General features: G+C 34.3%; 47 protein-coding genes. 10 read left to right on the plus strand and 37 right to left on the minus strand.

From position 1 onward, the window contains the following. Positions 1-131: 131 nt before the first annotated feature. The 6 genes from NJT12_RS17925 to NJT12_RS17950 form a co-directional block, all read right to left on the minus strand. Entirely contained in the window at positions 132-1,262 is a 1,131-nt protein-coding gene (locus NJT12_RS17925; protein WP_271337295.1) for an acyltransferase family protein, read from the minus strand. A gap of 32 nt (positions 1,263-1,294) precedes the next feature. Beyond that, entirely contained in the window at positions 1,295-3,505 is a 2,211-nt protein-coding gene (locus tag NJT12_RS17930; protein WP_271337296.1) for a glycoside hydrolase family 3 C-terminal domain-containing protein, read from the minus strand. 29 nt (positions 3,506-3,534) lie between these two features. Beyond that, positions 3,535-5,817: a beta-glucosidase BglX gene (gene bglX, locus NJT12_RS17935; RefSeq protein WP_271337297.1), complete on the minus strand. Its 2,283-nt coding sequence runs from the start codon at positions 5,815-5,817 to the stop codon at positions 3,535-3,537. A 311-nt stretch (positions 5,818-6,128) separates the two neighbouring features. Then, on the minus strand, positions 6,129-7,772 hold the full coding sequence (locus tag NJT12_RS17940; protein WP_271337298.1) for a DUF6377 domain-containing protein: 1,644 nt from the start codon (positions 7,770-7,772) through the stop codon (positions 6,129-6,131). Positions 7,773-7,993: 221 nt separating this feature from the next. Then, complete coding sequence (gene katG / locus NJT12_RS17945; RefSeq protein WP_271337299.1) at positions 7,994-10,270, minus strand: catalase/peroxidase HPI; 2,277 nt, start codon at positions 10,268-10,270, stop codon at positions 7,994-7,996. A 164-nt stretch (positions 10,271-10,434) separates the two neighbouring features. Beyond that, complete coding sequence (locus NJT12_RS17950) at positions 10,435-11,478, minus strand: aldo/keto reductase (RefSeq protein WP_271337300.1); 1,044 nt, start codon at positions 11,476-11,478, stop codon at positions 10,435-10,437. Positions 11,479-11,988: 510 nt separating this feature from the next. On the opposite strand from NJT12_RS17950, the gene NJT12_RS17955 reads away from it, so the two are divergent. Next, positions 11,989-12,240, plus strand: coding sequence for an NAD(P)H-binding protein (locus NJT12_RS17955; protein ID WP_271337301.1), 252 nt, complete (start codon positions 11,989-11,991; stop codon positions 12,238-12,240). Between the two features lie 263 nt (positions 12,241-12,503). Here the strand turns inward: NJT12_RS17955 and NJT12_RS17960 are convergent, their stop codons facing one another. The 7 genes from NJT12_RS17960 to NJT12_RS17990 all read right to left on the minus strand — a co-directional run bounded on the left by NJT12_RS17960 (position 12,504) and on the right by NJT12_RS17990 (position 19,618). Then, the gene (locus NJT12_RS17960; RefSeq protein WP_271337302.1) at positions 12,504-13,016 is read right to left on the minus strand and encodes a PRC-barrel domain-containing protein; all 513 of its coding nucleotides are present in this window, start codon (positions 13,014-13,016) and stop codon (positions 12,504-12,506) included. 201 nt (positions 13,017-13,217) lie between these two features. Then, complete coding sequence (locus NJT12_RS17965) at positions 13,218-13,385, minus strand: hypothetical protein (RefSeq protein WP_271337304.1); 168 nt, start codon at positions 13,383-13,385, stop codon at positions 13,218-13,220. Between the two features lie 415 nt (positions 13,386-13,800). Continuing rightward, complete coding sequence (locus tag NJT12_RS17970) at positions 13,801-14,733, minus strand: NAD-dependent epimerase/dehydratase family protein (RefSeq protein WP_271337305.1); 933 nt, start codon at positions 14,731-14,733, stop codon at positions 13,801-13,803. Positions 14,734-14,800: 67 nt separating this feature from the next. Continuing rightward, positions 14,801-15,148 (minus strand): nuclear transport factor 2 family protein, encoded by a 348-nt coding sequence (locus NJT12_RS17975; RefSeq protein ID WP_271337306.1) that lies wholly within the window; start codon positions 15,146-15,148, stop codon positions 14,801-14,803. Positions 15,149-15,510: 362 nt separating this feature from the next. After that, positions 15,511-16,533, minus strand: coding sequence for an LLM class flavin-dependent oxidoreductase (locus tag NJT12_RS17980; protein WP_271337307.1), 1,023 nt, complete (start codon positions 16,531-16,533; stop codon positions 15,511-15,513). Positions 16,534-16,591: 58 nt separating this feature from the next. Continuing rightward, complete coding sequence (locus NJT12_RS17985) at positions 16,592-17,479, minus strand: AraC family transcriptional regulator (RefSeq protein ID WP_271337308.1); 888 nt, start codon at positions 17,477-17,479, stop codon at positions 16,592-16,594. Between the two features lie 201 nt (positions 17,480-17,680). Then, positions 17,681-19,618 (minus strand): oleate hydratase, encoded by a 1,938-nt coding sequence (locus NJT12_RS17990; protein WP_271337309.1) that lies wholly within the window; start codon positions 19,616-19,618, stop codon positions 17,681-17,683. A gap of 362 nt (positions 19,619-19,980) precedes the next feature. Between NJT12_RS17990 and NJT12_RS17995 the strand changes: the two genes are divergently transcribed. Further along, the gene (locus NJT12_RS17995; RefSeq protein ID WP_271337310.1) at positions 19,981-20,757 is read left to right on the plus strand and encodes a ThuA domain-containing protein; all 777 of its coding nucleotides are present in this window, start codon (positions 19,981-19,983) and stop codon (positions 20,755-20,757) included. Between the two features lie 50 nt (positions 20,758-20,807). Here NJT12_RS17995 and NJT12_RS18000 read toward each other — a convergent pair whose 3' ends face one another. Further along, complete coding sequence (locus tag NJT12_RS18000; protein ID WP_271337311.1) at positions 20,808-22,058, minus strand: sensor histidine kinase; 1,251 nt, start codon at positions 22,056-22,058, stop codon at positions 20,808-20,810. Positions 22,059-22,357: 299 nt separating this feature from the next. Between NJT12_RS18000 and NJT12_RS18005 the strand changes: the two genes are divergently transcribed. Next, positions 22,358-23,089 (plus strand): tyrosine-protein phosphatase, encoded by a 732-nt coding sequence (locus NJT12_RS18005; RefSeq protein ID WP_271337312.1) that lies wholly within the window; start codon positions 22,358-22,360, stop codon positions 23,087-23,089. Between the two features lie 206 nt (positions 23,090-23,295). Here the strand turns inward: NJT12_RS18005 and NJT12_RS18010 are convergent, their stop codons facing one another. From NJT12_RS18010 to NJT12_RS18105, 20 genes are all read right to left on the minus strand, one after another. Then, on the minus strand, positions 23,296-25,020 hold the full coding sequence (locus NJT12_RS18010) for a phospho-sugar mutase (RefSeq protein ID WP_271337313.1): 1,725 nt from the start codon (positions 25,018-25,020) through the stop codon (positions 23,296-23,298). Positions 25,021-25,035: 15 nt separating this feature from the next. Further along, a complete protein-coding gene (locus NJT12_RS18015; RefSeq protein WP_271337314.1) occupies positions 25,036-27,399 on the minus strand; it encodes a GumC family protein in 2,364 nt (787 codons plus the stop codon). A 7-nt stretch (positions 27,400-27,406) separates the two neighbouring features. Then, entirely contained in the window at positions 27,407-28,171 is a 765-nt protein-coding gene (locus NJT12_RS18020) for a polysaccharide biosynthesis/export family protein (RefSeq protein WP_271337315.1), read from the minus strand. A 95-nt stretch (positions 28,172-28,266) separates the two neighbouring features. Then, positions 28,267-28,455: a hypothetical protein gene (locus NJT12_RS18025; RefSeq protein ID WP_271337316.1), complete on the minus strand. Its 189-nt coding sequence runs from the start codon at positions 28,453-28,455 to the stop codon at positions 28,267-28,269. A 16-nt stretch (positions 28,456-28,471) separates the two neighbouring features. After that, on the minus strand, positions 28,472-29,872 hold the full coding sequence (locus NJT12_RS18030; RefSeq protein ID WP_271337317.1) for an exopolysaccharide biosynthesis polyprenyl glycosylphosphotransferase: 1,401 nt from the start codon (positions 29,870-29,872) through the stop codon (positions 28,472-28,474). Then, entirely contained in the window at positions 29,865-30,302 is a 438-nt protein-coding gene (locus NJT12_RS18035; protein WP_271337318.1) for a VanZ family protein, read from the minus strand. The genes NJT12_RS18030 and NJT12_RS18035 overlap by 8 nt, the downstream gene beginning before the upstream one ends. A 26-nt stretch (positions 30,303-30,328) precedes the next feature. Then, positions 30,329-31,072 (minus strand): glycosyltransferase family 2 protein, encoded by a 744-nt coding sequence (locus NJT12_RS18040; protein ID WP_271337319.1) that lies wholly within the window; start codon positions 31,070-31,072, stop codon positions 30,329-30,331. 76 nt (positions 31,073-31,148) lie between these two features. Then, positions 31,149-32,114 carry an NAD-dependent epimerase/dehydratase family protein gene (locus NJT12_RS18045; RefSeq protein WP_271337320.1) on the minus strand — a complete coding sequence of 322 codons (966 nt, stop codon included), beginning with the start codon at positions 32,112-32,114 and terminating at the stop codon, positions 31,149-31,151. 10 nt (positions 32,115-32,124) lie between these two features. Further along, positions 32,125-32,670, minus strand: a complete 546-nt coding sequence (locus NJT12_RS18050; RefSeq protein WP_271337321.1) for a WcaF family extracellular polysaccharide biosynthesis acetyltransferase — start codon at positions 32,668-32,670, stop codon at positions 32,125-32,127. After that, a complete protein-coding gene (locus NJT12_RS18055) occupies positions 32,671-33,843 on the minus strand; it encodes a glycosyltransferase (RefSeq protein ID WP_271337322.1) in 1,173 nt (390 codons plus the stop codon). 96 nt (positions 33,844-33,939) lie between these two features. Next, the gene (locus NJT12_RS18060; RefSeq protein ID WP_271337323.1) at positions 33,940-35,100 is read right to left on the minus strand and encodes a glycosyltransferase; all 1,161 of its coding nucleotides are present in this window, start codon (positions 35,098-35,100) and stop codon (positions 33,940-33,942) included. A 287-nt stretch (positions 35,101-35,387) separates the two neighbouring features. Then, on the minus strand, positions 35,388-36,986 hold the full coding sequence (locus NJT12_RS18065; RefSeq protein WP_271337324.1) for a hypothetical protein: 1,599 nt from the start codon (positions 36,984-36,986) through the stop codon (positions 35,388-35,390). Beyond that, positions 36,979-38,019 carry a CgeB family protein gene (locus NJT12_RS25105; RefSeq protein WP_271337325.1) on the minus strand — a complete coding sequence of 347 codons (1,041 nt, stop codon included), beginning with the start codon at positions 38,017-38,019 and terminating at the stop codon, positions 36,979-36,981. Before NJT12_RS25105 ends, NJT12_RS18065 begins: the two co-directional genes overlap by 8 nt. A 64-nt stretch (positions 38,020-38,083) precedes the next feature. Further along, complete coding sequence (locus NJT12_RS18075) at positions 38,084-39,004, minus strand: polysaccharide pyruvyl transferase family protein (RefSeq protein ID WP_271337326.1); 921 nt, start codon at positions 39,002-39,004, stop codon at positions 38,084-38,086. Positions 39,005-39,040: 36 nt separating this feature from the next. Beyond that, positions 39,041-40,408: a lipopolysaccharide biosynthesis protein gene (locus tag NJT12_RS18080; RefSeq protein WP_271337327.1), complete on the minus strand. Its 1,368-nt coding sequence runs from the start codon at positions 40,406-40,408 to the stop codon at positions 39,041-39,043. Between the two features lie 351 nt (positions 40,409-40,759). After that, on the minus strand, positions 40,760-41,119 hold the full coding sequence (locus tag NJT12_RS18085) for a hypothetical protein (RefSeq protein ID WP_271337328.1): 360 nt from the start codon (positions 41,117-41,119) through the stop codon (positions 40,760-40,762). A 130-nt stretch (positions 41,120-41,249) separates the two neighbouring features. Then, a complete protein-coding gene (locus NJT12_RS18090; protein ID WP_271337329.1) occupies positions 41,250-42,206 on the minus strand; it encodes a GDP-L-fucose synthase family protein in 957 nt (318 codons plus the stop codon). A 2-nt stretch (positions 42,207-42,208) separates the two neighbouring features. Beyond that, positions 42,209-43,324: a GDP-mannose 4,6-dehydratase gene (gmd, locus tag NJT12_RS18095; protein ID WP_271337330.1), complete on the minus strand. Its 1,116-nt coding sequence runs from the start codon at positions 43,322-43,324 to the stop codon at positions 42,209-42,211. Between the two features lie 103 nt (positions 43,325-43,427). Further along, positions 43,428-44,432 carry a mannose-1-phosphate guanylyltransferase gene (locus NJT12_RS18100; protein WP_271337331.1) on the minus strand — a complete coding sequence of 335 codons (1,005 nt, stop codon included), beginning with the start codon at positions 44,430-44,432 and terminating at the stop codon, positions 43,428-43,430. Beyond that, complete coding sequence (locus tag NJT12_RS18105) at positions 44,429-44,857, minus strand: adenylyltransferase/cytidyltransferase family protein (protein WP_271337332.1); 429 nt, start codon at positions 44,855-44,857, stop codon at positions 44,429-44,431. Before NJT12_RS18105 ends, NJT12_RS18100 begins: the two co-directional genes overlap by 4 nt. Before the next feature lie 532 nt (positions 44,858-45,389). Here NJT12_RS18105 and NJT12_RS18110 point away from each other — a divergent pair. From NJT12_RS18110 to NJT12_RS18120, 3 genes are all read left to right on the plus strand, one after another. Then, on the plus strand, positions 45,390-46,787 hold the full coding sequence (locus tag NJT12_RS18110) for a UDP-glucose 6-dehydrogenase (RefSeq protein WP_271337333.1): 1,398 nt from the start codon (positions 45,390-45,392) through the stop codon (positions 46,785-46,787). Between the two features lie 249 nt (positions 46,788-47,036). Beyond that, positions 47,037-47,507: a UpxY family transcription antiterminator gene (locus tag NJT12_RS18115; RefSeq protein WP_271337334.1), complete on the plus strand. Its 471-nt coding sequence runs from the start codon at positions 47,037-47,039 to the stop codon at positions 47,505-47,507. Between the two features lie 27 nt (positions 47,508-47,534). Beyond that, the gene (locus NJT12_RS18120; protein WP_271337335.1) at positions 47,535-48,050 is read left to right on the plus strand and encodes a cupin domain-containing protein; all 516 of its coding nucleotides are present in this window, start codon (positions 47,535-47,537) and stop codon (positions 48,048-48,050) included. Positions 48,051-48,165: 115 nt separating this feature from the next. On the opposite strand, the gene NJT12_RS18125 is transcribed toward NJT12_RS18120, so the two are convergent. Next, complete coding sequence (locus NJT12_RS18125; protein ID WP_271337336.1) at positions 48,166-49,332, minus strand: helix-turn-helix domain-containing protein; 1,167 nt, start codon at positions 49,330-49,332, stop codon at positions 48,166-48,168. A gap of 456 nt (positions 49,333-49,788) precedes the next feature. Here NJT12_RS18125 and NJT12_RS18130 point away from each other — a divergent pair, with 456 nt between their 5' ends. After that, the gene (locus NJT12_RS18130) at positions 49,789-50,040 is read left to right on the plus strand and encodes a helix-turn-helix transcriptional regulator (RefSeq protein WP_271337337.1); all 252 of its coding nucleotides are present in this window, start codon (positions 49,789-49,791) and stop codon (positions 50,038-50,040) included. A gap of 193 nt (positions 50,041-50,233) precedes the next feature. Here the strand turns inward: NJT12_RS18130 and NJT12_RS18135 are convergent, their stop codons facing one another. Further along, on the minus strand, positions 50,234-51,163 hold the full coding sequence (locus NJT12_RS18135) for a helix-turn-helix domain-containing protein (RefSeq protein WP_271337338.1): 930 nt from the start codon (positions 51,161-51,163) through the stop codon (positions 50,234-50,236). Between the two features lie 634 nt (positions 51,164-51,797). On the opposite strand from NJT12_RS18135, the gene NJT12_RS18140 reads away from it, so the two are divergent. Both NJT12_RS18140 and NJT12_RS18145 read left to right on the plus strand, forming a co-directional pair. Next, positions 51,798-51,998: a helix-turn-helix domain-containing protein gene (locus tag NJT12_RS18140; RefSeq protein ID WP_271337339.1), complete on the plus strand. Its 201-nt coding sequence runs from the start codon at positions 51,798-51,800 to the stop codon at positions 51,996-51,998. Between the two features lie 482 nt (positions 51,999-52,480). Continuing rightward, a complete protein-coding gene (locus tag NJT12_RS18145) occupies positions 52,481-53,509 on the plus strand; it encodes a hypothetical protein (RefSeq protein ID WP_271337340.1) in 1,029 nt (342 codons plus the stop codon). 469 nt (positions 53,510-53,978) lie between these two features. On the opposite strand, the gene NJT12_RS18150 is transcribed toward NJT12_RS18145, so the two are convergent. Continuing rightward, positions 53,979-54,152 carry a hypothetical protein gene (locus tag NJT12_RS18150; protein ID WP_271337341.1) on the minus strand — a complete coding sequence of 58 codons (174 nt, stop codon included), beginning with the start codon at positions 54,150-54,152 and terminating at the stop codon, positions 53,979-53,981. Positions 54,153-54,462: 310 nt separating this feature from the next. On the opposite strand from NJT12_RS18150, the gene NJT12_RS18155 reads away from it, so the two are divergent. After that, a complete protein-coding gene (locus tag NJT12_RS18155; protein WP_271337342.1) occupies positions 54,463-56,184 on the plus strand; it encodes a tetratricopeptide repeat protein in 1,722 nt (573 codons plus the stop codon). Positions 56,185-56,293: the final 109 nt, after the last annotated feature.

The raw sequence follows: 56,293 nt of genomic DNA on the forward strand, positions 1-56,293 counted from the left end.
GAGGCTTAAAAACTGGCTGCATAATCATTGATTTTAGTACTTAAATATAAGAAAAATCAATGTGTAAAACAAAAAAAAACTGCCCGAAATTACTTTTCGGACAGCCTCATTGAACAAGGGATTATAATATATTATTGATGTTTTTTTGAAAGCCATTTTCTAACTGGTATATCATATAATTTGAGAAAAACATAAGAAATTATGATGCAGAATATCAAAACTGCTAACGCAACTCCAAGCGAATTTTCTAATTGAATATTGTTATTGGATACCCATGCATAATATACATACAAAATTGGAAAGTGCGTAATGTAGATAGGATAAGATATATCGCCCAGAAAACTGCACAAACGTTTTGATACTGCACTCTTAATACTTCCGCTGGCACCTATATATACAACTAAAGGAAACAATACTATAATCGTAAGCGAATCATAAATACCATTCCACCATAAGTGTTCAGAACCTCCTACTCTTGGGAATGACATAATTGCAACAATAAGAAGACTACTCCATAAAAATGCATTTTTAATGTTTCCGGATTTAAATAATCTTCGAAGCAGTATTCCCGCCAGAAAAGGAAAAGCTAATCTGGTAAATCCAATACGCAATTGCTCAAAATCAAGTGACCAGCCTCCAATAATATCTCCATGCGGACTAAATACGGCTAAATGTATCAACGCAATTGCTGCAATAACAACCAAAATCCACATTATTGTATTTGAAACCTTGCGTAGTATCAGTGCATAAAAAATATTGGCAATATATTCAAAGAACAAAGACCATGCAGGGCCATTTAAAGGATACATTTCTGACCAACCTCTAATATCTAATGACCCAGGTACAGGTATTAGAAACCAACCGAACACCATTACCAAAATAAGTTTCCAAAAAGGGGTTCCTTCTATTGCGGGAAACATTGCACCGGCTGCAAAGTAAAAACACACTGCCCCGAGTGTCATCCCTACAATTATCATGGGGTGCAAACGTATGAGTCTTCTTTTTAAAAATCCTGTAAGAGACATTGTATTCCATCTGTCATCATAAGCGTGTGCTATTACAAAACCAGAAAGAAGAAAGAAAAAATCAACTGCAAGATAGCCGTGATTGATAAGCTGTTTAGTATGATCGCCACCTGAGAAAACCTCAAGAATATGAAAGGCAACCACAAGAATAGCGGCTACACCCCGAAGCCCGTCAAGAATCTCATAATGTTTTTTAGAATCCTTGAAAACGGTTCCCTGTGAAGAAATAACTTCCATTTATTTTTTGTTTTTGATTTATATTAATTGAATTATTTTAAACGGAAATTAATTTTAGCTCTAATATCTGCTGATGAAGCTCCAATCAATGCCTGAAAATCTCCAGGTTCTGCTATCCATTGATGTTCTTTGTCATTGAAAAAACTCAAAGCGTCTTTTTCGATCGTGAAAGTGATTGTTTTTTCTTCACCCGCTTTTAGAAAAACTTTATCAAAACCTTTAAGTTCTTTTACAGGTCTTGGTAGTGAAGACTTAATATCAGAAATGTATAACTGAACAACCTCTGCCCCATCACGTTTACCTGTATTTTTTACCTTAACAGAGAAAGAAATTTTATCATCCTGAGTAATATTTATTTTGTCAGCTTTTATGTCGCTATATTGAAATGAAGTATAACTAAGTCCGTATCCAAAAGGGAAAAGTGGTTTTATTTTTTCTTTCTCATGCCATCTGTACCCCACAAAAATACTTTCTTTGTAAGTAACCTCGTCTCCACCAGGATATGAGTTAAAAGCGTGTGCAGCATTATCTTTTAATGCAACGGGAAAAGTAAATGTTAGTTTCCCTGATGGATTGACATCACCTAGCAATACTGCCGCCAAAGCAGTACCAGATTCAGATCCAAGAAACCATCCCTGAACAATAGCCGGAACCTCTTTCTCCCAAGGCATCGCTACAGCATTACCTGAAATATTGATATAAATTAAATTTGGATTGACTTTTGCCAGTGCACTTATTAATTCATTCTGACCATACGGAAGATCGAGTTCTTTTCGATCATTGCCTTCACTGTCCTGAAAATCACTTTTATTAAGACCTCCCATAAACAGTACCACATCAGCTTCTTTTGCTAATTTCAGAGCTTCATTTTTAAGTTCTTCGGCACTTCGGTTTTCTGTAAGGTTTTGTCCGGAAACTACGCCGTTATAATTTCCGCTGGCATCTCCTACATATCCTCTTGCATACGTTATCTGAGCTTCATTGCCAATTCTTGTCTGAAGTCCTTTAAGAGGCGAAATTTCGTATTTGGCTTTAAGCGAAGAGCTTCCTCCTCCTACTGTCATCATCTTGATAGCATTTTCTCCAATAACCGCTATTTTTTTATACTTTTTTATATCCAGAGGCAATATTGCTCCCTTATTTTTCAAAAGTACAATCCCTTCTTCTGCAATACTTCGTGCTGCAGCGGCATGTTCTGGTGTCCCAAAAGATCCCCACGGTCTGTTCCTGTCCATATTAGTCCTGAAGATAAGACGCATTATGTTTCTAATTTTTTCATCAAGTTCTTTAGTACCAACTTCGCCGGACTTTATCAAATCAAGATAAGGTTTTGCCAGATAATAATTATCATAAGCATTACTTGCACCCCATGTAAGACCATCTGTCCAGGTTCCAAATTCCATATCAAGACCATTATAAATAGATTCTTTGGTATTGTGAACACCTCCCCAGTCTGCCACTACAGCGCCATCAAAAGACCACTCTTTTCTAAGGATATCCTGCAACAAAAAATTATTATGACATCCTTGCAATCCTTTGTATTTATTGTATGATCCCATAACTGCCCAAACATCCCCTTCCTGAACGGCTGCTTTAAAAGCCGGAAGATAGATTTCATAAAGTGCACGATCGTCTACAATTACATTTACTCCATGGCGATTGGTTTCCTGATTGTTTAATGCAAAATGCTTCACACAAGCCGCTACTCCATTTGACTGAACCCCACGAATGTAAGGCACAACCATTTGGCCGGCAAGAAAAGGATCTTCGCCCATGTACTCGAAATTTCTTCCGTTTAGAGGGCTGCGATAAATATTAATTCCAGGACCCAGAATTACATTTTTATTTCTGTAACGCGCTTCTTCTCCAAGACTTTTTCCATACAAAAGCGACATATTTCTATTCCAGGTAGCAGATAATGCAGTAAGAGCCGGAAAAGCAATACAAGAATCATTAGTCCATTCTGCCTGCTGCCATTCATCCCATTTTACTTCAGGACGAATTCCGTGAGGGCCATCAGTCATCCAGTTCTCCGGAATTCCTAGACGAGGTACTCCGGGAGAACTAAATTTAGATTGTGCATGCACCATAGCGATTTTTTCTTCTAATGTCATCTTCGAAAGCGCATCTTCAATACGCTGTTCTACAGGTTTTGAATCGTCAAGATATATTGGTAATGCCTTCTGGGCCGTGACATTCAAAACGGACAGCATTATAAAAGCAGTAAATAATTTATATAACATAGTTTTTTTAGTTTTCGGATTGTGGTTTTTTATTTTAAAGTAATCGAAGCAGTTTGTACATCATTACTGCTGGTTCCTATCATGATTTGAAACTCACCAGGTTCGCTTACAAAGTCAAGTGCGCTGTTATAGAATTTAAGCATCTCCTGAGTGATTATAAACTTTACTGTTTTTGACTCTCCGGCTTTAAGAAAAATTTTATCAAATCCTTTAAGTTCTTTTACCGGTCTTGAGATACTAGCTTCCATATCTCTTATGTAAAGCTGTACAGTTTCTGCTCCATCCTTTACTCCGGTGTTTTTTACATTTACTGAAGCTGTAAGTGTTCCGTCAGCGCTCATTTCAGTTGCGCTCAACGTTATGGGACTGTATTGAAATGTAGTATAACTTAATCCGAAACCAAATGGATACAAGGGAGCATTCTTTTCGTCCATATAATTGCTTCTAAATTTCTCAAAGCCCTTATCAGATGCTGGTCTTCCAGTATTTAAATGATTATAATAAAGTGGTATTTGAGCCACACTTCTTGGGAAAGTCGATACCAATTTTCCGCTCGGGTTTACACCTCCAAAAAGCACATCACCTATCGCTTTGGCCGATTCGCTTCCGCCAAACCATACATTCAAAATTGCAGGCACATTTTCCTGTTCCCAAACAAGTGTCATAGGTCTTCCGGCAAATAAAACCAGTACTACCGGTTTTCCTGTCGCTAAAAGTTTCTCCAAAACTCTTTTTTGTACGGCTGGAATTCCAATATCTGTGCGGCTGCTTGATTCTCCGCTCATTTCAGACGACTCACCCATTGCCGCTATAATTACATCTGCTTTTGAAGCCGCATTAAGCGCCTCCGCAATAAGCTCGTCTTCTGTTCTGTTATCCCACGGAATGTCTCTGCCAAACATTGTGGCATCTTTTTGCATTCCCTTATCACTTAATAGATTAGAACCTTTCGCGTATAAAACAGTAGCTTTATTACCCACGGTCTCGCGCAATCCTTCAACCAGACTAAGCGGTTGATCAAGTTTCGCGGCAACACTCCATGTACCTACCATATTTGACTTTGTGTCTGCCATAGGTCCAACTACTGCAATTGTTTTTGCTTTGGATAAAGGCAGAATATTTCCTTGATTTTTTAAAAGAACAAAACTTTCAGAAGCCGTTTTACGCGCTGCAGCTCTATTTTCATTGGTATATATTTCTTTCTGCGCTCTTTTAGTATCACAAAACTTATAAGGATCTTTAAATAATCCCAATTTATACTTGGCTTCAAGAACACGTTTGCAGGCCTGATCTATTTTTGCAACATCAACGTTTCCTTCTTTTATTGAAGCAGGAAGTGTATTTAAGAATCCTTCTGAAACCATATCCATATCCAGTCCTGCATTGAGTGCAGCAGCTGATACATTTTTTAAATTGCCAAGTCCGTGATTCACAATCTCACCTACTCCCCCATAATCAGCTACTGTAAACCCATCAAAACCCCATTGAGTACGAAGTACATCGGTCAACAGCCATTTATTGGCATGGGCAGGAACTGCATCTACAACATTAAAAGAAGCCATAACGCTTGCCACTCCTTGCTCTACTGCAGCTTTATAGGGATAAAAATATTCGTTATACATACGAATATGACTCATGTCTGCAGTGTTGTAATCTCTTCCTGCTTCTCCCGCTCCATACAATGCAAAATGTTTAACGCAGGCCAGAATATTAAATTTTTCTGAAAATGTATTATCCTTTCCCTGATATCCTCTGATCATTGCCTTTGCAATTTGTCCGCCTAAATACGGATCTTCACCGCTTCCTTCAGAAACACGTCCCCATCTTGGATCTCTGGCAATATCAACCATAGTGCTAAATGTCCAGCTAATACCATCGGCACTGGCTTCTTTGGCAGCAATTCTTGCCGATTCCTCTATAATTTTCATATCCCAGGTACAAGCCAATCCAAGAGGAATTGGAAAAACGGTTTCGTAACCATGAATTACATCCATACCAAAAAGTAACGGTATTTTCATTCTGCTTTCTTCAACAGCAATTTTCTGAATTTCTTTGATTTTCTTAACTCCCTTGATATTGAACATTCCTCCTACAAGACCTTTACGAATCTTTGCTGCAATATTAGTATTGCTGCCCAATCCTGTTATTATATCTCCCTCACTAGGCAGGTTCATTTGTCCTATTTTTTCTTCTAAGGTCATCCGGTTCATCAATTCGCTGACGAATGCCTCCATTTTTTGATCTTTTTGCTGCTGGGCATTCATTTGAAATGCTGCTGCCAGAAACAACACTGCTGCTAATTTTTTTTTCATATCTATTTATAATTTATCGACTTCAGGTTTATTTTTAATAGTAATAAACCTTGATGTTGTAAAACTATAACGATATAGTATGCATGCGGCATTGTAAAATAAAAATGTAGAAATCAAAAACACACAAAACACTCATTATCAACAAACTAAACAATGTATCACGTTTTAAAAAGTAGTCGCCACGCCTTAAAAATGTAGTTGAAAAAAGAAAAAAAACACGGTCAAAATACTACATCATTCCCTATACAGGTTTATACTTAGATTTTGTTAAGTATTGAAAAGACAGGAATGTCGCGAGATAAAGATTGGTCTTAAAGCCCGTGCGACCTGCTGCCTGTTTTCTCAAGTCTTTTAGTGAACTCTTCTTTCGAATAGCTCGTTTTATTGCGAATTTTAGTTCGGTAATTATAAATAGTACTCATCGAAAGCCTTAAAAAGGAAGCAATTTTATCGCTGTCTTTAATACCGAGTCTTTCAAGAGCAAAAATGCGGAGTTCTGTAGTAAGTATTTCTCCTTCTTTAAGTGTAATTTTCTCTCCGTCTGCAAGGAGTGCATTAAAATCTATGGTAAATTCAGGATAAAGCTTAATAAAAACACTGTCAAATTTTTGATACAATTCAAGAAGTTCCTGATCTATTGCATCATTTGATTTTAAAATATTAGTCAAATCAACAAATTGCCTGCTAACAGCTTTTTTATAAAGTTTACGTCTGTAATCTTCCATTTTGTTAATATAAGACGAGCAGATATCAAAAAACTGTGCTATATATTCTTCTTTTATATTATTCGATTCATTGAGCTGCTCATTGAATACTTTGAGTTGCTCATTTGCAGCCTGAAATTCAGAATTAAGATCCTGAAGTTCTTGTGCCGAGTCTGAAAGTGCTTTTTTTACTCTCGACAAACGTCTCATCTGACGGTAGATGTAAAAAATTAAACAAATTAAAAAAACACTAAGAACGCTTACAGAGGCAATATAAATTTGAAGCTGCTTTTTATTTTTCTCTGCTTTTTTCTGATATGCCGCATTAATAATCGAATAAAACTCTGACATCATTAGTGTCCTAAATTTTACATTGCAGAATACTGCATCTTCAAGAGCTGATTTTGCATACTTATAAGCCAGATCAATTTTGCCATTGTAGTAATTGTATATCGCAAGATTCTGGATCGCTCCCTGATCTTTTGTTGCTGTTTCTATATCTGTTATTGCTGCCAGCGTATAATAATCGATTCCTTCTGCGTATTGTTTATTGCGCATACTGATATTGCCCAGAATATAGGCGCACATTGCATACTGTGATTTTTTAAGGTCCTGAGAATAAAACAATTCTTCCAGATTCTGTTTGGCTGCACTATAATCCTGTTTATTAATTGAACGCAGGGCTAAATTTACTTTGTATTCTGAAGATTGAGAATCTAAAACAGAGAGTAATGAATCTCTATAAACATCTATTTGTTTAGTGTAGTATTTACTGGGATTATTAGTAGCGTATTGCTCAAAAAATTCAATATAAAATTCGAAATAAGTCTTTTTTTGCTCCTTTGAAAGCGTTCTGGTTTGAATTGATTTAAGCAGTTTCTCAGATTCTAAAAAACGTCCGCTTGCAGAATATACATTGGCTAATTGCAGGACAGTATTTGTCCTGAAATCTGCTTCATTAAAGGAATCGGAGAGCTTTACATTTTTCATAACAAAATATAAAGCAGAATCAATTTTATATTTCCGGTATTCCGTGTACAATTTTTGATTCAGCAAATACTGATTCTCGAGTGAATTGTTTTCTTTTAGAGCTTTTCTTAATTTCGATGTTCTTTTGTCTTTAAGGGCAGAATAATCCGCTTTATGCTGTATGGCAAAGTGAAGTTTAAGACGTAATGAATCGTTTACATTTCCAAAACAAAGAGTGACAAATAAAATTAATAAAATGGAGATTATACTTTTCTTAAACAAAACCTTTGATTTAAATTATGATACTCCAAACTTTTTTTGGATTCATGCAAATATATGCAAATTCGCATTTTATTTGAATTATTTATTTTATATAACGACTAAAAAAAATAGCTGGTATATACAGTCAAAAAAACTTCGGTTTAGAAAGTTCTGCCTATAACCAAAAAAAAAGAGATGCTGATTAGATTGCATCTCTTTTTCAATTGTTTTTTATTTAAATTTTATCTTTTTAAATCAAACCTGTCCAGATTCATTACTTTGTACCAAACGGCCACAAAGTCATTTATAAATTTTTCATGTGAGTCCGTACTTGCATATACTTCGGCAATTGCTCTTAATTCTGCATTAGAACCAAAAACAAGATCTGCTCTTGTTGCTATCCATTTAGGCTGACCTGTTTTGCGATCGTTTCCTGTATAAAGTTCTTTATCATTTGAAACTGCCTGCCACTGGGTACTCATATCAAGAAGATTTACAAAAAAATCGTTTGTCAGCTGCCCGGGACGATGTGTAAAAACACCATTTTTGGTACCATCAGTATTAATGTCCAACACACGAAGACCGCCTAAAAGCACTGTTAATTCTGGTGCGGTTAAGGTTAGTAAATTAGCTTTATCAATCAATAGTTCCTCTGTAGTTACTGTAGATTTTGTTTTTCGAAAGTTACGGAATCCATCTGCTTTTGGCTCAAGATATCCAAAAGATTCTATATCGGTTTGTTGTGCAGAAGCATCCATACGCCCCTGAGAGAATGGCACTTTAACGCTAAAACCTGCAGCTTTTATTGCTTTCTCTACCCCAACCGTACCTGCTAAAACTATTGTATCTGCAAGTGATACTTTTTTTCCGGTACTCTGTGTATTATTAAATTCATTCTGAAGATTTTCCAGTTTTTCCAGAACTTGTTTCAGCTGTGCAGGATTATTCACTTCCCAGTCTTTTTGCGGAGCTAGTCTGATACGCGCACCATTTGCGCCACCACGCTTATCAGATCCTCTAAAAGTCGAAGCCGAAGCCCACGCCGTTGCAACTAATTGTGAAATACTTAAGCCTGAATTTTCTATTTTTTCTTTTAATTGATTGATGTCATTTTCCTCTATTAAAGAATGATTTACTTCAGGAATCGGATCCTGCCATAAAAGTTCTTCCTGAGGAACATCAGGTCCTAAATAACGGGAAACCGGTCCCATATCACGATGTGTCAGTTTAAACCATGCACGAGAAAAAGCATCTGCGAACTCGTCAGGATTTTCAAAAAATCGGCGTGATATTTTCTCGTACGCAGGATCTAATCGTAAAGATAAATCTGTGGTAAGCATCGTTGGTAAATGCTTTTTAGCAGGATCAAAAGCATCCGGAATAATAGGTTCAGCGTTTTTAGCTACCCATTGATGAGCACCGGCAGGACTTTTTGAAAGTTCCCATTCAAAACCAAATAAATTTTCGAAAAAGTTATTGCTCCACTGTGTTGGTGTTTTGGTCCAGATCACTTCAAGTCCGCTGGTAATAGCATCAGGACCTTTACCGGAACCAAAACTATTTTTCCAGCCAAATCCCTGATCTTCGAGGTCTGCCGCTTCAGGTTCTTTACCTACATGCTCAGAAGGGGCTGCACCATGAGTTTTACCAAAGGTATGTCCTCCTGCAATTAAGGCTACAGTTTCTTCATCATCCATTGCCATTCGTCCAAAAGTATCTCTAATGTCTTTAGCTGCTGCGATAGGATCCGGATTACCATCAGGACCTTCAGGATTTACATAAATAAGTCCCATTTGTACGGCTGCCAAAGGTTTTTCTAAGTTTCTGGAATGAATATGACCATCGGCATCGTCATCAGATGAAACCACACCGTGATCCTTCGGTACACCTTCTGAACCATCTTTGTAACGCTCATCTCCTCCCAGCCATGTGGTTTCAGATCCCCAATAAACTGATTCATCCGGTTCCCACACATCAGCACGTCCTCCAGCAAAACCAAATGTTTTGAACCCCATCGATTCTAAGGCAATATTTCCTGTCAATATCATTAAATCTGCCCATGAAATTTTTCGCCCATACTTTTGTTTAATAGGCCACAACAATCTGCGGGCTTTATCAAGGCTTACATTGTCCGGCCAGCTGTTAAGAGGGGCGAAACGCTGTTGTCCTGCGCCTGCACCACCGCGACCATCTTCAACGCGGTATGTTCCTGCGCTGTGCCATGCCATTCTGATAAAAAGACCTCCGTAATGACCAAAATCTGCAGGCCACCAATCTTGCGAATCTGTCATAAGCTCGTGCAAATCTTTCTTTACTGCTTCGAGATCAAGACTCTTAAAAGCTTCGGCATAATTAAAGTCCTTATCCATTGGATTTGATAAGGCTGAATTCTGTCTCAGTATATTTACCCTGAGTTGCTTTGGCCACCAGTCATTGTTTTTTGTACCTCTCGCGGCTTGATTGTCCATGCTGCCATTATGAAAAGGGCATTTGCTGATGTCGTTCGATTTATCCTCCATAATTCAAAATTTTAATTTGATACTAATTTACAAACTAAATGAAAAGATTGTTATCAGTATACATAATAATTATTTGTTCTTTGATAGTTAAAATCTATTCAACAGAAATTCAGAATAAAAAAGCGAAGTAAAATTACCTCGCTTTAATTTAAATTTCATCCTGATTATTTGTAAAAATTAGGTATCGGATTTAATGTAAGATTCTGTCTTTGATGCCAATAAGGATAAATTGGATTAACTTCACTTGCTTCATCGAGCCTCTTGATTTGATCAAGACTAAGATTCCAGCCTATAGCACCAAGATTTTGTCTTAACTGTTCCTCGTTTCTTGCTCCTATTATTATCGTCGATACAGTAGGGCGCTGCAAAAGCCAATTTAAAGCTACTTGCGATATTGATTTTCCAGTCTCGCCGGCAATAACTTCTAAAGCATCCGTAATTTTAAAAAGATGTTCTTTCTCTATTCCTGATTCTGGTACGGGACTTCCTCCTCCTGCGACACGACCTGTATTGGGCCAGTCTTTTGTTCTGCTAAATTTACCGCCCAGTCTCCCTCCTGCTAACGGACTCCAGATAGTACCTCCCACTTTTTGATCTAATCCCAATGGCATTAACTCCCATTCATACTCACGATTAACAAGCGAATAATATACCTGATGGCCTATATAACGATTCCAGCCATACTTTTCAGATAATGCCTGAGATTTCATTAAATGCCATCCTGAAAAATTGGAAGCTGCTATATAACGTACTTTTCCACTTTGAACCAGATCGTCTAATGTGCGTAAAGTTTCATCAACAGGTGTATTTCCATCAAAACCATGCATATGGTAAATATCAATATAATCTGTACCCAGCCTTTTAAGACTGCCTTCTATTTGTTTTAATAAATGATACCTGGATGATCCCTGATTGTTAGGTCCCTGGCCAAATGTGAATGTAGCTTTTGTTGATATCAGCAATTGATCTCTTTGGTGATCTGCAATTGCTTTGCCTAATACCTCTTCTGCCAAACCATCTGAATAAATATCTGCCGTATCAAAGAGATTAACTCCTGACTCTAAACATATATTTACAAGTTTCTTAGCTTCCTCAACCTGAGTACTGCCCCATTCCTTAAAAAAATCATTTCCTCCGCCAAAGGTGGCTGTACCAAAACTCAATACAGGAACTTGTAATCCTGAATCGCCCAATTGTCTATATTCCATAATTTTATTTTTTATTAGTGTTTTTTTTAAAGGCATTCATTAATCTATTCCAAATTATTTTTAAAACCATACCTACTGCAAAGCATTATAAAATCTTTTCTAATTTTCCTGACCTCAGAAATAATAAATAGCCTATTCTCAGCATAAGCTTAGTTTATTATGACAAAGTTCTTCATTTAAATTAAATATTTTCTTGTAAATTTCCATCAAATACTTGTAAATTTCCATCACAAAATGATTGCGACAATTTGATACATTAGTTATTGACGAATTGGAAGAAAATAAATTACCTTAGAACAAATTGCTCAAGTAGTTGGTTTTACGGATGAAAGTCATTTGTCTAATTATTAAAAAAAGAAAATCACTCCAAATCTGTATAGAAAGAAAACTAATAATGAAGTTTTAATATCTGAGACTAATACTGTTCTTAATTTATAAAAAATAGACTTAAAATTGATCACAATTATTACTGGGATAGTTCTGCTTCGGTATGTAAAGCTATTGATCAGGATGACAAATTTTAAGATTATTTTTGATGACCATAATGCACAGGAATTTTTGATCCAGAAGTCTGCAATAAACTGGACTATAGCCAGACCTGTTGGCTTAAACGAAAATGAAACTTTAGGAAAATTAGACATTACCTATGACCACAAACTAAGACCGTGCCGGATGAGCCGTAAACTACTTGCTAAATTTTTTATTGATAATTTATATACTGAAACTTATAATCGAAAAATGCCAATGTTAGCTGAAAAATGATAAATAAAATTATACTTCAGCAACTAATAATTGTAAGTAAACTAAATATTCACTTTGAAAAAAATATGTTCTTAATAAAATAATTATCTTCATAAATTGACTTGAAAACATACCAATATTAAGTAGGTAACAACTCAAACTTCATTCTTCAATAAAAAAAAGAGGGACTGAAAGTCCCTCGCAAAACAAACCCCTGCACTTTTAGTGCAAAGCGATTAGTATATCAAATGTTGGCTTCCTGATGCAAATTATATGAAGAACCGCTATTTGTTGTCAAATTCTCTGCGGTTGTAAAAAGAATCATCATCACTATAATAAACAGAGTTAGGATCGTTTTCAGGATAATAAGACTTCATTACTCTTCTTTCATACTCCCTGTTAAAATTGTATTCCCTGTTATATCTGCTTGTGTTTCTAAATGTATCATATCCTATGTTGCTAGCCATAACAATTTTTGTGTCTTTATTGATATTAACCGATCCAATAGGTATTATAACATGGTTGTCGCCGTCTTTGTAGGTAAACTCCTTTTCGTTCTCGCTCGCTATAGCATTATGAACTTCATTACGGCTATCTTCAATTAATGCTTTATCTACTTTCACATCTAGATATACAACACGCTTCATATCTTTATTAACCCAAAGATTATCAATTGTGCCTATAGTGCGGTTGTCAGCGTCTACTATTTTCCATCCTCGTACATCAGGATAGTTCGAAGCAATTTTATAATCAGAAAGTTCATCCAATCTGTATAAATTTTTATCTTTATTTTCCATAAATATTTTTTTAGTATTAAAAATTATTTTTCGCTAGTCTGGCTGCAGGATACTTTTACTTTTTAAGTCTACCTTGTTTTATCATGGAAAACAAATTCACGAAATACCTTTATAAACCAATGTCAAAAAAATGTAGAGGATAATTATAACAAAGTTTATTTCGTGAAGAAAAAGCTGTTTTCATCGCTGCATTTCTTCTAGTTAATTTGTCGTATTGTCTGTACTTGTAGTATTTTCAATTTCTACACTGTTATCACTTTGCGTCACGTTATCTTTCAAAAAGATGTAGTATATAAGTGCTGCGATCAACAGGACTGCTACAATCCATGGCCATACTGGCTTCTTTTTCTCAATTTTAATTTCTGCCATAACTCATTTTTTTTTTTGATTATATAAATAGTTTTAATATCCTATTAAAGATACAAATGAGTTGAGTTTAAGAAATATTTAATTTCAGCAGGATGTTACACAATTCCCAGTAGATGAATCTGAAAGGCAACTTTAATGTTTTAATCATGAACAGAAAAGCCCATTTCTTAACGAAATGGGCTTTTTTATATTTTCAATCCACTATATCTTCCATTATCTTAAATATTCAAAATATTCATTCTGTATACAAATTAGTTAAAGGACTGTCGAAACTCCAACGGAGACTGATTGGTTTTTATTTTAAATAGTTTGCTGAAAGATTGTGGATGTTCAAAACCAAAACTCGAAAACTATTGTATTATATAAAAATCTATCTTTTTCAACTCAGAAACTAAAGCATAAATGATAATTAGCTTTATTCGATTTTATAATCTTTCAAAATAATTTTAATACCCTCTTGGTAGGTTGTTACCCTGAAGTCAGGAAATCGTTTTTTAAATTTAGAGGAATCAAAAATATTGTCAATCGCATATCGTGGCAATAATTCCAAAGTTTCTTTGACGAAAGGATTGAAAACCGCTGCAATTTTTAAAATGAATGCGCCTAATTTACCGTAACTGATTTTTCGTCCTAATTGTTTGGATATTTCTTCCATAAATTCTTTGAATGTTAATCGGTCATCATCACATGGTAAATGCCATGTCTGTGAATAAGCATTATCCGTATTACCAATTTGGGCCATTGCCCTACTGGCATCAGGAGTAAAAATTAAGGTTCTCTTTACATTGTCATTCAGCAAAAATTTTGGTTTTTTATGCTTTTGCAAATTTCCAAATACAAGATCATTTGTAATTCCCTTAGTTTTGCCCGGTCCATAAAATTCAGGTGCCCGACAAATAACAGCGTTAATTTCCTTTTTCTCAATAGCATCTAATAACAATTCAGCAGCTATTTTTTTTGCCATTCCTTTTTTACCGCCAGGTTCCAAAGGAGTGTTTTCGTTTTGAATTTTACTCCCTTGCGGATAAGCGTAGGTATTGTCAAAATAAACAAGTTTACATCCATGTTCTTTACAGCCCAAAATTACATTGGTCATTATAACAGGCCATTGCCTGAGCCATAATTCAGACTCATATGGCAGGCCTACAGTAAGGTAAGCAATATCAGTATCTGCCAGCGCAGCGTTTACACTTTGCGGATCCAGCAAATCACATTTGAATAAAATATCTTCTTCATGAACTTTCTTTGGGTTTCGTCCAACGAGCTTTATTTTATTGGTATAGTTAAGGCGTAATACTTTAGCCAGTTCTTCTCCAATTATTCCGTTTGCCCCTAATATTGTCTGCATTTTTTTATATAAATTTAATGAAATCTACGGTAAATAAAAATCGTATCTCTATTACTTTCGTTCTTCTCTATATCGATATTACAAAAGCTTTTAATTCAGACATTTTGCCTTCTCGAAAATGCCAGACATCGCAATATGAATAGTGAGTCTCATTTCCGTTTTCGTCTTTCAGGGAGATTTTGCCGACTGCCGTAACGAAATCATTTTCAGCTATTAAATTTTCGACTATGAATTGTGGGGGCTCTAAATATTCTTTTGCCATATACTCTCTAACAGCTTCCTTTCCTTTCAGGGTTTTATCACCTACAAAAGTCCAATGCGTGTCGTCAGTGCAAAAAGACAAAAAGCCCTCATTATTTCCTGCAGTAAGCGCTTTATTTGCCATTTCCAGTATTGCTTTATTATTCAAATCCATATACTGTTTTTTAATTGTTTGTTTTATTGTCACTTTCAAATTTAATAATTTAATTTTGACATTACTAATCAAATTCTAATCTAAGAATGGATTTCAATTGACTTTTTTCTTAGAAATACTTGACACTTTTTCTACATTTATCCATCATTATTTTGAATAAATATTTATTGGAAGGTGGCGAAAAAACAATTGCTTTAGCCCCTGAAGATATAGATTCCTGAATATTTAATATACTTGTGCCACCTGTTGCCATAACAGGAAAGGCAGGGAAAAGTACGTAATTATAAAAAGCAAAAAGCACATTCCTTACGAAATGTGCTTTTTTTTAATGTCATGGCTTTAAGTATTTATTTTGAAAAAAATTAACGCCAGCCCAACTCTGGTGCAATATATTTTAGTATGGTCGATAGTATATGAACATTGTACTCAACGCCTAATGTGTTGGGTATTGTAAGCAACAATGTATCCGCTTCCTGAATAGCTTCATCCTGAGCCAGCTCAGCAATTAGTTTATCCGGCTCAGCTGCATAACTCTTTCCGAAGATTGCGCGTTTATCACTTTCTATATTACCAAAACTATCAGACCCTTTTCCTTGATTTCCAAAGTAGTATTTGTCCTGATCGTTGACAAGTGCAAAAATCGAACGGCTTACTGAAACTCGAGGTTCATGTTTATGTCCTGCTTTTTTCCAGGCTTCTTTATATATCCTGATCTGTTCTGCTTGTTGAATATGGAAAGGTTTCCCGTTTTCGTCATACTTTAGGGTAGAACTTTGCAGGTGCATCCCGTTTTCGGCAGCCCAGATAGCCGTAGCATTAGATGCGGCTCCCCACCAGATACGATCTCTTAATCCTTCTGAGTGCGGTTCAAGACGCAATAAACCGGGCGGATTGGGAAACATTGGATTAGGATTTGGCTGTGCAAATCCTACACCGTTAAGTTTGTCTAAAAACTCTAAAGCTTTTTTTCGCCCCATATCGGCATCTGTTTCGCCTTCATCAGGTTGGTAACCAAAAGCACGCCATCCATCAACAACCTGCTCCGGTGATCCCCTGCTAATTCCTAATTGCAAACGTCCTCCTGAAATTAAGTCAGCAGCACCGGCATCCTCAACCATATACAGAGGGTTTTCATACCGCATATCGATAACGCCTGTACCAATTTCTATTTTACTTGTCTTAGCGCCGATAGCCGAAAGTAAAGGAAAAGGTGATGCTAATTGTTTTGCAAAATGATGTACCCTGAAATAAGCACCATCCACACCAATTTCTTCTGCGGCAACAGCTAAATCTATAGACTGAAGCAGTGTATCACTTGCCGTACGGGCTTTATAGGAAGGATGATCTGCCCAATGCCCAAACGATAAAAATCCTATTTTCTTCATAGATAGCATGATTATTATTTACTAATTCAAATATACGCATCATTATTGAGTTTTGTAACTAGTGCGACAGATTTTGCAGTCGTCGGTAATCTGTAGGTGAGATAGAAGAATGTTTCTTGAAAAAGCGTCCAAAGGCAGAAACGGAGTTAAAACGCAATCGATAAGCAATATCACTGATATTAATTGCAGGATTACCTAGTAAAACGACTGCTTCTTTTAGCAAATGGGCATCAATAATTTGATGAGGCGTTTTATCAACAGCCTTTTTTACAATATGAATGAGGTATTTATTTGAGATATGCAGTTTTTGTGCATAATAATTTACGCCTTTATGCTGGCTAATATTATTCATAACGAGATCAAGAAACTGAAAATAAATTTCCTTTGGATTGTTTAAAACCAAAACGTTATCCTCTTTTTCCTCAGGTAAAAATTCAGCTGTTTCTAATAGCAGGTTGAATATTATAGTCCTGATGATTTCATCCTTGAATTTGAGCGTTGCTTTAATTTTGTTTTCAAGATATTTCATCAGCTTAAACAGCCTTTTAGCTTCTTGTTCCCTGAGGCACATTATCTCATATGACTTATCCTTAAAAAAAGTAAGTCTTTCGATGATAAACGGATCTGATAAATTTTTAAGAAGAAACTCTTTTTCAAAAAAGAGCAATTTCATTCGAAAGTCTTCACTATTATTTTGAAAAGCAATAATGGTTGCCGGCCTTGCAAGTAATAAACTAAATTGACGAATATAATGCTGTTGCCCGTCAATTACAATCGTAATATCACCTTCGAGACAAAGACATAATGAGTAATAATCCATCCGAAAAGGTTTCTGAGGATATTCTAATTGCTTTTTACCGGAAGAAACATAATAAGGCAAACAGTTGTCGACCTCAAAGTAAGCCAGTGTGTCGCTTATTTTATCGTAAAGTTTATCTTCCTGCATAAATGTTACTTCAAATTGTTTTGGAAAACTAATTTTAGCATAAAAATAAGCAATTATGGATTATGATGCTCTATAAATTACCATCAATTTTAAATCAGACTACAGTTTAAATAATATAAAAATGACACCAAAACAAAGAGTTGAGGTGTCATTTTTTTTAGAATATTATCCTGTAAAAAGTAGATGGATCCTGTTTAGATTTTAGTCTCTAATTCCACCTATCCAGTGTTTCAATTTATTAAGTTGTTCTGTAAAGAAAGACTCATGATCCTGCGAATCTTCGTTTTCGACAAGCAGATGTTCGTAGTACGTTCCTTTTAGAAATTTTCTTAAAAGCCCCTCTCCTACTATTGGCTCATAATCGTTTAGTGATTGTGCAGCTTTAAGTAAGTGGCGAATATCATATTGTAACGGATTAATATCGGGTACTTGTTTGTTTAAATTCAACAACTCATAAACCGCTATTCTGGCAGTTCTCACTGAACTTTCCATCGTAAAAACAATATCATTATTGGTTTCTACAAATTGTCCCACTAAACCTAGATTTTTACAGCCTTCAGGAACAACTTGCGGACGATCGCCTTTTGCTCTTGGCATAAACATAGAAGTGATATACGGCATAAAGGAACTGCGGACGATTGTATTTTCTACAATATTATCGAGTTGGTCAATAATTCCTAAATGATGTGCTAATTCTGTCAAAAGCTCATTACCTGTACATTCCGGCATTGTTTTTTTGACATAATCACCTTCTTTATCCATAAAAAGGGCATAAATCCAAATCACTAAAATATCATCCGGCTGATCCGGGAAATGTGGTTGTCTGTTACAGGTAAAGCTCATTAACCAGTTTGAATCACTAATCGTAACAATTCCTCCTGTTGCAGTCTTGCCTGAGTAAGGATCGTTTACACATAACTCTTTTACTTTCTCTGTAAAAGCTGAAGGTTTGCAGGTAAGTGTAGCAGATTCCCAGGAAGATTTTTCGATATTGCCACAGAATTTTTTAGGTTTTCCAAAAACAGGTGATTTAGCAGCCAGGTTTTTCCACAGTTTCCATCCGGCACTTTGTCCGCTATTATTTTTATCTAATTTAATAGCCGGTGCAGTTACATTATCACCATAAAAAGTATCCTCCGTCATTGAGCCTGTTGTAGCAATTACGTAATTTTCTTTGCCTACAGGAATTCTTTCTTCTTTACCGTCTCTTTCTATAATGATAGCTTCGACAACTTTGCCATTGACATCACTATGAATATCTAAATCTTTTACGAGCGTATTAAGGTCAATTTGTACCCCTTTGCTTTGTAAAAACTTTCTAAGAGGCGTAACAAATGTATCGTATTGATTGTATTTAGGGAAAACCAGACACGAAAGGTCTTTCATTCCATCTATAGCATGTAGGAAACGGTGCATATATAATTTACATTCTAATAAACTGTGCCAGTTTTCGAAGGCAAACATCGTACGCCAGAAAAACCAAAAGTTACTTTCAAGAAAAGATTTGCTAAAATAGTCTTCGATAGTAATATCATCAAGATCTTCTTTCTTTTTAAGCAAAAGCTTAATGATAGCAAGCTGATCTTTTTTATCCAGTCCAAATTTACTAAAATCCTTAATCTCACCTTTCTTATGAATTAGTCTGGCTTTTGAGTAATTAGGATCATTATCATTTACCAGACGATATTCGTCTAATACGCTATAAGGAGCCGGCAGTTCCAGAGCGGGAATATCCTGAAATATATCCCAAAGATTTTCATATGTCATATCCATCTCACGGCCACCACGAATAATGTAACCATCGGTCGTATTTCCGGCACCGTCCAGGGATCCGCCATCAACGTGCAGCTGATCCAGAAAAATAATATTCTCGCCCGGAACATGAGCGTCACGAATAAAATAATAGGCTGCAGCCATTCCTGCGATACCACTGCCTACAATATAAATTTTGCTGTCTTTGTACGATTTTGTTGGAATCGCTTTATTGCGCTGATAATTCCCTATTTGATCTGAAAAAGGCATTGTTTTTTCAGGTGTATTAATTTGAATCTCTTTACTGGAGTCAGGTTGATGGTTCACATTTCCATACTCTTTTGAAGCCTTTAATATTTTTTCGAATTTTGAAGTGGTAGAACTCATAACTAATCTATTTTTTGATTTACTCAAAGTTAAGAGTACCTGTAGGATAATCTGCATCCCTAAATTCATTATTGCTATCCCTAAATTCCGTTTTTCTTGCGCGTATAAATAACTGTAACTTTAGAGTATGTGTGTTTTGAAGAACCGAAATGCCATATTCCTAACTTAAAAAAACTACCCTATAAATGTTGATTTGGCTAAAGCCTTATTATTCCAGTTATTAAATACGCTCACCTAAAGCAGGAGGCTGGTCAATACTAAAAACTTGACAACTTTAGGCAATTGTTTTTATCGTAATAACTATTTACTTTTCGTAATTTGCCCTTATAAAAAATTGCAGTTATTCTAATAGAAGATAATACATGAAAAACATATTTATAGTAGTCAATTTAGTACTGGTGGGTTTTTTATTTCAAACGTCTTGTATGGCTCAGACATCAAAAAAGTCAAGATTCAAAGCCTTGGTTTTGTATGAGAACGGCGGACATCATTTGCCTTTTACAACCGCTGCGAAACCGTGGCTCAATAAACTGGCAATTGACAGCAGTTTTACCATTGATTATATCGAGAATACTAAAACAATTAATGAGGCTCTTTTAAAAAAATATCAGGTTTTTATACAATTAGATTACCCGCCATATACCTGGAGCGAGGAATCTATGAAGGCTTTTCAGAAATATATGAATGATGGTAAAGGCGGATGGATTGGGCTGCACCACGCGACTTTACTTGGTGAGTTTGACGGATATCCAATGTGGCAATGGTTCTCTGATTTTATGGGCGGGATACAATTTAAGGATTACATTCCGGCTTTTGCCAATGCCAAAGTAAATATTGAAGACACGTCGCATCCTATAATGAAAGGTGTTCCTGCCAGTTTTTTTGTAAAAAAGGAAGAATGGTATACTTATAATAAAAGTCCCAGACAAAATGTTCATGTAATGGCTTCAGTAGATGAAGCTACTTATGAACCTGCTTCAGAAATAAAAATGGGCGATCATCCCGTGATTTGGACCAATCCTCATTTTGCTGCCCGAAATGTATATATTTTTATGGGGCATGCTCCGGAGTTATTCGATAGTGAAGCATATACTACATTACTTAGAAACTCTATTTTTTGGGCAGCGCAAAAAAAATAAAATATCCTGTCTTCCGGCTTGGGTATTTGGTTTGAAATTATACTGTCTTTTTAATTTCTAAATGCTTCTAGTGGTACCGAAAATTTAAAGGTACTTCCCTTTCCCGGTTCACTTTCTGCCCAGATTTTACCGTGATGTCTGTTTATAAGTTCACTGCAAAGCAGTAATCCCATTCCGTTTCCCATTTCGTTGTCCGTGTCTCGTTGAATCACTTTTCCGTTAATCTTAAATAATTTTTCTTTTATCAGGTCCGGGATTCCAATGCCGTTATCTGTAATTGATATTTCTGCGTTCTGCTGTTTCCTTTGTACCCTGACTGCGATTTTACCATTTGTATCCGTAAATTTAATCGCATTGTTCAATAAGTTACGTACAATGGTATCAATCATTTTTTTGTCTGCCTCGACTTCTATTTGTTCAGTTGATTCGAACAAAAGATCAATGTTTTTGTTGAGTGCTGCATTCTGATTGAGTTCTATATTTTCATTAATCAATTTGTTCAGTGTGATTTTTTCAGGACTGTATTCCATCATTCCTGTTTGTGCCCCGGACCAGCCTAAGAGATTGTCCAGTAATTTATACGTGTTTTCGTTTGACTGATGCAGTACTTTTGCAATTTCCCTGATTTCTCCGTGGTTACCTTCTTTAATATCTTCAATCAATAGTTTCGAAAGCGCTACTGATGATCCCAATGGTCCTCTTAAATCATGGGCGATTATAGAAAAAAATATATTTTTATCGTCTAACAGCTTCTGAATTTTAAGATCTTGTTTCTTCTTTATCAATAATAAAAATCCAATCGTACCTGTGAAAGCCAACAAAAACGAGCTTATATTGTACAAACCCTCTAATGTGGGATTGAAAAAAAATACATTTTTAGGATTAAAAAAGATATAAAGTATGCGTATCAATAGCAGAATTTCAAATCCGGCGTAACAAAGCGGATAAAAATTTCGGAAAAAATTATGCTTGTTTTGATTGAAATGACTGATTGTTATGGGTAAATAAACAGCAAATATTCCCATTAGAATAATTAGGATGCGCGTATTAATTGTAGCTTCAAGTAGTACTGCAACGTTGAATATAACGGATGCAATACTGGTTATCGCTATTTGTAATTGATAATTTTTCTTTGCTTTTAAATTCGAAAATGACAACATTGCAGTCGTTTCGTAACAACAGGCTATAAAAATGATTGTAACGGCAATATTGACTGAAATAAAATCTGAGATGACGTTCCTTAAAAGAATCAGCACCCAGCCTACAGTTAATAATAATTTTGAAATGCCTAAACCGTTCAAAATTTTCCTGCTCTTACTTGTCGCATACGAAAATGAATAACTGAAAATAAGGATACTTATAAATAAATTTCCAAAAAAATATAATATATAAATGCTATTTGAATCTAATGGTAAAAGTTGGAACATTATAGGTTTGAGATATTAAAAGAACGGATAATTTCAGGCTGTAAATGTCACTATACAAACAGGAAAATAATTAATCAGGAAAGATTTAAATGTCCTGATTAAGACTTTATTGTCCTTGATTGGCAATTGTTTTAAGGCGGTGCTTAAATAAATTTGAAGCAAAAATCAATTTTATGTTTTCAATATTCAAATCAAAATTTTATCTAAAAGAAATACTACCTGATGGCTATATTGATATTCATAACCATATATTGGCAGGAATTGATGATGGTGCCAAAACACCGGAAGAAACAAATTATCTAATAGCGCAAATGAAAGCGCTAAATATTAAGGCCGCTTTTGCTACACCGCACACTTTTAACGGGCTCTGGAATAATACTTCTGAAAGTATAAGACAGGCTTATGAAATAGCGCTAAAAAACGATGACAATAGAATGTTTTTAAAAGGGTATGCAAGCGAATATATGCTGGACAATACTTTAATAGAAAAAAGCAGGGAAGAAAAATTGCTTGGATTATCGAAAAATTATATTCTGATAGAATTCAATTTGTTTAATAATCCTTTGAACCTGTATGAAATGCTGTTTGAGTTAAAAACAAAAAATTATAAAGTCATTATAGCGCATCCTGAACGGTATCTTTATTTTCATAATTCTATTGGTAAATATCAGAAACTAAAAGAATACGGTGTCTTTTTTCAATTGAACTTATTATCGCTAACGGGGTATTATGGCAAAAGCATTCAAAGACAGGCAATAGAATTGTTTAAAAATGATTTATATGATTTTACGGGATCAGACATTCATAGTGCAACTGAAATTACTCAATTTAAAACCGTACCTCTTCAGATTCCGGACAAAAAGAAAATGGATCGTTTGCTAGAAAACAATACAATTTTTCTCTAGCTCCTACGGCAAAATATAAAAGTCTTAATAGTCCTCAAAAATTAATAAAAAAGCCAGGATACAAAAAAAGCTGTTCGATCGAACAGCTTTTTACTAACAATAATTAAATCGCATTTCAATTTTGACCAACAATCTGCAACTTTAAATATCAAACTAACTCTTGAATTAATAAATCTGTTGAGCTTTTTTTAGAATCAGTTTGTTTTTTATAATTGCATTGAAGTACTTATGTTTTTTATTCTTTCATTCAGTATGTCTTCAATGCCCTTAAAATTTTCTATTGTATCTAATTCTTCATTCACGCTGATGTAGAATTTAATTTTTGGTTCAGTTCCGCTTGGTCTGGCGCAAATTACAGAACCATCTTCTGTATAATAAATCAGGACATCGGCTTTGGGCATGTTTATAATTTCTGATTCGTTGTTCAGTAAATTAAGTGATAACGATGATTTATAATCCTCAACCTTCACTACTTTTTGATTGTTAATTTCCCTTAAAGGATTTTCTCTTAAATTCACCATCATCGCATTAATTTCAGTCAATCCGTCGATTCCTTTTTTTGTAATAGAGATCAAATGTTCTTTATAAAAACCAAAATCTACATAATGCTGCAATAAAGCCTGGTAAACAGAACTGTTATTTGCTTTAGCCTGGGCAGCCACTTCGCAAATTAATAAACTTGCTGCAACTGCGTCTTTATCGCGAACGCTGTCTCCTACCATATACCCAAAGCTTTCTTCTCCTCCGCCAATAAATTCGAGTTCAGGAAAATCTTTGATCATCTTGGCAATCCATTTAAAACCTGTCAAACCACTTTTGTATGCAACGTCATAAGCGCTTGCCAGTTTCATAATCATTGGAGTCGAAACAATAGTGGAACCAATAAATTGTTTGCCGTTTATTTTTCCTGCTTTTTTCCATTGTTCCAACAAAAAGGCAGTCATTAAAATCATGGATTGATTTCCGTTTAGTAAAATCATTTTTCCTTGATTATCACGAACTGCTACTCCTAAACGATCACAATCAGGATCGGTGCCAATAACAATGTCGGCGTTGGTTTTTTCTGCTAATGCCAAAGCCATTGTTAAGGCTTCTGGTTCTTCCGGATTTGGAGATTTTACCGTGGGGAAATCTCCATTTGGTACTCTTTGCTCTTCGACAATATGTACGTTTTTATATCCCGCCAACGCTAATGTATCGGGTACAACCGTAATCGAAGTCCCGTGCAATGACGTAAAAACAATATTCAGATCATCTTTGGCCTCTTTAGAGGTATTAAAACTTGCATTTTGAACCGATGATTTCACAAAAGCCTGATCAATTTCAGTATCGATATATTCAATTAAATCTTCATTTGCTTCAAACTTAATTTGGTCGTATTTTAAATCTTCAATGGCTTTAATAATTTCAGCATCTTGAGGAGGGACAATTTGACCGCCATCTTCCCAATACACTTTATACCCATTGTATTCCGGCGGATTGTGAGATGCTGTTAGTACAATCCCACATTGACAGTTGAGGTATTTTAAGGCAAAAGACAATTCTGGTGTAGGTCTAAGACTCGAAAATAAATAGACCTGAATGCCATTTGCTGAGAAAACATCAGCGACAGTTTTTGCCAGTGTATCACTATTATGGCGGCAATCATAGGCAATAACTGCTTTAAGTTTTTGATTCGGAAATACCTTATACAAATAATTCGACAATCCCTGAGTACTTTTTCCTAACGTATATTTGTTGATACGATTGTTTCCAACTCCCATTACGCCGCGCATTCCGCCTGTACCAAATTCAAGATTTTTATAAAAACTTTCTTTTAATTCTTTCGGAGATGAAGCCATCATTTCACTTACTTTATCCTGTGTTTCTTTATCAAAAACAGGCGTTAACCATTCTTGTGCTTCTTTTAAAATACCTATTGCTAAATTCATTTGGATTACGTTCAATTATTTATTTCTTTTCCATTTTTGAAACCATGATTTCTTCACTACTTCTTTTCCGTAACCATAGCCATAACCGTAGTTGTATCCGTAACCATAACTTGAAGTAAAATCAATATCATTGAGTACATATCCCATATTAATGATTTTTTTATCCTTGAATAGTTTTTTAGAATACGAAATCAGGTTCTTTTCTGTTACAGCGGAACGCAGTACAAATAAGCTCGTATCAGCATACTTAGAAATCATAAGGGTATCACTAACCAATAAGGTTGGCGGTGTATCGAATATAATAATGTCATACTCTTCTTTTACTTCATTAATAAACTTTTCAAAACGCTGATTGGATAATAACAGGGTTGGATTTGGAGGTATAATTCCGGATAAGAAAAGATCAAATGGAAATTCCTTGTCGTCGTTACTGTGCAATAAGTCTCTCCATTGCAGTGTACCATCGTGCAAATAATTACTAAATCCTTTGGTGTCTTTACTTACATTATCCAAATGCCTGTGCAATTGCGGATTTCTAAAATCGGCGCCTATAACAATGACCTTTTTGTCAAGATGTGAATAGGCAGTAGCCAAATTATAAGAAACGAAAGTTTTTCCTTCTCCCTTTATAGAAGAAGTCACAAATATTACTTTGCCTTTCTGATCTTCAGTATAAGGGGTAATAAAATTAGTATTGTGCGCTAAAGTTCGAAAGGCTTCTAAATTTTGAATATAAGAATCCTTGTCTTCTTTTAGCGACGGCAGCTCTACTAAAATAGGTACATTTCCTGCTATATTTTCAACATCTGTTGCCGTGTATATTTTATTATCTAATTTAAAAATGATAAATAAAATTGTAAACGGAATGACCATTCCTAAAAATAAAGCGATCAGAACAATCTTGCTTCTTTGAGGAGAAACCGGATAAATATCTGTTATAGCATAATCTATAATTTTAGTATTGGCTACGGTAACGGCTAAATTGATAGAGGCTTCTTCTCGTTTTTGAAGCAACAACAGGTACAAACTTTCTTTTAGGTTTTGCTGACGTTCGATACTTCGCAATACTTTTTCTTTTTCAGGAATGGAGGCAAAACTACCATCAGCTGCTTTTTGGGCTGATTCGCTCTGAACGAGGGTTGTTTTTAATTGTTGCCTGAACCCTTTTACAGAATTGATAATATTGTTTTTTAAACTTACCAGTGTGCTTACCAAAAGCTGAATAGAAGGATTGTTGCTTCCTGCACTGGTCTGCAGTTTCTGATAAGATAAAACGGCTGTATTATAATCTGCTACTAATTGATTGATCGTAGGATTTTGTATGCCTATATCTGCCGGTAAAAGCTCAAATGCTTTCTGGGATTCGATACTTTTTTTAAGCAAATCTGCTAATAACAATTGAGATTCTATATCAAATGAGGCTTGTTCTTTTGCTGTTTTCTGTACAATACTTGAACCGGCGTCTTCCTGAATAAAACTCAGATTATTGCTTCTTTTGTATTCTTTTTTAGAACTTTCTATAGAATCCAGTTCTTTTCTTAAGTAGACAAATCGATCGTCGACAAAATTAATTGTTCGGCGCGAAACCTCTTGTTTATCCGTAATACCATCGGCCTCAAAAACATGAATCAAGTTATTGATAATCGCTTCTGACTGAGGACCATTAGTTCCTTCTAATGAGATAGAAAGAATGTCACTGTCTTTTCCCTCGGCATCGACTTCAAATGCATTACTAAGTTCCAGTGCAGTTTTATTAAGTGGTTTTAGCACCACATTATAGCTCAGGTCTATACTTTTTGTAATTATTGCTCCTAAAGCAGGTTTTATATTTATAGGTAAATTAGGGATTTTTTTGGTTGAAGTATATCCTTTTATATCAAACTTTTGTCCGGATAAAACATCTAAAATAGTATATCCCGTTGGGTTTACTTTGATGGTATATTGTATGGCGTCTTTTAGCTTTGTTATATTATCATTGTAGCTGACAACAAACGGCGCATTGAATATTTGTTTGGATTTTACGGTAGAATTATAATAATATTCTACATTCAGTTTTAAATTTTTAACCACTTGTTCTGATAAGTGAACGGATTTGAACAAAGCGATTTCATTTTCTAAATTAATGTTTGATTTATTAAATAATTTCGTCACATCTAATGTAAAATTCGAACTTTCCTTATCCAGCAATAATTTTACTTTTGCTTCTGATCTGTAGATAACGTCAGCATATCTCAAATACGCGAAAACGGTAAAAAGTGCTATTAAAATCGTGATTAAAAACCAGGGCCAATACCTTAAATATTTATTCATCATTTGTTTTAACTGAATAGAATTTTCTTCTTCCATTGAGTCAAAATATTCATTTTTATCTGTGTGCATAAGCTTTTTATCTGGTTAATAATATAATAGAACTTAATATCAAAGACGCAATTGTAAGTACGGTTCCTGTACTGCCTATATATCCTGCTGTCTTTACTTTTGCGTCATTCGGGTTCACAACTAATACATCATTCTGGCGAATCTGATATTGCGGATTATTCATCCAGTCTGCAGTTGTCAAATCAACATTCATCATTATTCTCTTACCACCCGACTCCCTAATCAATAAAATATCATTTCGCCTGGCACTTATTGTTAAATCTCCTGCATATCCTAAAGCTTGCGGAACAGAGAGTGATTGCTCTAAAAAGGTATAAGTACCCGGTGATTTTACTTCGCCCAGAACTGTTACTTTAGCATTCAGAATTCGAATCGCAACAGTAGGATTTACTAAATGTCCTCCCTTTTCGAGTTCTAGTTTTATTTTTGTTTCTAAATCAGTTACAGATAATCCTGCTGTGCTTACAGATCCTAAAATAGGCAATACCACTGTTTCGTCAGGAGTAATCAGGTATCCCTGAACTTTTAGCAGGTCTAATGTAGAATTGGTTGCTGTGTTTCCTGTTTGTATGTTATACGGTAAAGCAGTTTCAGGTACAAGAGCACCAATTCGAATGCTCAAAATATCATTTGGCTGTACTAAAACACTCTTTACAGAGGTCGCAACCGAAGCGTAATTATTAGCGTCCTGAAAATAGATAATATCTTTTCTCGTGGCACAGGAAGAAAACAGAATAACGATAAGAAATAAAATGTGGGGTAAACGATTCATATTTTAAATTATGGGGTTAAAAAAGACAGAACTAGTATCGCGGTTTCACAATACTTAGATAAGCATAGAATCAATTGATTAGAATAAACTAATCTCTAATTGGATTCTAACTGGAATTTTTGTTTCGCTTTCATGTTATCATTCAATTTAGACAATCGATGCAGCTGTTTTTTCTGCACTTTGTCTTTTACATAAAAGCGATATAATTCTTTGCCAATAAAGAAACCGGCAATAGAAACGCCGGAAATAAAACCGGCTAAATAAGAGGTAATGGTAATATTCATAACATTTTTTTTAAGTTTAAAAAGCATTTTCATCCCCTTTCAGGGTTACAATCACGGTTAATACACAAATCTTAATGTCTTTTATGAGGCTCCAATTTTGCAAATAATCGATATCAGCCTTTACTCTTCGCTGCATATCTGAGACCTTTTTGGTTTCGCCTCTATAACCTGAAACCTGGGCCAAACCGGTAATTCCGGGTTTTACAAAATGGCGCACCATAAAATTGTTAATCTGTTCGTTGTAGTCCTGTGTATGCTTGAGCATATGAGGACGAGGTCCTACTACACTCATGTTTCCTAATAAAACATTAAAAAACTGAGGCAGTTCATCAATACTAGTCCGTCTAATAAATTTTCCTATGGGAGTAACTCTTGCGTCTTCTTTTTGTGCCTGCAAACTATCACTTTGAGTATTGACAGTCATGCTTCTGAATTTGTAACACCAAAAAGCTTCATTCTTTTTTCCTGTTCGAAGCTGCTTGAATAAAACGGGGCCTTTGCTTTGCTTTTTGATTATGATCGCCATTAACGGATACAGCCACGACAATATAAAAACCAGTACTGAGAAACTAAAAACGATATCGAATATACGTTTGACTAATCGATTGTATGCGTTTTGCAAGGGTTCGTGTCGGGGACGTATAACATGAAAGTTTTCGAAATTAGAACTGCTAAAAGAGGACTTTGAAATCGTAGACAGATCAGGAACAAATTTCAATCGCAGACAATATCTGTCTGCCAATTCAAAATAGCTGTTCAGGTCATTTATAAATTGTGGTTTTACTACAATATACAACTCCTGAATACCGTTTCCTGAAGCTCGCAGAATAGCATTTGAAAGCGCTTCTCCAAAAGTTGATTTATCTGTAAAACTCTCTTCGTTGATGTCATTGATAATTCCGGGAAAATCATAAAAATAAGCGTTGCTCTCCAGTTTTGAGGCTAATTGTATACTTGTGGTATTAAACCCCCAAATGGCTACTATAAAAGGCTTTTTTATGAACTTTTTAATGTTATTTAAAACCAGCGTAAAAATAATTCTTGACACTAAAAGATAAAGAAGTAAATAGCTGAATTGTAATAAATTGGCACCTATTGCCAATCGATACTCACTGGCGCCCTGAAAAACAAGAAGATAAACCTGCCATAAGATACACTGACTTAGAAATACACGCCAGCTGTTGCGATAAAAAGTAGTCAGGCTAAAAATAGTATCGAGCCGGTACAAATTAAAATACAACGCTGCTAATAACCAGCCCACTATAGCAAAAAGATAGCTGTTTTCAACAACAAAAAGATTCCACTGTACAGAAGCTTCTTCTGTAAAATTGAAAAAGAGAAAGATCCCTCCGATTATCGCAAAAAAATCAGATAGGATACTGCAAAAAATAAAAGTAAATTTATGTCTGTTACGCATTTTTACTAAATAATAAGTTGATTTTTTGAATTAAATGATACACGAAGCAACCCAAAATACCTCCTGAAATTCCAAAGAAAACATCCATGAAATCAGGTTGGCGCGTTGCTATAAAAAATTGCCCACCCTCTGCCAGACAAACCACCAGAGTAATTATTATTAAGGTTTTCAATCGAAAAGGAGATCTGTTTACAGAACCGGAAACAGTAGAAAGTCTTTGCCATACTTCTAATAAAAAGCCCAGGACTACAAAAGGAACCGCTGTTCGCAAATTATAGTACTCATTGCTCCATTTCCTGATCCAGAGCGGTAAATACGTTTCGGTTTCCAAGCCCGGATTATGAATCCATGAGTAATAAAAAATACTACCAATACATCCCAGCAAAAAAATAATAATGGTACTTTTTTTCCATCCATTTTTTGTTTTCATTCTATGTTAATCGGGTAATTGAAAAATTAGTTGATATACTGTTTAAGGGCTAATAATTTCTTTAGAAAAACAGCTCTGAATGCTGATAAACCATGATGTTTATAGATTCTATAATCTTCATGCAATACCTCGAAAGCTCTTTTATAAGAAGTGCTTAATCCGCCCATTCTCATTTTTACAACATAAGTTCTGAGGTAGTCTAATTTGATCTTGTTTACAAACAAATAGCGAAGCAGAAATTCTGTATCTGAAGCTATTTTAAAGTTTAGATCGTAGCTTCCTAATTTATCGATCACAGATTTCCTGAAATACACCGTTGGGTGCAAAGGCAGCCAGCCTGTTTTTAGTTTTTCAAAATCGTACTCTCCTCCTATCCTGTTACGGACCACTTTTTCCTCAGCATCGTTACTAACGTATATACCGTCTCCATAAACTCCTTCAATTTGTGCATTACTCTCAAAAGCATCTACAATTTTATTCACCACAACAGTATCATAAAACTCATCATCAGAGTGCATTAAGCCTATAATATCTCCTGTAGCCATTTTCAAACCTTTATTGATAGCGTCATACATACCTTTATCCGGTTCTGAAATATATTGACTGATTTTATCCGAATATGCCTGAATAATACCTTTTGTACCATCAGTCGAATTTCCGTCGATTACGATGTACTCGATATTAGTATAGTTCTGATTCAGAACACTTTCTATACATTGGGCAATAGTTTTTTTTCTATTGTAGCAAATCGTGATTATAGAAACTTTCATAAATTATATTATTATTAATGTGTTGGTTGCTATTAGTATAGCACATGATCAGAAATAAATTAAGCAATAAAAACAGTTACAGACTATTACTCTCAACCATCCAGTCTACTGTTATCTTAGTGCCTTTACTTCTGGATACTGGCAAATGAGGAGCTAACTTTTTAATCTCAGATAAGTCAAAAAAATTATCTGTTGTCATGTTTTTCAATCGAAAGCTGGTCATGGGAAATTTAATCCTGATTAATTTCAGGCAATCACCAAACAAAGCGGTCATTACAAAAACGGAATAGGGCACATTATGGATTTTTATACTTTTAGTAGCCGCAATTTCATCTGCCCAGGACGTAATATCATACGGTTCATAATCGCCTAGATAAAATATTTTCTGGTCTACGTGATCTTTCTCTGAAGTAATAATTGACAGTAATTGATAAATAAAATTATCGATATAACCATATGTTTTTTTGCACGCTTTACTGCCCATATGAAAGTACTTTCCGGAAAGCACTATTTTAAAAAACAGATTGTAAGGCTCGTCAAAATAACGACCCCAAATAGAAGTTGGCCTTACAATAGTCCAGGTATATTCAGGATTCCAGTTGGTTATGGTTTTCTCCGTCAGCACTTTACTTTCTCCGTAAATCGTATGAGGGGCAAAATCATTAAAGTCCTGAGGTACATATCCCGGTCGGCAAACATACATAGACGAAGCAAAGATTACTTTTTTTAGATTTTTTAATTTATCTAAAACATAAAGCAGGTTTTCTACACCACCAATATTAGCATCATAATCTTCTAATGTTTTACCGTTTAGATCTGTTCTGGCTCCTAAATGAATTACATACGCCGGATCATAGGAAAGTATGACACTTTCTAACTCTTCCCTATTGCATAAATTTACCTTTTGATAAATCTTATTATGTTCCTTTAGCTTAGGTTCTTTACTATCAATACTTACTACCTGATGATTATCGTTCAGTAATTTAGTAATCAAATTCGTCCCTATAAATCCTGATCCTCCGGTAATTAAAAATTTGGCCATTTTTATATTTTTATATTCTGTCTTTTATCGCAATAGCAGGGGTTCCTACACAAATTTTACCACCAGGCATACTTTTTAATACTGAACTTCGGGCGGCAATTATAGATCCTTTGCCTATGGTTACGCCCGGAGCAACATAAACATCGTTGGTAAGCCAGCATTCGTCTTCGATGAATACCGGTTCTGAAAAAATATCAAAAGAAACTTTATCATATTCGTGTCCTCCTGTATTGATATAGACTTTATGTGCTAAGGCAACATGACTTCCTATTTTTATTTTGCCTAGACTGTACAAAACATTATCCTCGCCTATCCAACTATAATCTCCAATCTCAATATTCCACGGATACGTAACCTTAACAGTAGCTCTTAGTAATACCCCTTTTCCTATTTTTGCGCCAAACATCCGAAGAAGAAAACGGCGCCATCCGTAAAAAAACTGAGGAGATAATGCAAACAATGTTCCTTGTACAATCCACCATAATTGTACTGTAATTTTAGATTTTCCGCGAAATGTTTTGGGTACTGAAAATTCTTTTAAATCCTGATAAATCATTTAAATAAGTGATTTTAAAACTTGGTTTAATCTTTGGGCAGTGCTTTTTACATCAAAATATTTTTGATAGAGTAAAAATGCATTTTTGCCCATTTCTGTTTTTTCGTTTTTGCTCAATGCTTCCCATTTTTTTAAGACTCCAAGAACACCGTTAAAGGTATCGGCACTCACAAATCCGCCACCGCCATCTTCGATCTCTCTGTAAATATTAACCTTATCCGTTATTAAAACTGCTTTTTCGCAAGCCAGTGCTTCGACAATTGCAATACCAAAATTCTCCTGATGGCTTGGTAGTAAATACGCCTGACAATTGTAGAAAGCGCCCCATTTTTCATCTCCCTGCAACATTCCCGAGAAATGAATTTTCGGATTATTGGCTGCCATTTTTATCATTTCCTGTGCGTAGGCAGACTCATTTGGTCCTGCAATTACTAATTCCGGAAGAGCGGGATTATTTATAGAAAGTTGGTTGTAAGCCTGAATTAACAAATCGACTCCTTTTTTTTCGTGAATCCTGCTTAGGAAAAGCCAATATTCCTTTTGTAATAATCCAGGGCATTTTTTATAAAAAGCAGTACTAAATTCTGGCTTTCTAACTGGTGGCGCCTGAATTCCGTAGCTCACATTAATAGCCTTTTTAGGGTTATATCCTTCAAAAGTTGTTGCTGCCAGCTGTAATTCTTCCTGACAGGTATAAAAAATGGCATCTGCCTGATTAATACATTTTTTTTCTATAAAAAACCAAACCAACTCGTTGCGTAATGCCTTCCATTTTCTGTCGGCCGCTGTCTGAAAATAAGGGTCTAGCATACCATGCGGCATAATAATCACTTTTGGAGCTTTTTTGTAAGACTTCTTTAAAGTATTAATCGCCTTGTAAACCATTAAATTATAATGCTGCCAAAGTCCATGAACCATTACAACATCGTAACCTAAAGCATTTTTTATGAGCCAATCGTACAACAAAGGCTGATATTGATAAGACGTTTTCCCTTTTCCTATTTTATGAATAATAAAATCATCTTTTGTGGTGTATTCTTCCTCTGCATCATCCAAACATACTACTTCGACTTCTGTGCCTAATTGCTCAATAAAAGGATTTACATTACGTATTCCCTGACACGGACCTCCACTTTTTGGATTCATGGAGGTGATAACTCTGAGTACTTTCATTTCTGGTTTATGGTTCTTTGGTTTATATCAATACTATAAATTTTACACACCTTAATCATCACTAATAAAGCATTTTATAAACATTTATATATTGTATTACTTTAATATATTCTGATATTGTTTTTCTAATTGATTCAAAAACAAATCAGTATCAAATTTCTTAATCGATTCTAATCCTGTGGTAATACATTCCTGTCTTTCGGCATCTGAAAGATTTACTATTCTGGTAATTTGATTCGAGGCTTTTGCACTCCATTCTTCAGCTAAAACCCACTCAAAAGGGCGTCTTTCGACTAGAAAAAAATCAGCAGAACCCAGAATCTCTTTCATTGGCGCTCTGTTGGTGGTAATTACCGGACAGCCGCATGCCATTGCTTCTGCTATTGGCCAGCCAAAGCCTTCATCGAGAGACGGAAACAATAAGCAAGTTGCTCCTGAATAAGCCGCATTAATATATTGATCCTCGAGCCCTGTTACGAAATGAATGTCTTTTTTGTACAAAGATTTTTCATATGCTACTTTTAGCTTGTCCACAGGTTTTGCGCCTACCAATAAAAGTGGTAAAACGACATCTGTAGTGGCTCTCCAGGCATCGTAAATTTCAATTACGCCTATCCTGTTTTTATAAAACTGATTGCCGCCAACGTGCAGAACATAACCTGCAGATAAATCAATATTCAAAAAATTGTCCAGAGAATTACGGGACGAATGGGCGTCTAAGACTTTAAACTCTCTGTTTAAACCATTATAACAAACTACTGATGATGTAATACTGCCTTCGTGGAGTTCATGCAGATCATCCTGAGTTTTTTTTGATATGGATATAAAGTGCTTTCCTTTAGAAAATCCTTTCCTAATAAAATCCTGATAGATTTTTCCGGTTCCACTAGTAGGATTTTCCGGAACATTCCCTAAAGCTGAATTCAGTGCCAAAAAATCATGGCAATGAATAATATGCGGCTTTGTTTTTACTAATGGTACCCATGGACCTAAAGCCTGATCTGCAAAGACAAAAATTGTATCCTTAGAACATTTCTTTAATCTCGATTTTACCTTTAAAGGAAAAACAAGATACTGATCTATATAACCTAGCCATTTTTTAATGGGAGAAAATGGCAATTTATAAAAGAAAGGCTCCGGTTTCCAGGTCAGTACTTCGTAGCCTTTTTGCTGCATACCATCGGCTAGCATTTTTGCATATCTGGGCATACTTTGTGATCCGACAAAAGCAGGATGGGTAAATAACACTATTTTCATGATGATATTGTCTATAGCTTTATTTAGTTGTAAATAGCTATTTTTATATGGGTTAAAACCAATTTATTAAAGCAAAGATTTAATGAATTATTATGGAGTACTTTAATACTTTGATTATTTACTACGGCTTTTTATTTTATTCTGAGCATACAAGTTTTACTTAAACACATAGAGATTTCTTCGCATAGTAACTTTGTATATTTTATCTGAGTGAAACGCTTTTTTCGTCTAGCAACAGCTATGTCTCATGTGTTTAAACCAATTGCATTGCGCAAATATTTGATCACTTAAAACGGTCTCTGATATAATTCTCTTTTTCTTTTTTTAGGTATTTGTATCAGTTTAATCATGAAAACCAATATCCAAAAAGTAAAACATTGCTGCCAAAATCCTCGTAATATATATGCCAGCGGAACAATGCAACTAATAGAATTCCGGAAAATGCCCAGGAAACCAAATATATTTATTAGACCGAGTGTAGAGAATAATATTGCGCCATTTTTGAACAACACGAGGCTATCCATCAAGGTAAAGGAGGCAAATAATAACACAAACACAATTGGGAAACACCAATAACCAAATGTTGCTAAGCCATCTCCTACCAGACTTGTAACGCGGAATCCGCCTAACGCAGAAGGCGTATGTGTACCGGTAAAATAAAGTTTATCGCCCGGAGAATATTGCAGTTCTTCTTTATCAACAACAATTCCCAACGCGGATAAAAATGGAAGCGGATAAATAGCCAGTGTCTTTTCGAAAAAACTCTTTTGCATTTTCTTATTGTTATATCCAATCTTATTCGCATAATATAAGGTCTGATCGACAACCCTTGCATTCCCATATCTGTTAATCATAAAATTATTCAAATAGGTTTCGTCCCAGCCCCTGCTATAGCTAAAAACATTGTCCTGTACTTCTATCGAGGTATTTCTAAGCTTTTCCATCAGCTTGTCATTTTGCATGGTCTCAATTGTGTTGTCCAGAAGTTCACTCCGACTAACGTCATTACGAATTTTTCTGTTGGCAAGCATCGCTAAGGAAACATCAGATAAAAATCCTAATCCAAAAAATATAAAAAAGACGATTGTTCCAATTTTCCAGGGCGAAAGAAGGCTGAAAATAGAAATATTATCCTTTAAGAGGTAAAGTATAAACAATAACAGCATCGTAAAGATGGGATAAATCATCTGCTGACGGCTGTTTGCCGCAAAACTCAGTACAAACGTTAACGAAGCATAAATGACCACAAGATTACTGCGGAGTTTATTGTATGGAAGTCCCGATAATGTGGGGAAAAACATAATTATAGGAGCATATTGCAGATATACTAATCCTTCGAGAAACTTGTTTCCCGCGTCTCCATATTGCACTTCGTTGACTACAGCAAGACTTTTTATCCTTGCCAATAAGCCTATTAATCCCAAAATCCATAATGTAGAAGGTTCTGTTTCGAAAAAATTAAGTTTGTATAAAGTACGCTGTATGATATTATTAGTCCTTCTCTTTTTGTAAACAACAGCATAAAACGCTAATGAAGCAACCATAAAAATCAGTGTCTGATAAAAGAAAGTTTCATAAGGATTCTGAAAACCATATGTTATGGGTTTTGACTCGATCAATGTTGCCGGCAAAGGAATAAAGCTTGCCAGAAAAATAGACGAAAATGCCAAAAAAGAAAATGGATGTTCGAGTATGATTCTCTTTTTAAAGAAAAAATTACGAAAGATAAGCCAGACTATTACTGTCATAACACAACCCGAAAAATTATGCCATGACGGAAAGAAAAATATTTCGCCAATTATAGAAAGTAATACTATAACATCAATATATTTACTCACTGATTTCAAAGCAGTTCCTTTCCTTCGTGTTTCTGTGTTATCAGTCATTATTTACTACAATTTTCAACATTCTTTTTATTGATTCTTCGTTAGAATATCCAGAAGTTTTACACCTCAGTATTCCACCTTCGACTATTCGTTTGCGTTCTTCTTCATTAATCAGATAATAGCGGCATTTTTCTAACAGTTCCTCATCATTAGAGAAAAAAACGGCTTCTTTATTTTCGCTAAACAAATCCAGATGTTCCGTTGTTCTCTCTGCCAGCATAAAACCGCCACAGGCAGGAATTTCCATTGTTCGGGAAGTTTGCGTATCAGAATTCATTTTTCTTAAAAAGCACAGGGATATTTTAAATGCCTGCAATGCCTTAGAATAATCTTCTGAATAAATTCCCGGTGCTATTTCGAGATTTTCAGTTTTATAGTCATTCCATTTTTTATCACCAAAAACCTTAACTTTTATTCCATTCTTTGCTAAATACAAAATACTATCGCAACGCTCCTTTTCCCACGCACCAATAAATCCAACATCGCCGCCTAATCGCTGAATTTCATTTTCGCTAAGATTTCGCGGATAATGAAACGTTTGTTCGTAATGCTTGTTCGTAAATGCTGTTTTTCTGGCGCCAAGACGCTGCATATCCTGAAGAATATAGGATTTTGTGGTAAAGTGTATGTCATAAAGCGGAATACAATTGAGATAATTTTGACTCTGATTGTGTCGTAATGCCATATTATCCGGCGAATAACTAACAATCTTTGCATTGGGCGATAACTTCCTGATATACCTCAATGTTTTGCTGTTTATCGTAACTCCTTTGTCTATCCATACAATGTCATAAGGAGATTTGACAGCCTTACTTATAAACTCTTTTATTTTTTTGTTGGCAGATGAGTTATCCGGTAATCTGATCGGCAGACCATATTGAAACAACCGATAAGCAATTCGAAACCAGATCGAAATGGGTTTTATACGTGTATTGACCACATCAATTTCGTCTGAAATCTTTTCTAATGCCCAATGACGGTGCAAGCAAGTATTCGACAAGCCTGACATGGTTCCTATAGATAATATCTTCACTTTATTTTATGTTTTACAACTACTTACCTATCGATAGAAGGGAATCAGTTTTGAGTAGCGGTTTTTAGTTGCTTCGTGCTTTCTTTTCTTCTATTAAAAATTTTATATCGCGAACAAATTCATCAGTCAAAGCCTTACTTTCTTCTAATGCATCAGGATAAACTACTGCCTGAGAGATATCTTTAGCCAAATCTCCTGAGAACAAAACCGGCGGATATTTATAAAAATCGTACTTCTCTGATCTTGGGGCAAACAGTACACATTTCTTTTTCATTAAAATACTCCAATAAACGGCATGGTAACTATTGGTTAAAACAACTTCAGAACTCCCAATAAATTCAATCATTTCCTTTAATGAGGCACTGTTGGTAATTTTATCAAACTGATGTATTTCCTGAGGAAGATGGTGCGGAACATCTTTATGTGCCACTACTCCAATATTTCTTTTGATGGGATAATCTTCGTTTAATTCCGGTAAGGCACAAGTCGCACAAGGCACATAACGGAAATCCTGGTATTCGAAATCACGAACCGCCACCAGATCAAAAGCTTTAAAGTCAACTTTTTTATTGAGGTTCTGTTTTGAATTTGAGTTGAATCCTGCGGACCATACCACTGCTTTTCCTGCAATTTTTGCTGCTTTATTGATGTTGTAATTCCACTCAGCCATAGCGTTTAGCAATCCGCCGCCACCTACAAGTATAACATCATTTTCTTTGATCAATGCAAAATCAACTTTATTGACATCGTGAACGACACATTTGTAATGGTCAAATTCCTGAAGAAAATACTGATAATAACCACAAACCTTATCTCCTGTATTATTTGTAATATAGCGGTGTATAAAATGAATAGTGGGCGTTGCTGTGGCGTAATTGTCGTTTAATGTTTTTGTCGTATATTTTTTTCCGGTTCTCCAGATCTGTAACCTGGTAAATAAATCGTACTTATTTACTAAAAGCCTGTATCTCTTTTTGATTGACATTTTTAAGGGTATTTTAATTCGCTTCTTTTCCTGCAATTAATTCGCAGTAAAAGTTGCTTTACTTTTTTTTAGAATAAATTTTGCCTGATCCCATAATCCTGCGTACATTTCTTTGAAGCTAATATTAAGGAACTTATTATTGTTCCTGAGTGTATACACAAAAAGAGCAAATTCTGTGAGTACAAGCGCCAAAGGAATCAAGTTCATATTGGGTTCTATTTTAAGAAACACATAACACAATACTACTCCGGCAATCTGAGAGAGCAGAAATACGATCGTAAAGCGAACGTGTGTGTTGGTAGAAAGCGGAATCACACTTGACAATCCTGAAAGGCACGAAATCAGGAGTACAAACAACATCCCGATAAAGAAAACCTCATTGAATACTATCGCATGTTTTGTCCACTCGAGATAAATAGTTTTTCCTGTAAACAGCAGTATAACAATACAGAACAAAGTGGCTACAAATGTTATTACCAGTGATTTGTTGTAGATATTCAATATCGTTTTATAATCTTTTCTGCCGTAAGCTGCACATATTTCAGGATTGATCGATGTCGATAACATATTCATCATCTGACGAAGAAAATTAACCAGCGTTCTTGTTGTAGTAAAAACAACTAAAAAAGCACCTCCTAAAAGTATATTAACTACAAATACCATCCCCTGACTGGAAACGGCCTGCCCCAACGGAAAAAACATAAAGGCAAGAGACGGTTTCATAATCGATTTGAAAACTGCTCCGTCAAAATTGCGCAGGTAAAGCCCTGATGCAAATGTTTTTCTGGAACTCAAATGCTTGAACAAAATTCCTGCTAAAGAAGGAATCAGGTATATGGTAAGCATTAAAATGATATCCATTTTAAAAAAGATCCCGCAAAAAAGTATCACCAACTCCGCCATACGTATCAGGTTATCAGCGACTATGACAACATGGGTTCGCGATGTAGCCCTGAAGATACCGTGATACACTCTGCCGTACATCATGGCAAAAACTTCGCACAAAAGTAAAACAAAGGCAACAGAGGTTTCTTTTTCAGTAAAATGTTCTACACCAAGCATTCCTTTGAAGCCCCAAAGCGCATAGATCAAACCAGAAATTAAAATAAATACCCCAAATACAGCTAAAACAAATAAGAAAGCATTGGTTTGTAATTTTAAGCAAGTATCGTAATCCTTTTGATTGTATTTGATCACGAATTCATTATTACTTGCCCGGTTGAGCCCCATATCAGTCATCGCAAAAAACGAAGAAAGCGCTGTAATTAAGATCCAATCAGCATATTTATCGATTCCCCAGTACATAATAAATAAAGGAACCATGGCGATTTGGTTCATAAAACTAACCCCCATCCCGAATATACTTGCTGCGAAATTTTTTACTATTGACTCATAGACTGACATAATTGTACATAATTTTAAGATTTTAATAGATGAGAGCTGCTGAAATAAAATATTCCTATACAGTCAGAAAAGAACAAGCAGACCCAAAGAATACGGTGTACTTACATCTTACTATAAGTACATCAGCTGCAAGCATTAACACGGTTTTAATTATACCCCAAAACAATTAAAAGAAAATTAGATACTACTATTAAGAAGATTGATCTTTTGTGTCAATGATAGGAGATTCCGCAGTCAATGGGTCTTTCATTGTTCTGTCTGATACTGTAATCAGCTATGGTTATTGTGGTTTTTTGTAATATTGAGACGGGATTTTAAAACTTAATACGGGAGTATTTTTTAGTACATTGATCAATTAACTAAATTAAATGTTTCATCAAAATACACCCGTAAATCATCTCTATATCCCCTTTTTGTTTCGAGACAGTCCAATACTCCGACGTTTTTTATATTCCCAAACTTATTGACGAATTTAGGACAGTGATTGCAAATTAATAACTGAATTCCGTGTGTGTATAACCTTAACAAATCGATCAGATCATCTTCAGAATAAAACACAAAAACAATCAGCGAAAGCTCTGTGTTTATTTCATTTCCATAAATAATCGCCTTTTTATTGCCCGTTAGAAATTTGATGTCTTTGAATTCATATTTTAAAAATCTCGAAAAATAATGAAAGTCATCAAAAACCAATACTTTACTTTGATCCATATTTTTTAATTTTAAAAATTAATGTTTCATTAAAAATATTTGAAACTATTATTACTACTTCAACTGCTTTTCTTAAGATGAAAAAATAAAAATTCAGAATTATTAACTTCCTGACATTTTTGAAATCAGACTAAAAAGAAACTTTTTTTACGTTGTCTACATTGGCCAAAAACCAGTTGTATGTTTCCTCAATTCCTTCTTCTAAGGCGATCTGATGTTTCCATCCTAATTGGTTCATTTTAGAACTATCCATTAGTTTTCTTGGTGTTCCGTCCGGTTTTGTGGTATCCCATATAATTTGTCCCCTGTGTCCCACAATTTGCTGTATTGTCCAGGCCAGTTTTTCAATACTCAAATCCTCACCCGTTCCTACATTGTAGAGATAATCAGGAAGTTGATTTTCTAAAGCAAACACAACCGCCTGTGCCATATCATCTACAAAAAGAAACTCCCTCATTGGCGTTCCTGTTCCCCAAAGGGTTACAGGTGAATGATCGTTTTCTTTAGCCTCATGAAATTTGCGTATCATAGCAGGTAAAACGTGCGAACTCGTAAGGTCAAAATTATCATGGATTCCGTAGAGATTCGTTGGCATCAAACTCACGTAATCTTTTCCAAATTGTTTTCGGATAGCTTCACAAGATTTAATCCCTGAAATCTTAGCTAAAGCATACCATTCATTAGTTGGTTCAAGCGAATCTGTCAGTAGATATTCTTCTAACAAGGGCTGCGGCGCCATTTTAGGATAGATACAAGAACTTCCTAAAAAAACAAACTTCTCTATTCCTGCATGTAAGGCAGTATCAATAAGGTTGTTCTGGATCTGCATATTCTCCATAATAAATTGATATGGGTAATCTTTGTTTGCCAGAATCCCTCCTACTTTTGCGGCCGCATCGATAATGGCATCCAGTTTTTCTTTGGCTATAAATGTTCTGACAGCTTCCTGATTGCGCAAGTCTAATTCCTGACTTGACTGACCAATCAGATTCGAATATCCTTTCTTTTCTAATGCTCTCCAAACTGCTGAACCTACCATACCACGATGTCCGGCAATATATATTTTTGCTGTTTTATCTAAACCCATTTTTATTCGTAATAGTTCATTGTTTGATATCCCGCTTCTTCCAGATGATGGTCTTTTTTCATCAGTTTCACATCTGATTCCATCATGTCAGTTACTAAATCCTGTAAATCATATTCCGGAATCCAGCCTAATTTAGTATTGGCTTTGGTTGCATCACCAATTAGCAATTCGACTTCTGTTGGACGGAAATAACGAGGATTTACAGCTAAAACTTCTTTTCCTATTTCGATTTGATAATCCGGATTACGGCAAACTGCGACATAAGCCTTTTCGTCTACACCAGTACCTGTAAACGCTAATTCTACCCCAACGTGCGCAAAACTCATTTTGACAAATTCACGAACCGGAGTTGTAGTACCTGTTGCAATAACCCAATCTTCTGCCTCATCAGCCTGAAGAATCATCCACATCATACGTACATAATCCTTGGCGTGTCCCCAGTCTCTTTGGGCATCAAGATTACCCAGATAAAATTTGTCCTGTAATCCTAATGCAATTCTGGAAACCGCACGTGTAATTTTTCTGGTTACAAACGTTTCTCCACGAATAGGAGATTCATGATTGAATAAGATACCATTGCAGGCATACATTCCGTAAGCTTCTCTGTAGTTTACCGTGATCCAGTACGCGTACATTTTTGCAACTGCATACGGGGAACGAGGATAAAAAGGCGTTGTTTCTGATTGAGGAACTTCTTGTACTTTTCCGTATAACTCAGATGTAGAAGCCTGATAAATACGGGTTTTCTTTTCTAATCCCAACAAACGAACTGCGTCTAAAACACGAAGTGTCCCTAAACCATCAGCGTTTCCTGTATATTCCGGAATCTCAAAAGAAACCTGAACATGGCTCATTGCTGCCAGATTATAAATCTCATCGGGCTGAATTTGCTGAATCAAACGAATTAGATTCGTACTATCCGTCATATCGCCATAATGCAGTATAAAACTTTGATTGTTTACGTGCGGATCCTGATATAAATGGTCTATACGATCAGTATTAAATAAAGAACTTCTGCGTTTTACACCATGAACGATGTACCCTTTCTTTAATAAAAACTCACTTAAATAAGCGCCATCCTGACCAGTTACCCCTGTTATTAGTGCTACTTTAGCCATAATTATTTATCTATTATTTTATTTTGATTTTTACTTTTCATCTTCAGTACAGATGAATTTTGCCTTTTACTTAATCTAGTCTCATCATCAATTGACTAATCTCCTAGATGAGACAAGAGCCTGATAATTCCAGTTGCTGATATACCTCTTTAACCCCTTGCGAATGCTTTTTTTGCAAAACCAAAAGTGCGTCAGGAGTATGCACCAGAAGGCAATCTTCTAAACCTACAAAAGCCGTATGCACATCAGAACCAATCACAATATTTCCGTTCACATCTGCTGAATGTCCGTTTTGCATCAAATAATCATAAACAGCCTCAAAAGATCCCAAATCAGACCATTCGAAATGCGTAGCGACTACTTTTATATTTTTACTTCGTTCCATTACAGCATAGTCAACACTGATAGAAGGAATTTTAAGAGATAATTCATAATTCAGCAAGCCGTCGACATTATCCTGCCAAACCAGTTGGGCGCTTTTATAAAGTTCCGGCTCCTGCACTTTTAATTCTTCTAAAAAGAAACCTGCTTTGAAACAGAATAAACCACTGTTCCATAAAAACCTTCCGCTTTCTGTAAAAGATATTGCCTTTTCTAAGTTTGGTTTTTCATGAAATGCCAATACTGTATCGCCATCAAATTCAATATACCCATAGCCCGTTTCCGGTCTTAAAGGCTGAATCCCAAAAGTGACCAGAAAATTGTTTTTTGCCAATGCTATTGCCTGATCCAATCCGGCTTTATATTGTTTTTCTCCTTCTATGATATGATCAGATGGTGTTACGATCAAAATATCGTCCGGATGTGCATTAAATGCCGCAAAAGCGATTGCTGCTGCTGTATTTCTTGGCGTAGCTTCGATAATATGCGTAAAAGGAATAGCCAGTTTTTTCATGACATTCTCTGTCAAATGACTATTATCCCTGTTGCCAACTACCACAACATCATCTGCTACCGCTGCATTTCGTTCTAAAGTCAATTCAAATAAAGATTTACCTTCAAATAAATCCAAATACTGTTTTGGCTGGTTTTTACGCGACAAAGGCCATAACCTGCTTCCTACTCCTCCCGTTAGAACAACATGTATAATTTTATTCGCTGAACTCATATTTTCTCATTTAATAATTCAATCTGAAAAACCTCTCTGCGCAAATTAGAACTTGAAAAACGATGGTCTCTCGTATTAAAATAAAGCACGATTCCCTTCTCTTCGCAATAGTTTCTGCCTGTAAAATCCCTTTCCTTATATTCATCGCCCACAATACGCACATCGATCTGAAAGGCTTTTAATATATCTTCTAAATCCTGTTCTGTGGTATAAGGCACAATTTCATCAACAAACTTACAGGCCTTCAATTGAATGTAACGTTCTACGACTGTCTGTGTGGGTTTGTTTTTTGTAGGCCTGTCAATAGTTGGATCAGTTTGTAATCCAACAATCAAATAATCACAATGTAATTTCGCTTCTTCAAGCATTTTCACATGACCTGCATGCAATAAATCAAAAGCACTAAAGGTTATTCCTGTTTTCATAATAACTAAATATTGGTTTTTGCTGATATAAATGAGTGCAATAAATAAGTCGGGATATAAAAGATTTTTGAACAAAAATTTCAAAATTGAACAAGGGTTCCCCGTGAATAGTTACATTTTACTATCCCTCAAAAAAAAATAAAGCTTATTATTTTTATGACTTATTATGTTTGGAAAAAAGCTGGAAAGCGACTACAAAAAAACGACTCCCAACAGGGCAAAAATAAGGCAGACTCAGAAAAATCGAAACTCAATTTGGTGGTTTAAAAGTCTTAATAAGGAATAATTACAATTGAAAAGAACGCGAAAAGCAAGAAAACAGAATTAATTTCACGTACCCATATATTAAACGCAGTCAGAACAAAAAAGAAGCTGTTTTTCAGAATTTATTGAGCAAAACAGAATCTATATTCAGCTAACAATAAGTCATTTATCAGATATAATACACCTTTATATAGTAATGTGTATTTTAAGAAAAGTCAAGTATCAATACATATCAATTTAACACACAAAGAAGAACAGATAAAATACTATGAAAACTAAAATTACCAAAATTTGCTGTATCGGTGCTGGTTATGTTGGCGGGCCAACGATGGCAGTAATTGCTAAAAAATGTCCACACATACAAGTAACGGTTGTTGACTTAAATACAGAACGCATTGCGGCATGGAATGATAAAGATGTAGCAAACATTCCGATTTACGAACCAGGACTTAGTGCAATCGTAGAAGAAGCCAGAGGAAGAAACTTATTTTTTTCTACCGATGTTGAAAAAGCAATAGAAGAAGCCCAGATTATTTTTATCTCTGTAAATACACCAACGAAAACTTACGGAAAAGGAAAAGGAAAAGCGGCTGACTTAAAATATATTGAACTTTGCGCCAGACAAATTGCAAAAATTTCAAAAGATGATAAAATTGTAGTAGAGAAATCAACTTTGCCGGTACGAACAGCGGAGGCAATCAAGAGTATTCTGGACAACACCGGAAACGGCGTACAATTTCAGATTTTATCTAATCCTGAATTTCTGGCAGAAGGAACTGCTGTAACTGATTTACTGCATCCGGACAGAATCCTGATTGGCGGCGAAACTACTCCGGAAGGACAAGAAGCGATACAGGCATTGGTTGATGTTTATAGCAATTGGGTTCCTGAAGAAAAAATACTGACTACAAATGTATGGTCATCAGAATTGTCTAAGTTAACTGCTAATGCTTTTCTGGCACAGCGAATTTCTTCGATAAACGCTTTGTCTGAACTTTGCGAAAAAACCGGTGCTGATGTAAATGAAGTGGCAAAAGCAATTGGAATGGATAGTAGAATTGGACCTAAATTTCTAAAAGCATCTGTGGGATTTGGAGGTTCTTGTTTTCAAAAAGACATTTTAAATTTAGTTTATATCGCAAAATCATACGGACTGGATGAAGTGGCTGATTATTGGGAACAGGTTATTATTATGAATGATTATCAGAAAAAAAGATTTTCGACCAAAATAACGCAGACCTTATATAATACGGTTGCTGATAAAAAAATAACGTTTTTTGGCTGGGCTTTCAAAAAAGATACCAATGATACCAGAGAATCGGCTGCTATTTATGTCGCAGATGACCTAATTGCAGAACAAGCTAAAATTGCCGTTTATGATCCTAAGGTAAGCAGGGAAAAAATACTGGCAGATCTAGATTACTTAAAAACCAGATCGCAGGAAGAAAATACAGCAAGTTTAGTTTCTTACGAGAATCCATATGAGGCTTGTCAGGAATCGCATGCTATTGCAGTTTTGACAGAATGGGATGAATTTACGACGTATGACTGGCAAAAAATATTTGACTCGATGCTAAAACCTGCTTTTGTATTTGATGGCAGAAATATTTTGAACAAAACGGATCTGGAATCTATTGGGTTCATTTATCAGGCAATTGGTTCCTAGTATTTTATAGCAAAAAAAAGTTGGGTGTAATTTGTAAAAACACAGAACATAGCTGTTGATGACTAAAAAAAGGCGTTTCATTTAGTTATAATACACAAAGTTACTATATGAAGAAATGTATTTCTTTCAAGGTTCTTTTTTACGCATAAAATCTATGTTTCTATGTGTTTTATTATTATTTAAATTACATCCAAGGAGTTGGGAAAAGACTAAAAATCATCTTGTAAAATTCATAAACAATATATAATAATGAACTGGTACGTTGTATATACAAAACCAAAATGGGAGAAAAGAGTGGCTGACCAATTGATGCAATTGGGCGTAAACTGCTATTGTCCTGTTATAAAAACAATAAAGCAATATTCAGACAGAAAGAAAAAGGTCGAAGTGCCTCTTTTTACTAACTATATATTTGTTCAACTGGATGAAAAAGACAGAAATTTAGTTTTTTTGTCCCGTGGTGCTGTCCGTTATTTATATTGGTTAGGAAAACATGCCATTGTAAAAGACAAAGAAATCGACACGATAAAAGAATGGCTTGCTAAAGATGCAGATATTAGTATTACCCAATATAATGTAGGCGAAACCATTAAAGTAAATTCAGGTCCTTTCTTAAATCATGATGCAGTGATCAAGGAAGTAACCAATTCTCACTATGTCCTTATTTTAGAATCTCTGGGTTGTGTATTGAAAATGAAGCACAAACCTGAAGAAAATTAAACGAGGAACTAATAAACAATAAATAAAATGGATTTTAATTTATCTAAAGAAACAGACAAGGAAACAGTATTCATAAAGATTGCTTCGTTTTTGAAAGATCAAAATTTTGAAATAGTACAACAGGATGCGACAAGACCCTGGGGAGGCTTTTTTGTAATTGATGAAAAACAAGCACAAGCATTTGCCTCACAATTTTTTCCACATTTGCAAATGTCAGAAATTCAGATTACCAATAAATTGAGTCCAAAGATTTTGATTGTCGCACCAAATAAACGATTGTCCTGGCAATATCACTTTAGAAGGGCCGAAATCTGGACGATCCTCTCTGGTCCTGTTGGTGTAAAAACCAGTGAGACTGATGAAGAACAAGAACTTCAGATACTTGATGATGGTCAATTTATACAGATGAACAAAGGAGAACGCCACCGCCTGACAGGATTGGATTCCTGGGGAATTGTCGCTGAAATCTGGCAACACACTGATCCGGATAACCCATCTGATGAAGATGACATTGTACGGTTACAGGATGATTTTGGAAGATAGTAAACACTACTTTCATAAAAACAAAAGCCATAAATCTTTATAAAATAAGATTTATGGCTTTTATCAGTAATACGGTTTAAGTGATTTTATTTCAAATTGAATCTCTACAATAGTATCACTTCACTTTCTTTTTAATATAAACCTGAGGCGAGATTCCTGTAACTTCTTTAAAAGTGGTATAAAACGGACTATAGGACGAGAATCCTACTTTACTTGCCAAAGATTCTATAGTATTTGACTTTAAATAATCTTTTTCTATTAGTTGTAATGCATCATGTATTCGCACTATTTTCTTGAATTCTGTAAAACTTACCTTCGACACGTACTTAAAAACAAATGTTAGATGGCTTTTTGGTATTTTAAGTTTATTGGCAATATCATTGATAGATGCATTTGGGTTTCTAAAAATTTCATATTTAAAAACCAGTTTCTCAATATCGTGAATATAGCTGCTTGTATATTCTGCAATTTTTTTACTCAGGGCCCTGTCCTGAACATTACTTATTTCATCTGAAGAATCCAGTATCCATAAATCTTTTAGAATAAAAGTAGATTTATTATGTTGCTTTATTTTATCGTGCATCACGTTGTAGCCATACAATATTTCAGGCGTAAACAAGATTTTAAAATACAGGATGTTGAGTAATAATGCAGGAAAAAATTTATAGCTGTTTAATTCACTATTATTTGGAGATTTCAAATTCATCGTAATAACCACAATGAGATGAAAAACAATTAAACAGTATAAATAAAAAATAAAAAACGACCACTGTTTTAATATCCTATTCTGTTTGATATTGATAAGATCCGGTTCTCTATTCCATATTTTGTTTTTCAGGAAACTATACGAAATCGTATTATAATAAATAATGTAAGCTTCAAACATAATAGAAAAAAACAACTTAATCCAAAACGGCGGAATCATTACAATAAGAAACCGCTTTGCAGCTAAATTCAATAGTACTAAAAATATGGGAAGAATAAAATGCGTCAGCTCCTTATAGTTGAATTTTTTACTGTCCTTATCTATATTGACAAAATACAAATACATTGCCGGAATAATAACAATTAGAAAAGGATAATATGGGTAATGTCCTTTTTGAGATAAGCGCAAAATATCAAAACCATCCAGACCTATGAATAAAAAATTTAAGGCTAAAAGCTTAAAAGAAAGCAATAAATAAATATTTAATAATTTATTGTATTTAAACTGCATTATTATAATTATAAAACAGATTAAACCAAGTAATCCTGAAAATAGATAAAAAAGGTTAATCAGCATTTTTTAGTATCGTTTTTTTGAATGAAATTTGATTTTTTTTTAAATGTAACAAAATTTATTACCGTTAAAATGTAATAATTTTTATGAGCCGAAAATTTGATTTTTTTTTTTATAAATACAAAATAAAAAATTACATTTTTAACAATATATCTATAATTCTGGTAATCAAATATTAGTTTGTTTTTTTGTAATAAACGTACTATTTATTCATTCGGATTTTATGAAATATATTTTCTTATTAGCAAAAAGTACACCGATTATTCTGTTTTTTTTTACATAGATCTCCTTATAATTGATTTTGTAATAAAAACCTTTTTTTTATGTATTTGGTCCTTACTAAGTGTTAAAATGTCCTTTTTAAGGAATTAAAGTTACAGTTGCAACGAAAAAAAAAAAACGAAATATCTACTTTTGGAACTAATGTAGCTAAAGTAAGTTAATTACAAGTTTTATAAGATGAATCATGCTGTGTACAAGAATATAAAAAAAATAAGAGAATTAAAAAACCTAACCCGCGACCATGTTGCCGATGAGCTTAAAATGAGCACTAGTGGTTATGGAAAAATTGAACGTGGAGAAGTCGATTTGACTGTATCCAAATTAGAAAAAATTGCAGAAGTACTTGATGTGTCAATTGAGTTTATATTTAGATTTGATGTTTCACTTTTCTTTGAAAATAGAACGAATAGAAAAAAAGACCTTTTTTAAAGAACTATCTGCAAGTTATTTCCCCCAATCTAATACTTAATATATAGTATATAGAATATAAAAACACGCATACGCTCAAGAGCTATCATATCATGTAGAAAAAACAAGTATTTACAGAAAACTCAATTTTTATAATTTAGAAAAACAGAATTACCTGATAACAAAAGTTCTTTAAAAAGAAAAAAAACTCTTTTTATTCGCTTTCGTTTTGGCTAATTTTAGCTCTCAATAAGTTATGATAGTCTAAAGGCGTATTGCCTGTGTGTTTTTTAAAACTCCTGTAGAAAGGATCATAAGAAGCAAATCCTACTTCCTTGCTTAAATAATTAAGCGTGTTCGTTTGTAAATAATTATTTTTTATCAGAATAGTCGCATAATGTATTTTTATCATTTTTTTGAACTCTACAAAGGAGACGCTCGAATGGTATTTAAATATATAATTTAGATGGCTTTTTGGGATTTTTAATTCACTTGATAAATTTTCAATTTTTATATCTGATCGAAAAAAAAAGTTATCGTTATGAATAAGCAGCTCAATTTGAGCAATATAAGTTGACAGACTTGGATCTATTTTTCTTTTCAAAAGCTGGTCCTGAATGCCGGTTGGGTTAGTTTTATCTGAAAGAATCCAAATGGTGCGGAATTTTAAAGGATTATTCTCCACTTCATTGATTTTACTTTTCAGGTGTGTATAACCGTAGAATATCTCAGGACAGCATACTATTTTACAACACATTATCAATAACATTATACAGCTTACAGGCTGGTATATTGAATCTGTTTCTTTTAGATCCTTGAACCAATACAGTATTAGTGGGGCAAAAGTTATAATCATGATTTCCAGATAAATAAATCTTGTCCATTTAGACAACAATGTATTTTTCAACGAATTAGAGTTTTCCTGTTTTTTATCCCATATACTTCTGTATAAAATGACAGAACAGAGATAAATATAAGTCAATATAAAGGCACTAAAGAAATAGTAAATAATATCACTAAGGCAAAAATGCGGGAACTTGTTTTGAAGGGTGTTTTTAAATACTAAAACCAGAAAATAAACTAATGGAAAAATACTATGCAATACAATTTTATTCGTCCCTACTTTACTTTTCTTGTTAGACAAGTTTTTAAAATAGAGATAAATTATAGGTAATATCAGAACCGAAACACTTGATTCAAAATAAAAATTAGTAAGGATTGCCTTTTTAAAAAAAAGAAGATTTAATCCCATTCCCAATTGAGTGAAAGAGATTAACATCATAAATAAAACAAAATAGATATTTATGGCTTGGTTGGATTTATAATTTTTAAGTATGATTGATGAAACCGTTGTTCCAAATATTCCAGCAATAAATAAAAGAAGAATCAGATGGATTTCCACAAAAAAGAGTAATTAGATGATGGTGTAAATTTAAAAAATATATATTTAAACATAAATCTACAGCTCGTTAATATTTTGATAATATAATGACTTTTCAATCTAATTAATTCCTTAAAAATGGACAAATAAAATACTGAAAATCAATTGTTTGTTTTTTACGATCATTATTTTTTTTTTCATAACTTTAAAACCTGATTTTTATCATTTCAATTAACAGTTTTTAATTTTAGAAAACATGCTAAAAATTTAAAAATTTTAATTTAAAACAAAGTACTTAATCTGAGTGTTTTTTGATACTATTTTTAATAAATAGATTTGCGCTAAATTGTTTTAAACAATAATTTAAGTATTAATTTTTTAATTCATTTAAGTAATTATGGTTGGTCTAAAAATTAAGGAAATTAGAGAACGCAATAAGTTAAGCAGAGAGTATGTTGCCATTCAAATGGAGATGTCTTTAAGTCAATACAGCAAAATTGAAACAGAAAATGTAGATTTAAAATTATCTAAACTTGATAAATTAGTAAAAATTATTGGCGCAAAAAAAAGTGAACTTTTTACTTTGGATTATAAATAGAATCTCTTGTTTATCATTTAAATTATTACCTTCAAATTATCTCTAAAAAAACCTCAAAAAAATAAAGCAAATGTATCTGTATTTAAACTTTTACACGGGTAAGTTTAAGTAAAAGATCAAATCGTCTTTGCATTATTAGTGCTGATAAATTAAGCACTTGTAAAGTAAAAGGCAACAATTTATCCTTTATCTCAAAAAAAAACCTTCAATATCTAACGACTTTGGAGGTTTTTTATTTTTGGTTATCATTAAAAATGCATTAACACATCATTTTTTATACAATTCGATGAAACATTAGTTGAAATAGGTGTACGAAATTGTTCTTATTTCAATTTCAAAAAAGTTGTAAATTGTAGTAAAAATATTTCTTATATTCGCTCAAAGAAATGTCTGTTTATTAGACGTCAACTTAAAAAACGTTGATTTAATCTCATTTTATGGCTTGTATAGACGAGTTGTATTTCATTTTATAATTTCAATCTATGAATCCAAGTTTTAAGAAGGAAACCAAGTGGGGAAATTTTGGTGGTAATATTAATATCTATCAAAATCTGGTCGAATCAGATATTGAAAAACTAATTCAGGAGAAAGAAATACATTCGTTACAGTTCTATACTTTTGAAAATCCCTCAACAGAAACTTGGGAAACTTTAAATAAATTTTACAAGAAATCCCCTCAAATCGGATTGACGTTATTATGGCATGCTATCATTGACTTTGAATTTCTAAGTAAAATTCCAAATGTTAGAAATTTTAGTGTAAAATCATATCTAACAAAAGACTTTAAGCCAATTGAAACCCTGGAGCTTACTAAACTTCATTTAGGCGAAACAAAATCAATTGCAATTAATATCGATTTCATCAAAAATTTTAAGGATTTAGAAATTCTTAATATAGATGGGATGAAAAAGGGAATTGAAAACATTCAGTATTTGACAAAAATTACTTCACTGAATTTAAGGGGGATTAAACTTAAAAATTTAAATTGGATTAGCAGTTTAAAAGAATTGAAACTCTTGAAGCTAATGTTTGGCAGTTATCAATCATTAGAATCTTTAGCAGAATTAAGGAATTTAGAGTATCTAGGTGTTAGCAGAGTGCGACAAATAGACAATTATGATTTTCTGGAAGGACTTAGTAGTTTAAAATTTTTACACTTTGAAGGTTTATCAACTATGCATTCTTTACCAAGTCTTGCAGGAGTGAAAAATTTAAAAAAATTACAAATTGATAATTTATCAAAGCTGGAAAATATAAAGGAAATTGAAAATCTTGAAAATCTCGAGGAACTGTTATTTATATTTCCTGAAAATTTTAAAGCATTGGATCGAAATTTATTATTAGACCAACTATTTGATATCGCATTAAAATTACCCAACTTAAAAATGACGAATCTTTTGTTTTGGAAAGAACATAAAAAATATAACGTTTTACTTGAAAAAGGCGTCAAAGCTTATGAACATTCAAAAAGTAACTATCAGCAAAATACTCAGGGCGGCTGGGTGTTATAAAAAAACAATCCAAAAGCATGTTTAATTAGATCGAATCTCTAATTATTTTTTTCGTATTTTTAGGTTAAACAACCAAACAAGTAAGATTTACTTGTCTGGTTAATCACTTAGGATAACAGATACTTTGGATTTCTGGACGCATGTAACACGCAGGAATGCATTAGAAATAAATCTAGACGGTTATCAGTATGCTTTTAGAACCAGAATGATTCATTCATTTTCAAGAATAATGATCAAAAAAAAACATCCTGCCTGGAATAAAGAAATTTGGGGCGAACCGATTAATTTTGCTGATATGGTGGCGACGAGCATCGGCTGACGCTGTCAATACTACTAATTTAGTGGCTTATTCCTGATTTGAAAAAACTATATTTCCCGAATCTACCATATTGGTCAATCGCAGCGAATTGCCTGAGAATACGGATTTAACTGAAAGCTTAAACTCGTATTATTAACCACCTTGATTGATCTATTCACTGGTAATCCAACACCAGATGAAAGCGGCATTGAAACCTGAACTGATTCCCATATGTACATAATCCTGTGCATTTACGCAATTGAAAGAACATAGTCGTAACCAAAGAGAAAGTAGTTTTATCAATTTGTCTTTTCCGTAAGAATCCAAAATTAGACTACTTACCATTTTTATTTGAAAAACCGGGGTGGACATTAGGGTGGACATTTAAAACGTTATCCAAAAAAAACAATACCTATAAACAACTAAAAACCAATTACATAAAATCTTAATTAAATTGAAACAAAAATTAAGTTATAACAATTTCATATATCTGTACTCAGATCTATTATAGAAAACAGGTAGAAATCTATAATTTTCAATAAATAATTTTACTTTCGTAGTTCTTATTTAGCTCTTTCTTAGAAAATTTAGAATAAAACTATTTTTAAAAAATACTAATATTATTACCTTTAGCCCTACTTTAACTCTCCTTCAAATGCAAAAATCTTTGGGTCTGTTGCGCTTCTTTTTTGTTATTTGTCTTCATCTAGTTTTTACATTATCTGTTGAGGCCAATAATGCTGCCGAACCTTTAAATAAAATTATTCGATCTTATCGCAACTGTGATTTAGACTGTTTAGAATTAAAATTCACAGATTTTAAACATAAGTACCCTAACGAAAATCCGGAAGTCTTAGAAGTGCTTTACCTCGCCTTGAGCGCTGAGAAACAATCTTTGCAAATTGATCATAAAAATAATAAAAGCGAGATTTTATATCGAAAAGCTGTAACACTCGCAAAAAAATTAAAGCGTGAAGACTTAATCATTTGGACTGAAACTCACTTTGGTTTTTATTATTACAAATACAATAATCCTATTCAGGCATTGCCCTATTTCCTGGAGACTTTTCAAAAAATAGAAAATGAATCTAAAGGTGATTTGCTCGAAGCCGAAATTGTACTAAAAAAAAATGCCTATTATTTTGGCTCTATTGAAGATTATAAAGTAGAAGAAATATACCTTAAAGAGGCCTTAAAATTCTCTACTCCAAATTCTGAAAATTACACGGAGATACTCAATAATTTAGGAATGTCTTATCTAAAACAAAACCAAGCTGATAAGGCAGAGCAATACTTTATACAGACCCGCGATCTAGCATTACAGAATAAACAAGAAGTTCGTTATGCCAAAGCTTTAGGAGAATTGTCCAAAATTTATGTACTTCGAAATGATTTCTCAATGGCGCAAAGGCTTTTACTGGAAGATATTGCCCTCTCAAAACAAAACAATAGCGATCGAAATACCATGTATGCCCAAATTCAATTGGGTAAACTGTATGTATCACAAAAAGATCCTGACAATGCAGATAGTGTACTAAAAGAAGCAAGAAATTACGTGAGAACCAAAGCTCATCTTGCAAGTTTTGAATATGAAATAACAGAATTATTACTTGCGATTGCCCTACATAAAAAAGACTTAATAAGCGAACTACACTTTCGCAGATCCTTAGACTCTCTGAATAAAGTAGTTGCCTTAACTGATGGAGACCCTGCTATCGACAGATTGAATTTACAGGCACAAAAGGAGCGAATTAAATCACAATTAGAAATTGAGCAAACCAAATTGGAGAAAGCCTCACTATTACAATGGACCTGGATTACTATAAGTGTTTTATTACTCATCATATTGATTCTAATTTATGTCGTATACAATCGAAAGTTAAAACTTCAGGGAATTGCCTTTGAGAAAAATATTTTATCTGCTCAGTTGGCTAAAATTCAATCAGAGAAAAAACTCCATGAAACTCATGCCTCCTTAAGCTCTTATAAAATTTATTTGTCTGAAAAAAATGACCAGCTAACAAAGTTAGAACGAGAAATAAAGAAACTCAAAAATCTTTCAAAACCAGCTTCTTCACGGGTAAAAGAAAAAAACCTGCAAGAACTTTTGGAATCTCATTTAATGACTCAGGAAAATTGGCTGCGTTTTAAAGCTATTTTTATTGAAGAACAGCCTGATTATTACCACTACTTAATCGAGAAGTTCCCTAATCTGACAGAAGCCAATTTACGAATCATACTATTGCAAAAAATTGGGTTGAAAAATCTGGAAACAGCACAAATACTGGGTATTACTCTGGAGGCCGTAAAAAAAGCCAAACAGCGATTGAAAAAACGGTATGAATTAAACTATACTGATGTTTTTAACGAGCAATAAGAGGCTGTCCGAAAAGTAATTTCGGGCAGTTTTTTTTTGTTTTACACATTGATTTTTCTTATATTTAAGTACTAAAATCAATGATTATGCAGCCAGTTTTTAAGCCTCA

This window comes from Flavobacterium azizsancarii, from assembly GCF_027980145.1.
Taxonomy (GTDB): Bacteria; Bacteroidota; Bacteroidia; order Flavobacteriales; family Flavobacteriaceae; genus Flavobacterium; species Flavobacterium azizsancarii.

Excerpts from the sequence above, each read along its gene's own strand:
- NJT12_RS18105 (WP_271337332.1), bottom strand. The coding sequence starts at position 44,857 with ATGAAAACAGGAATAACCTTTAGTGCTTTTGATTTATTGCATGCAGGT.
- NJT12_RS17985 (WP_271337308.1), bottom strand. The coding sequence starts at position 17,479 with ATGCAGGAAGATAAACTTTACGATAAAATAAGCGACACACTGGCTTAC.
- NJT12_RS18005 (WP_271337312.1), top strand. The coding sequence starts at position 22,358 with ATGTTTTCAATATTCAAATCAAAATTTTATCTAAAAGAAATACTACCT.
- NJT12_RS17990 (WP_271337309.1), bottom strand. The coding sequence starts at position 19,618 with ATGAGTTCTACCACTTCAAAATTCGAAAAAATATTAAAGGCTTCAAAA.
- NJT12_RS18025 (WP_271337316.1), bottom strand. The coding sequence starts at position 28,455 with ATGAATATTACCATTACCTCTTATTTAGCCGGTTTTATTTCCGGCGTT.
- NJT12_RS18150 (WP_271337341.1), bottom strand. The coding sequence starts at position 54,152 with ATGGTAAGTAGTCTAATTTTGGATTCTTACGGAAAAGACAAATTGATA.
- katG (WP_271337299.1), bottom strand. The coding sequence starts at position 10,270 with ATGGAGGATAAATCGAACGACATCAGCAAATGCCCTTTTCATAATGGC.
- gmd (WP_271337330.1), bottom strand. The coding sequence starts at position 43,324 with ATGGCTAAAGTAGCACTAATAACAGGGGTAACTGGTCAGGATGGCGCT.
- NJT12_RS18035 (WP_271337318.1), bottom strand. The coding sequence starts at position 30,302 with ATGAAAACAAAAAATGGATGGAAAAAAAGTACCATTATTATTTTTTTG.
- NJT12_RS18060 (WP_271337323.1), bottom strand. The coding sequence starts at position 35,100 with ATGAAAATAGTGTTATTTACCCATCCTGCTTTTGTCGGATCACAAAGT.
- NJT12_RS18085 (WP_271337328.1), bottom strand. The coding sequence starts at position 41,119 with ATGGATCAAAGTAAAGTATTGGTTTTTGATGACTTTCATTATTTTTCG.
- NJT12_RS17950 (WP_271337300.1), bottom strand. The coding sequence starts at position 11,478 with ATGGAATATAGACAATTGGGCGATTCAGGATTACAAGTTCCTGTATTG.
- NJT12_RS18130 (WP_271337337.1), top strand. The coding sequence starts at position 49,789 with ATGAATCATGCTGTGTACAAGAATATAAAAAAAATAAGAGAATTAAAA.
- NJT12_RS18125 (WP_271337336.1), bottom strand. The coding sequence starts at position 49,332 with ATGCTGATTAACCTTTTTTATCTATTTTCAGGATTACTTGGTTTAATC.
- NJT12_RS17925 (WP_271337295.1), bottom strand. The coding sequence starts at position 1,262 with ATGGAAGTTATTTCTTCACAGGGAACCGTTTTCAAGGATTCTAAAAAA.
- NJT12_RS18120 (WP_271337335.1), top strand. The coding sequence starts at position 47,535 with ATGGATTTTAATTTATCTAAAGAAACAGACAAGGAAACAGTATTCATA.
- NJT12_RS18065 (WP_271337324.1), bottom strand. The coding sequence starts at position 36,986 with ATGACTGATAACACAGAAACACGAAGGAAAGGAACTGCTTTGAAATCA.
- NJT12_RS18030 (WP_271337317.1), bottom strand. The coding sequence starts at position 29,872 with ATGCGTAACAGACATAAATTTACTTTTATTTTTTGCAGTATCCTATCT.
- bglX (WP_271337297.1), bottom strand. The coding sequence starts at position 5,817 with ATGAAAAAAAAATTAGCAGCAGTGTTGTTTCTGGCAGCAGCATTTCAA.
- NJT12_RS17965 (WP_271337304.1), bottom strand. The coding sequence starts at position 13,385 with ATGGCAGAAATTAAAATTGAGAAAAAGAAGCCAGTATGGCCATGGATT.
- NJT12_RS18080 (WP_271337327.1), bottom strand. The coding sequence starts at position 40,408 with ATGTCAGTCTATGAGTCAATAGTAAAAAATTTCGCAGCAAGTATATTC.
- NJT12_RS17980 (WP_271337307.1), bottom strand. The coding sequence starts at position 16,533 with ATGAAGAAAATAGGATTTTTATCGTTTGGGCATTGGGCAGATCATCCT.
- NJT12_RS18010 (WP_271337313.1), bottom strand. The coding sequence starts at position 25,020 with ATGAATTTAGCAATAGGTATTTTAAAAGAAGCACAAGAATGGTTAACG.
- NJT12_RS17975 (WP_271337306.1), bottom strand. The coding sequence starts at position 15,148 with ATGGATTTGAATAATAAAGCAATACTGGAAATGGCAAATAAAGCGCTT.
- NJT12_RS17955 (WP_271337301.1), top strand. The coding sequence starts at position 11,989 with ATGACAAATTTTAAGATTATTTTTGATGACCATAATGCACAGGAATTT.
- NJT12_RS18090 (WP_271337329.1), bottom strand. The coding sequence starts at position 42,206 with ATGGGTTTAGATAAAACAGCAAAAATATATATTGCCGGACATCGTGGT.
- NJT12_RS18015 (WP_271337314.1), bottom strand. The coding sequence starts at position 27,399 with ATGCACACAGATAAAAATGAATATTTTGACTCAATGGAAGAAGAAAAT.
- NJT12_RS18045 (WP_271337320.1), bottom strand. The coding sequence starts at position 32,114 with ATGGCCAAATTTTTAATTACCGGAGGATCAGGATTTATAGGGACGAAT.
- NJT12_RS17970 (WP_271337305.1), bottom strand. The coding sequence starts at position 14,733 with ATGCAGACAATATTAGGGGCAAACGGAATAATTGGAGAAGAACTGGCT.
- NJT12_RS18055 (WP_271337322.1), bottom strand. The coding sequence starts at position 33,843 with ATGAAAGTACTCAGAGTTATCACCTCCATGAATCCAAAAAGTGGAGGT.
- NJT12_RS18145 (WP_271337340.1), top strand. The coding sequence starts at position 52,481 with ATGAATCCAAGTTTTAAGAAGGAAACCAAGTGGGGAAATTTTGGTGGT.
- NJT12_RS18040 (WP_271337319.1), bottom strand. The coding sequence starts at position 31,072 with ATGAAAGTTTCTATAATCACGATTTGCTACAATAGAAAAAAAACTATT.
- NJT12_RS18115 (WP_271337334.1), top strand. The coding sequence starts at position 47,037 with ATGAACTGGTACGTTGTATATACAAAACCAAAATGGGAGAAAAGAGTG.
- NJT12_RS18075 (WP_271337326.1), bottom strand. The coding sequence starts at position 39,004 with ATGTCAATCAAAAAGAGATACAGGCTTTTAGTAAATAAGTACGATTTA.
- NJT12_RS18110 (WP_271337333.1), top strand. The coding sequence starts at position 45,390 with ATGAAAACTAAAATTACCAAAATTTGCTGTATCGGTGCTGGTTATGTT.
- NJT12_RS17930 (WP_271337296.1), bottom strand. The coding sequence starts at position 3,505 with ATGTTATATAAATTATTTACTGCTTTTATAATGCTGTCCGTTTTGAAT.
- NJT12_RS18140 (WP_271337339.1), top strand. The coding sequence starts at position 51,798 with ATGGTTGGTCTAAAAATTAAGGAAATTAGAGAACGCAATAAGTTAAGC.
- NJT12_RS18050 (WP_271337321.1), bottom strand. The coding sequence starts at position 32,670 with ATGATTTATCAGGATTTAAAAGAATTTTCAGTACCCAAAACATTTCGC.
- NJT12_RS18155 (WP_271337342.1), top strand. The coding sequence starts at position 54,463 with ATGCAAAAATCTTTGGGTCTGTTGCGCTTCTTTTTTGTTATTTGTCTT.
- NJT12_RS17960 (WP_271337302.1), bottom strand. The coding sequence starts at position 13,016 with ATGGAAAATAAAGATAAAAATTTATACAGATTGGATGAACTTTCTGAT.
- NJT12_RS17995 (WP_271337310.1), top strand. The coding sequence starts at position 19,981 with ATGAAAAACATATTTATAGTAGTCAATTTAGTACTGGTGGGTTTTTTA.
- NJT12_RS18100 (WP_271337331.1), bottom strand. The coding sequence starts at position 44,432 with ATGAGTTCAGCGAATAAAATTATACATGTTGTTCTAACGGGAGGAGTA.
- NJT12_RS18020 (WP_271337315.1), bottom strand. The coding sequence starts at position 28,171 with ATGAATCGTTTACCCCACATTTTATTTCTTATCGTTATTCTGTTTTCT.